The 57,671-nt window shown below is 34.6% G+C and carries 45 protein-coding genes (1 of these 45 only partly in view); 29 read left to right on the top strand and 16 right to left on the bottom strand.

Annotation, left to right across the window (positions count from 1 at the left end):
• From WH188_RS15480 to ispE, 3 genes are all read left to right on the top strand, one after another.
• A protein-coding gene (locus WH188_RS15480) for a menaquinone biosynthetic enzyme MqnA/MqnD family protein (RefSeq protein ID WP_339424305.1) crosses the window boundary here: on the top strand, positions 1 to 61 show its 3' end. The gene continues 668 nt to the left of window position 1, outside the view; the window shows 61 of its 729 coding nt (coding positions 669-729); its start codon lies off the left edge, out of view; the stop codon is at positions 59 to 61.
• A gap of 96 nt (positions 62 to 157) precedes the next feature.
• Positions 158 to 571, top strand: a complete 414-nt coding sequence (locus tag WH188_RS15475) for an NUDIX hydrolase (RefSeq protein ID WP_339424304.1) — start codon at positions 158 to 160, stop codon at positions 569 to 571.
• A 45-nt stretch (positions 572 to 616) separates the two neighbouring features.
• On the top strand, positions 617 to 1,432 hold the full coding sequence (gene ispE / locus WH188_RS15470) for a 4-(cytidine 5'-diphospho)-2-C-methyl-D-erythritol kinase (RefSeq protein ID WP_132768452.1): 816 nt from the start codon (positions 617 to 619) through the stop codon (positions 1,430 to 1,432).
• Between the two features lie 179 nt (positions 1,433 to 1,611).
• Here ispE and WH188_RS15465 read toward each other — a convergent pair whose 3' ends face one another.
• A complete protein-coding gene (locus tag WH188_RS15465; protein WP_132768450.1) occupies positions 1,612 to 2,454 on the bottom strand; it encodes an ATP cone domain-containing protein in 843 nt (280 codons plus the stop codon).
• Between the two features lie 63 nt (positions 2,455 to 2,517).
• The gene (locus WH188_RS15460) at positions 2,518 to 3,306 is read right to left on the bottom strand and encodes a sulfite exporter TauE/SafE family protein (protein ID WP_132768448.1); all 789 of its coding nucleotides are present in this window, start codon (positions 3,304 to 3,306) and stop codon (positions 2,518 to 2,520) included.
• Between the two features lie 106 nt (positions 3,307 to 3,412).
• On the opposite strand from WH188_RS15460, the gene WH188_RS15455 reads away from it, so the two are divergent.
• The 3 genes from WH188_RS15455 to WH188_RS15445 all read left to right on the top strand — a co-directional run bounded on the left by WH188_RS15455 (position 3,413) and on the right by WH188_RS15445 (position 8,035).
• Positions 3,413 to 3,712 carry a YgaP family membrane protein gene (locus WH188_RS15455; protein WP_021189673.1) on the top strand — a complete coding sequence of 100 codons (300 nt, stop codon included), beginning with the start codon at positions 3,413 to 3,415 and terminating at the stop codon, positions 3,710 to 3,712.
• A gap of 238 nt (positions 3,713 to 3,950) precedes the next feature.
• Positions 3,951 to 5,168 (top strand): DEAD/DEAH box helicase, encoded by a 1,218-nt coding sequence (locus WH188_RS15450; RefSeq protein ID WP_132845471.1) that lies wholly within the window; start codon positions 3,951 to 3,953, stop codon positions 5,166 to 5,168.
• Positions 5,169 to 5,425: 257 nt separating this feature from the next.
• Entirely contained in the window at positions 5,426 to 8,035 is a 2,610-nt protein-coding gene (locus WH188_RS15445; protein WP_339424303.1) for a hypothetical protein, read from the top strand.
• Positions 8,036 to 8,112: 77 nt separating this feature from the next.
• Here WH188_RS15445 and WH188_RS15440 read toward each other — a convergent pair whose 3' ends face one another.
• Positions 8,113 to 8,439 (bottom strand): hypothetical protein, encoded by a 327-nt coding sequence (locus tag WH188_RS15440; RefSeq protein ID WP_132768442.1) that lies wholly within the window; start codon positions 8,437 to 8,439, stop codon positions 8,113 to 8,115.
• A gap of 141 nt (positions 8,440 to 8,580) precedes the next feature.
• On the opposite strand from WH188_RS15440, the gene WH188_RS15435 reads away from it, so the two are divergent.
• Complete coding sequence (locus WH188_RS15435; protein ID WP_339424302.1) at positions 8,581 to 9,807, top strand: NAD(P)/FAD-dependent oxidoreductase; 1,227 nt, start codon at positions 8,581 to 8,583, stop codon at positions 9,805 to 9,807.
• 79 nt (positions 9,808 to 9,886) lie between these two features.
• Here WH188_RS15435 and WH188_RS15430 read toward each other — a convergent pair whose 3' ends face one another.
• Positions 9,887 to 12,052 carry a S46 family peptidase gene (locus WH188_RS15430; protein ID WP_339424301.1) on the bottom strand — a complete coding sequence of 722 codons (2,166 nt, stop codon included), beginning with the start codon at positions 12,050 to 12,052 and terminating at the stop codon, positions 9,887 to 9,889.
• 143 nt (positions 12,053 to 12,195) lie between these two features.
• Between WH188_RS15430 and WH188_RS15425 the strand changes: the two genes are divergently transcribed.
• Together WH188_RS15425 and WH188_RS15420 are read left to right on the top strand one after the other, a co-directional pair.
• Entirely contained in the window at positions 12,196 to 13,134 is a 939-nt protein-coding gene (locus WH188_RS15425) for a hydrogen peroxide-inducible genes activator (RefSeq protein ID WP_021189329.1), read from the top strand.
• A 6-nt stretch (positions 13,135 to 13,140) separates the two neighbouring features.
• A complete protein-coding gene (locus tag WH188_RS15420; RefSeq protein ID WP_021189328.1) occupies positions 13,141 to 14,949 on the top strand; it encodes a chloride channel protein in 1,809 nt (602 codons plus the stop codon).
• 20 nt (positions 14,950 to 14,969) lie between these two features.
• On the opposite strand, the gene WH188_RS15415 is transcribed toward WH188_RS15420, so the two are convergent.
• Entirely contained in the window at positions 14,970 to 15,560 is a 591-nt protein-coding gene (locus WH188_RS15415) for a riboflavin synthase (protein ID WP_132768434.1), read from the bottom strand.
• A gap of 663 nt (positions 15,561 to 16,223) precedes the next feature.
• Here WH188_RS15415 and WH188_RS15410 point away from each other — a divergent pair.
• Positions 16,224 to 17,882: a GLPGLI family protein gene (locus WH188_RS15410; RefSeq protein WP_430981161.1), complete on the top strand. Its 1,659-nt coding sequence runs from the start codon at positions 16,224 to 16,226 to the stop codon at positions 17,880 to 17,882.
• A 56-nt stretch (positions 17,883 to 17,938) separates the two neighbouring features.
• Here the strand turns inward: WH188_RS15410 and ychF are convergent, their stop codons facing one another.
• Positions 17,939 to 19,039, bottom strand: a complete 1,101-nt coding sequence (gene ychF, locus WH188_RS15405) for a redox-regulated ATPase YchF (protein WP_339424299.1) — start codon at positions 19,037 to 19,039, stop codon at positions 17,939 to 17,941.
• A 70-nt stretch (positions 19,040 to 19,109) separates the two neighbouring features.
• Here ychF and WH188_RS15400 point away from each other — a divergent pair, with 70 nt between their 5' ends.
• The gene (locus tag WH188_RS15400) at positions 19,110 to 19,451 is read left to right on the top strand and encodes a Rieske (2Fe-2S) protein (RefSeq protein ID WP_132768430.1); all 342 of its coding nucleotides are present in this window, start codon (positions 19,110 to 19,112) and stop codon (positions 19,449 to 19,451) included.
• Between the two features lie 29 nt (positions 19,452 to 19,480).
• Here WH188_RS15400 and WH188_RS15395 read toward each other — a convergent pair whose 3' ends face one another.
• Positions 19,481 to 20,734, bottom strand: a complete 1,254-nt coding sequence (locus tag WH188_RS15395; protein ID WP_339424298.1) for a hypothetical protein — start codon at positions 20,732 to 20,734, stop codon at positions 19,481 to 19,483.
• Between the two features lie 273 nt (positions 20,735 to 21,007).
• Between WH188_RS15395 and WH188_RS15390 the strand changes: the two genes are divergently transcribed.
• Complete coding sequence (locus WH188_RS15390) at positions 21,008 to 23,665, top strand: DUF5916 domain-containing protein (RefSeq protein ID WP_339424297.1); 2,658 nt, start codon at positions 21,008 to 21,010, stop codon at positions 23,663 to 23,665.
• 44 nt (positions 23,666 to 23,709) lie between these two features.
• Here WH188_RS15390 and WH188_RS15385 read toward each other — a convergent pair whose 3' ends face one another.
• Together WH188_RS15385 and WH188_RS15380 are read right to left on the bottom strand one after the other, a co-directional pair.
• Positions 23,710 to 24,216, bottom strand: coding sequence for a GNAT family N-acetyltransferase (locus WH188_RS15385; protein WP_168126669.1), 507 nt, complete (start codon positions 24,214 to 24,216; stop codon positions 23,710 to 23,712).
• Between the two features lie 202 nt (positions 24,217 to 24,418).
• On the bottom strand, positions 24,419 to 25,558 hold the full coding sequence (locus tag WH188_RS15380) for an Atu1372/SO_1960 family protein (RefSeq protein ID WP_339424296.1): 1,140 nt from the start codon (positions 25,556 to 25,558) through the stop codon (positions 24,419 to 24,421).
• A 68-nt stretch (positions 25,559 to 25,626) separates the two neighbouring features.
• Between WH188_RS15380 and WH188_RS15375 the strand changes: the two genes are divergently transcribed.
• Positions 25,627 to 26,427, top strand: a complete 801-nt coding sequence (locus WH188_RS15375) for an AraC family transcriptional regulator (RefSeq protein WP_168126667.1) — start codon at positions 25,627 to 25,629, stop codon at positions 26,425 to 26,427.
• 90 nt (positions 26,428 to 26,517) lie between these two features.
• On the opposite strand, the gene WH188_RS15370 is transcribed toward WH188_RS15375, so the two are convergent.
• Positions 26,518 to 28,458, bottom strand: coding sequence for an oleate hydratase (locus WH188_RS15370; protein WP_132768418.1), 1,941 nt, complete (start codon positions 28,456 to 28,458; stop codon positions 26,518 to 26,520).
• Between the two features lie 685 nt (positions 28,459 to 29,143).
• Between WH188_RS15370 and WH188_RS15365 the strand changes: the two genes are divergently transcribed.
• Both WH188_RS15365 and WH188_RS15360 read left to right on the top strand, forming a co-directional pair.
• Entirely contained in the window at positions 29,144 to 30,535 is a 1,392-nt protein-coding gene (locus WH188_RS15365; protein ID WP_168126666.1) for a 3-keto-disaccharide hydrolase, read from the top strand.
• 11 nt (positions 30,536 to 30,546) lie between these two features.
• Positions 30,547 to 31,962 carry a Gfo/Idh/MocA family oxidoreductase gene (locus tag WH188_RS15360; protein ID WP_168126665.1) on the top strand — a complete coding sequence of 472 codons (1,416 nt, stop codon included), beginning with the start codon at positions 30,547 to 30,549 and terminating at the stop codon, positions 31,960 to 31,962.
• Positions 31,963 to 32,117: 155 nt separating this feature from the next.
• Here the strand turns inward: WH188_RS15360 and WH188_RS15355 are convergent, their stop codons facing one another.
• Complete coding sequence (locus WH188_RS15355; RefSeq protein WP_021188317.1) at positions 32,118 to 32,792, bottom strand: hypothetical protein; 675 nt, start codon at positions 32,790 to 32,792, stop codon at positions 32,118 to 32,120.
• Positions 32,793 to 33,184: 392 nt separating this feature from the next.
• Between WH188_RS15355 and WH188_RS15350 the strand changes: the two genes are divergently transcribed.
• The 13 genes from WH188_RS15350 to WH188_RS15290 all read left to right on the top strand — a co-directional run bounded on the left by WH188_RS15350 (position 33,185) and on the right by WH188_RS15290 (position 49,888).
• Entirely contained in the window at positions 33,185 to 34,027 is an 843-nt protein-coding gene (locus WH188_RS15350; RefSeq protein WP_021188318.1) for a universal stress protein, read from the top strand.
• 78 nt (positions 34,028 to 34,105) lie between these two features.
• Positions 34,106 to 34,480 carry a DUF1304 domain-containing protein gene (locus WH188_RS15345; protein ID WP_021188319.1) on the top strand — a complete coding sequence of 125 codons (375 nt, stop codon included), beginning with the start codon at positions 34,106 to 34,108 and terminating at the stop codon, positions 34,478 to 34,480.
• A 93-nt stretch (positions 34,481 to 34,573) separates the two neighbouring features.
• Positions 34,574 to 34,996: a hypothetical protein gene (locus WH188_RS15340; protein ID WP_339424295.1), complete on the top strand. Its 423-nt coding sequence runs from the start codon at positions 34,574 to 34,576 to the stop codon at positions 34,994 to 34,996.
• A gap of 179 nt (positions 34,997 to 35,175) precedes the next feature.
• On the top strand, positions 35,176 to 38,304 hold the full coding sequence (locus WH188_RS15335; RefSeq protein ID WP_168126663.1) for a SusC/RagA family TonB-linked outer membrane protein: 3,129 nt from the start codon (positions 35,176 to 35,178) through the stop codon (positions 38,302 to 38,304).
• A gap of 10 nt (positions 38,305 to 38,314) precedes the next feature.
• Entirely contained in the window at positions 38,315 to 39,769 is a 1,455-nt protein-coding gene (locus WH188_RS15330; protein WP_339424294.1) for a RagB/SusD family nutrient uptake outer membrane protein, read from the top strand.
• An 11-nt stretch (positions 39,770 to 39,780) separates the two neighbouring features.
• A complete protein-coding gene (locus WH188_RS15325) occupies positions 39,781 to 41,004 on the top strand; it encodes a hypothetical protein (protein WP_339424293.1) in 1,224 nt (407 codons plus the stop codon).
• A gap of 263 nt (positions 41,005 to 41,267) precedes the next feature.
• Positions 41,268 to 42,419, top strand: coding sequence for a Pycsar system effector family protein (locus WH188_RS15320; protein ID WP_132768404.1), 1,152 nt, complete (start codon positions 41,268 to 41,270; stop codon positions 42,417 to 42,419).
• Positions 42,420 to 42,422: 3 nt separating this feature from the next.
• Positions 42,423 to 44,480 carry a polyphosphate kinase 1 gene (ppk1, locus tag WH188_RS15315; protein ID WP_132768402.1) on the top strand — a complete coding sequence of 686 codons (2,058 nt, stop codon included), beginning with the start codon at positions 42,423 to 42,425 and terminating at the stop codon, positions 44,478 to 44,480.
• Positions 44,473 to 45,348, top strand: coding sequence for an SdiA-regulated domain-containing protein (locus WH188_RS15310; RefSeq protein WP_339424292.1), 876 nt, complete (start codon positions 44,473 to 44,475; stop codon positions 45,346 to 45,348). Before ppk1 ends, WH188_RS15310 begins: the two co-directional genes overlap by 8 nt.
• A gap of 3 nt (positions 45,349 to 45,351) precedes the next feature.
• Positions 45,352 to 46,461, top strand: coding sequence for a metallophosphoesterase (locus WH188_RS15305; RefSeq protein WP_084825382.1), 1,110 nt, complete (start codon positions 45,352 to 45,354; stop codon positions 46,459 to 46,461).
• A gap of 74 nt (positions 46,462 to 46,535) precedes the next feature.
• A complete protein-coding gene (locus tag WH188_RS15300) occupies positions 46,536 to 48,875 on the top strand; it encodes a hypothetical protein (protein ID WP_339424291.1) in 2,340 nt (779 codons plus the stop codon).
• A 109-nt stretch (positions 48,876 to 48,984) separates the two neighbouring features.
• Positions 48,985 to 49,527 carry a YceI family protein gene (locus tag WH188_RS15295; RefSeq protein ID WP_132839691.1) on the top strand — a complete coding sequence of 181 codons (543 nt, stop codon included), beginning with the start codon at positions 48,985 to 48,987 and terminating at the stop codon, positions 49,525 to 49,527.
• Between the two features lie 10 nt (positions 49,528 to 49,537).
• Positions 49,538 to 49,888 carry an ArsC/Spx/MgsR family protein gene (locus WH188_RS15290; RefSeq protein WP_208698125.1) on the top strand — a complete coding sequence of 117 codons (351 nt, stop codon included), beginning with the start codon at positions 49,538 to 49,540 and terminating at the stop codon, positions 49,886 to 49,888.
• 64 nt (positions 49,889 to 49,952) lie between these two features.
• Here WH188_RS15290 and truA read toward each other — a convergent pair whose 3' ends face one another.
• Both truA and WH188_RS15280 read right to left on the bottom strand, forming a co-directional pair.
• Positions 49,953 to 50,753 carry a tRNA pseudouridine(38-40) synthase TruA gene (gene truA / locus WH188_RS15285; protein ID WP_132768392.1) on the bottom strand — a complete coding sequence of 267 codons (801 nt, stop codon included), beginning with the start codon at positions 50,751 to 50,753 and terminating at the stop codon, positions 49,953 to 49,955.
• Between the two features lie 88 nt (positions 50,754 to 50,841).
• Positions 50,842 to 51,378 carry a YfiT family bacillithiol transferase gene (locus WH188_RS15280; protein WP_021188328.1) on the bottom strand — a complete coding sequence of 179 codons (537 nt, stop codon included), beginning with the start codon at positions 51,376 to 51,378 and terminating at the stop codon, positions 50,842 to 50,844.
• A gap of 768 nt (positions 51,379 to 52,146) precedes the next feature.
• Between WH188_RS15280 and WH188_RS15275 the strand changes: the two genes are divergently transcribed.
• Positions 52,147 to 52,986, top strand: coding sequence for a universal stress protein (locus tag WH188_RS15275; RefSeq protein WP_132839697.1), 840 nt, complete (start codon positions 52,147 to 52,149; stop codon positions 52,984 to 52,986).
• A gap of 104 nt (positions 52,987 to 53,090) precedes the next feature.
• Here the strand turns inward: WH188_RS15275 and WH188_RS15270 are convergent, their stop codons facing one another.
• The 3 genes from WH188_RS15270 to WH188_RS15260 all read right to left on the bottom strand — a co-directional run bounded on the left by WH188_RS15270 (position 53,091) and on the right by WH188_RS15260 (position 57,510).
• On the bottom strand, positions 53,091 to 55,628 hold the full coding sequence (locus WH188_RS15270; protein WP_339424290.1) for a TonB-dependent receptor domain-containing protein: 2,538 nt from the start codon (positions 55,626 to 55,628) through the stop codon (positions 53,091 to 53,093).
• A 165-nt stretch (positions 55,629 to 55,793) separates the two neighbouring features.
• Complete coding sequence (locus WH188_RS15265; protein ID WP_339424289.1) at positions 55,794 to 56,480, bottom strand: LytR/AlgR family response regulator transcription factor; 687 nt, start codon at positions 56,478 to 56,480, stop codon at positions 55,794 to 55,796.
• The gene (locus tag WH188_RS15260; protein WP_339424288.1) at positions 56,470 to 57,510 is read right to left on the bottom strand and encodes a sensor histidine kinase; all 1,041 of its coding nucleotides are present in this window, start codon (positions 57,508 to 57,510) and stop codon (positions 56,470 to 56,472) included. The genes WH188_RS15265 and WH188_RS15260 overlap by 11 nt, the downstream gene beginning before the upstream one ends.
• Between the last annotated feature and the right edge of the window lie 161 nt (positions 57,511 to 57,671).

Raw genomic sequence — 57,671 nt, 5'->3', positions numbered from 1 at the left:
AGCTAAAAAGCGAGAAGCTATTGAAAGATATTTAACACTTTTAAAAGGTTTAGATACATAATAGTGTTAGAAATGAATATATAAAAAGCGATTATGGAAATAGTCGCTTTTTACTTTATAACATGATGCCACTTATGGCATCTTAAAACGAGAAACTATGAATACGATTTATTTAGCAGGTGCAATGATTGTTGATGCTGATAATAGGCTTTTGGTTGTAAGAAAAAAAGGCTCATCCTATTTTATGATGCCTGGTGGTAAAATTGAAAAAGGTGAGCTATCTTCTCAAGCCCTTATTCGCGAGCTAAAAGAAGAATTAGATCTGGATATTTTATCACGAGATTTAGAATATATGGGCTTTCATGAAACCGAAGCAGTTAATGAAGCTGATACGCTCGTTAGAGGTGAGGTTTTTAGAATAGAGTTTAAGGAAAAATTAGTTATAATACCACAGGCAGAGCTTGAAGAAGCAACTTGGTTGAACGTAGATAATTATAAAAATTATAAATTAGCACACCTCATTGAAGAATTTACAGTTCCTATCTGGTTAGCAGGTACTTTTGAATATTAACATAGAATCCATAATTTTATCACTGATCTTTATTAAATATCTTTTATGCTATCTTTTCCAAATGCTAAAATAAACTTGGGTCTTCATATTGTAGGTAAGCGACCTGATGGTTATCATGATTTAGAGACGATCTTTTACCCCGTTAACCTGTATGACGCTGTTGAAATTGTTCCACTAAGTTCCGGTAGTACAACTTTTTCGTCGGAGGGTATTGTGATCCCTGGAAAGGGTATGAATTTATGTGAGCGTGCATATCATTTAATTCAACAAGATTTTGATATTCCTTCGGTTGCTATTCATTTATTAAAAAGAATACCAATCGGAGCTGGGATGGGTGGTGGATCTGCAGATGCAGCTTATGTGCTTAAAATGCTAAATGATCAATTTGAGCTGCAACTATCTGTTGTACAACTGGAAAATTATGCGAAGCAGCTGGGCGCAGACTGTCCATTTTTTATTGAAAATAAACCGGTGTATGCAACTGGTATTGGGACTGATTTTGCTCCTATTGAGGTCAATTTGAGCGCATACTATATTGTTATAGTGAATCCTAATATTCACATATCTACCGTTGAGGCTTATAGCGGAGTTGCTGCCAAAACTCCTGAGTTTGATTTAAGGTCCATTATTCAGTTGCCAATCCAGGAATGGAAGTATTATCTGAACAATGATTTTGAACTAACTATATTCGAGCAATTTCCTAAAATTAAGGAACTTAAAGATGCAATGTATTCATCTGGCGCATTATATGCCGCGATGTCGGGCTCAGGTTCTTCTGTGTTTGGAATATTTGAAAATCCTGTTGTGCTGGATGATTTAAAAATTTATGGTGATATTTATTATCCGATTGATCTATCATAAGTGTTATCTAATTTTCTTAATGGAATTGGAAGAAATGTGTTGATTTTTTTCTGTTAGTAGATTATTGAAAGTAGATTATTTTATATCTTATTGTCGCTTTATTTCTTAAAGAATAAGGCGACAATAAGAACTTTATTTTGGTTTTGAAGGCTAAGTAGGTGCGTACTAAAGCTTTGATTTTACTCTTCTTCAAGTTTATAGTCAATTAATTCTCTAGCCTCTTCAAGTACTAACCTTAACTTTTCGGAGTCTAATTTTAGCGACTTGAGTGCTTCTTTATTATTGATAATATCTTTCACGAGTATGATCTGGTTCTGTAATAAAGTTTTCTCTTCTACATCTGTAAGGGTTGTGAGGCAGGTTACAGGATAAAAAACAGCTTTATCCACTCTTTTTTTTATGCTATTGTCTGTTGGGTAGTCCCATGAAAGAAAATTGACGTTATAGTACTTACCAAAGTCCTTGGAGTCTGAAGTTAAATAGGCATTGGTAACGAGCCATCCTTGCGTGAATTTTTTATTTTGACCGAAGAAATGATAGGATATATCACTGATATCTTTAAATCGGGATAAGAAATACATGGGAGTTGTCACTGAAATTTTCGCATCTATATCATTTCGAAATTTGCACTCTATGGCCAACATCTCGTTTCCTTTCGATGCAACAACGTCTATCTCGTGAGAAACTGCGTGGCCTTGGATTGTTTGTCCTGTGGTGCTTTCAAAACCATATTCTTGAAATAAGCGTGCGATCCATTTTTCGAAATAAAAACCTTCAGGACCTAATTCTCGAAGTGCTTTTTTTAGGCTATATCGAGCTGCAAAAGAATTTCTTTGCGATTTTAGGGCTTCAAAAGCTAACTGATATAGCTCTCTTGTGCTTATCCCGTCAAATAGTTTTTCTTTGATTTGTGTATAAACTTTTTCAACTTGTTCATTGTTGGCACCAGATCGCGTTAAAGAATGACGTAAGCTGTCACTGTTAAATGGAACTAGTTCTCCAGAGTATTTTTTTACCAGCATATTAGATTATGGTTACAGTTTAATGTACTCCTGCAATTTACTTGCCATTGCTATTAAAAGTAGCTAAAAGAGTTCTTTAATTAAAATATAAATACCAACAATAAATATAAACCAGCCGAATATGGGCTTTAGATGATCTGTTTGAATTTTTTTCTGAAGTTGATTTCCTATTCCAACACCCAAGGTTGTTATGGTAAGCAGCTTGAACAGAAAATTCCAGTCTATCGTTATATGATCGATATCGCCAAGAAAACCAATAAGAGAATTGATCGTAATGATTGATAATGATGTGCCTATTGCTATACGTATAGGCATATGAAGCAATATAACTAAGGCCGGTATGATCAGAAATCCTCCTCCAGCACCTAAAAAACCGGTTACAAGTCCAATTCCAATGCCCCATGCAATCATCTTAATGGTATGTTGTTTAACTGGATGTTGAGGGCTAGATTGAATTTTCTTGTTTTTTATCATACTCCACGAAGATCCGAGCATCAATGTAGCAAATGAGATCATGGTTAACGTTGATTTTGTAAGCTGATAATGGTTGATCTCTAGAATAACTTCGGGTATATGGACCAGTAAAACTTTACGGACTAAAAGTACAACGATAACAGAGGAAATTCCGAAGTATAATGTTGCCCGGAAATTTACACATTTTTCCTTTGTTTTGATGAAACTTCCTATGAAACTTGTACTTCCAACAATAAATAGGGAATAGGACGTTGCTAGTGTAGGATGTATATGGAATAGGTAGACTAAGACTGGTACTGTCAATATGGAACCACCAGCACCGATTAATCCGAGGGTGATACCGATGAAAATAGACAAAGTGTACCCTATAATTTCCATCGTTGCAACATTGTGTGGCCAAAGAACGGAATAATTATTAGTAAACAAAAACAAAATAGTGTACTGCTTGTTATTAATTACAGAAGAACTTATAAATTTTATACATATGGGCGCGATAGTAGATAAAGTAATAAGCAAAGTAAAAAGTAAAATAGACGAAGAATGTGAGAATGGTACTATTGAGACTTCAGAACGTATCCTTTCTGTTGTGGCTGGAGGTTTTATATTAGGTGCAGGTGTTCGGTATTTGATTAAACATCCATTAACGGCACTTTCTGGATTATCTTTGGGTGGTGCTTTAGTTTACCGTGGTATAACTGGAAAATGTGCAATAAAAAAAGCCATTGAAGACGATGTAGAACGTGTAGAAGTTATTGAGCATCGCTATTTTGTGAAAAAAGACTAATTCGCATTTCTAATTTAGGTTTATACAGAGGGGGTCTAATATGTAACGTATTGGACCTTTTTTAATTCATTACCTTACGTAGATTTTTTCAATTATTTATTTAGCATTAAATTAATTTAATAATTCCCAGCTAATTCATGAATTTTCCAGTAAAAAATCAATCTTTTGGATTTTCTATGCGGTAAATTAGAAAAAAAAGCCTACATTATCCTGATTTTTACAGTAAAAGAAAAAAATATTGAAATTCACAGAATTTGGTTTAGCACCTTCATTGGAAGAAGGCTTAGATAGCATGGGATATGAAGATGCAACACCCATACAGGAACAGGCCATACCTGTTGTGTTGCAACATAAAGATCTGATCGCTTGCGCGCAGACTGGCACAGGGAAGACAGCTTCTTATTTATTGCCTGTTTTACATAAAATAGCTGAAGAACAATCCGATTATATAAATACTTTGATTTTAGTTCCTACCAGAGAGCTCGCTTTGCAAATTGATCAGCAAATCATGGGGCTTGGCTATTTCACTGGGGCAACTTCAATTGCTGTTTATGGTGGTGGAAATGGCATGGATTATGAACAGCAACGGACAGCAATTAAGGAAGGAGCAAATATTATTGTTGCTACTCCTGGACGTTTAATAGCGCATTTAGCATCAGGAAAACTTCATTTTAATAAAGTAAAACATTTCATATTGGATGAAGCAGACCGTATGCTCGATATGGGATTTCATGAAGATATTATGAAGATCATCAGCTTTTTGCCAAAAAAGAGACAGAATCTTTTATTTTCAGCGACGATGCCAGGTAAAATCAGGACATTGGCTAAGCAGATCTTACATGATCCGACCGAGATTAATATTGCCTTATCAAAACCTTCTGAAGGAATTAATCAGCAAGTTTATATGGTTTATGATGACCAAAAGACGGCATTGATACAGCATATTCTTACTAATCCAACTTATACGAGTACGATTATTTTTGCTTCCAAAAAGGAGTTTGTCAAACGGTTGAGTACTGATCTGTATAAAAGCGGTATCGCAGTAGAAGCATTCCACTCTGATTTGGAGCAAGCACAACGTGAAGATATCATGAATCGTTTTAAAGCGAAGCAGATAAATGTATTAATTGGTACAGATGTTATTTCCAGAGGTATTGATATCGTCGGTATCAGTTTGGTTATCAATTATGATGTACCTCCAGACCCTGAAGATTATATCCACCGCGTCGGCCGTACAGCACGAGCGGCGACAACAGGAACAGCTATTACATTTGTGAACCAGAAAGATCAGCCGCGGTTTGCAAAAATTGAAGAGCTTATCGGTTCAAGCATAGAAAAATTGGATTTACCTGAAGGCTTTTCTGCAGGACCGGTTTATGATCCAACACGTTATTCTGATCAAAAGAAGAAACCTTCTAAAAAGAAAAAATTCAAGAAATTCGTTAAGAAAGATTAATTAAAAGAATTTGATATTTAGGTTTGCCCCCGAAGAGTTAGATGCTTTCTGGGGGCATTTTTATGGCAAAACATCCAAAGTGCAGTGCTGCAGTTATATTGTAATTTGTAAAAGAAAAAGTATAAGGCAAGTCCCATAACACTATTCTTACAACCAAATGTGATGATTTTTGTTGACTTCTATTGAAAAGCAGAAGTGCAATTAAATTTTTTACTGTATTTTAGTTTCAAAATTGACCTCGTATTAATTATTACCGTATGAATAATCAAAACCTTCATCTTAAAAAGCATGTCTACAGCATTGTAAGTACACTATTGTTCATCACTAATGTATCTCATGTATGTGGGCAGTCGTCATTTAAAATGGAAGGTGATTCGGCAGTTGCCATGATCGATCCTACATATGATCAAGTGAGTAAGTTGCATCGTTTCTGGTTAGGTGATTCTTATCGTGAACTATACAATACGCCGGTTAAAATGCGGGTCATGCATCTTCAAAAGGAACTTGGCGGTCTTACTGTTGTCAAGCTTGGTGGAGGTATGCAAACACAATCGCTACGTTTAAGAGACAGTACGGGTAGAGAATGGGTTTTGAGGTCTATTAATAAATTTCCGGAAAGGAGTCTGCCTGAACATTTGAGAAATACGATTGCAAAGGATATTGTTCAGGATCAAATTTCGATTGCTCATCCATTTGGAGCGCTAACTGTACCGACTTTTAATCGTGTATTAAAAATCCCACATGCTAGTCCAGAACTGGTCTTTGTTGGTGATGATCCAGGTTTAGAAGAACACCGTGCTGTATTTAAAAATAGAGCTTATATGTTTGAGCCAAGAGTCCCTTTGGAGGATGAAGATGCGAAAACTGACAATACACTTAAAGCGCAAAGAAAGTTGGAGGAAGATAATGATATTCAAGTGGATCAGCGTTTAACATTGCGTGCAAGACTACTTGATTTCATTTTAGGAGATTGGGATCGTCATGAGGATAATTGGCGATGGGATTCTAAAAAGATTGACGATAAGAAAGTGTATAGTCCAGTTCCAAGAGACCGTGATAAAGTGTATTATAAAACATCGGGTATACTTCCGGTATTACTATCCATGCAGTGGCTGAAAGCGCACTTGCAACCTTTTGGTGATCATATTCGCAATGTCGGTCAGTGGAATTTTAATGAAAGACATTTTGACCGTTATTTCTTAAACCATTTGGATCGAAAGGATTGGAAAGAGGAGATCAAATTTGTACAAACGGTTGTTAATGATGCTGTTATAGATGAAGCAATAGCACAGATGCCAGATACTATTGTACGATTGGGTGGAGAACAGCTTAAAGGTCATATACGTGCTAGAAGAGATAATCTGATGTCTACTGCTTTAGATTATTATGGTGATCTAGCAAAGAACGTTGATATCGCCACTTCAGCTAAGAATGAGTTTTTCTATTTTAACTATCATACTGACGGTTCGCTTGAGCTAGAAATCAGAAATAAAAAGAAAGATGGATCTGAAGGGAGGAAACTTGTTAAAAGAACATTCCTTCCGAAGGAGACAAAAGAATTACGGATTTATGGGCTTGATGGTTCAGATGTATATGATATTCGTGGTCAAAATAAATCGAAAATAAAGCTTCGGTTGATAGGGGGTAAGGGGAAGGATGATTACCGCATAGACCCTAATTTTGAGAACGGTAAACTTGTTTATATTTATGATGATAAGGAAGTTCAACCTAATTTTAAGAACACGCCTTTTATAAATCTAAAATTGTCAAATGATACCTTAGTGCATCGTTATGATCGAAATAGTTTCAAATATGATCGCACCGGTGTGTTGGCTTCTTTACAATATGGAGTAGATAAAGGCCTTTTGTTCGGGGCTGGTTATTTGATCGAAAAACAGGGCTTTCGAAAAGAACCTTATGCTTTTAAACAAGAATTTTGGGCGCATTATACAACTGGACGCAAGTCCTTTAGTTTTAAATACAATGCCGATATTAAATCGATATGGAATAAAAATGACCTCTTGATTCAATTGGAATCTGATGGACCTAAAAACCAAGAAAACTTTTTTGGTTTGGGAAATAATACAGATTATGAACAGCGTAAAGAACGTGGGATTCAATATTATAGAAACCGATATGACGTTATTTATGCCAACTTTTTATTGAAGAGAGAATTTGCTGAAAACTGGAAATGGAAGATGGGTTCTTCTTCAGAATTTATTATGAGCCATGAAGAAGCTAATGAGGGACATTTTTTTGAAAAGTATGCCGCAGAAAATCCAGCTATACCTGTGTTTGGTAAGTTTTTCTTTACAGGAATTCTAGGATCTGTTCAATACGATAGTCGTGATCAAAAAGATAATGCCAAAAAAGGTATTTTCTGGGATAATCTGATTGAGGCAAAGTCGCAGCTAAATAGCAATGATAATCAATTTATAAGATTAAGATCTATTTTCAACTTTTATAAGACTAATGAAAGCGACTGGATAACTCTTGCCAATCGCACTGGATTTGAAACACTGATCGGTGATCCATTAATCTTTCAATATGCGCACTTAGGAGGTGAAAATAGTCTTCGTGGCTTTAACTCGAAACGTTTGAGTGGACAAACTATGCTCTATAATAATTTTGAGTTACGTTTTAAAGTTTTTAGTTATGATTCCTATTTGGTTCCTGGCACTGTAGGACTTATTGGTTTTCACGATGTGGGTAGAGTTTGGATGAAAAACGAATCCTCTAGTCGCTGGCACATGGGGTATGGCGGTGGCTTTTATTTTATTCCTGCTGATCTTTTAGTTATTCAGGCTGTTGGAGGTTTTTCAAAAGAAGGATTTCGTCCTTATTTAAGTATTGGTCTTCGTTTTTAAAATTACTTAAAATATTCTCCATGGATTGCAAAACACTGAGTTTGATACAATTTATGGAGAATATCGGTTTAGACTGCTTATTCTTTTCCACCAAAGGTCACCAGGACCATTCCTATTACAATGATTGTAGAACCAAGGATCTGCATCCAGGTCAAAGGTTGTTTAAAAACAAGAGCCATCGCCAGCTGAACTGTTAAAAATGTGCCCCCTGAACACAAGGCAATTACAATCGGCTGTGGAAATGTTTTGAATAATTGAATGAGAAACCAGCTTGCAGTGATTAGAATTATATTACCCGCAACTAATGCTGACCAGTGGTATTTTGGGTGAATTCCGCCATATTTAAAAATAATAGTTGAAACGATCTGACAAATCCAAAATAATAAGAAATAGAGATAATTCATGTCTGTGATTTACTGTTAATGATCCTTCAAATCTAATTGAATTTTAGGAAATACGAATTATTATTTTCATTTGTTGGTGTTGTTTTTCTTTTAAGAAAAAACAAATTGCCAAACCCAATGTTGTAATTGTAAATACAATTTATGGATTTATACGCAGGATTACCTTTTTGGATTATTAAAAATGCGCTTTACGATTATAACAATCCCTTAGAAAATGATTATGAAATTGATGTGGCAATTATTGGTTCTGGTATTACAGGAACACTAGTTGCGCACGAGCTCTGTGAACACGGTATAAAGTGTGCTATTTTTGATAAAAGAATCGTATCAAATGGCAGTACAGTTGCTAGTACAGCACAGCTGCAATATGAAATTGATGTTCCTCTTCATGAAATGATTAAGGACATCGGTGAAGCTCGTGCAGTTGGCGCTTATCGTGCAAGTTTAAGGTCCATTACAGATATCGAGCAAGTATTTGAGAAAACAGGTGTGAAGGGTGATTTTAAACGTGTCTCAACATGTTATCTGGCAAGTGATCAAGCAGGATGGAGTAGTATTAAAGATGAATATGAGGCGAGGGTGAAACATGACCTTCCTGTTCGTTTATTAAATAGGAAAGCATTAAAGAAGGAATATGGAATTGCAGGTCTTGGCGCATTATATAATGATACATCTGCACAAATGGATACTTATAAGTCTGCGACCGGTATTCTTAAGTATCATCAAAAAAAACATCAACTTCCAATTTTTTCTCCAGTTCAGATCGATCATTATTATGAAGTGAAAAATGGGTATGAACTAGTGACGAATAATGGGTTTAAGATTCGCTGTAAATATGTGATCATTGCCGCAGGATTTGAGGCGGGTCAATTTTTGCCAAAACAGGTTATGAATCTTAATTCAACCTATGCTCTAGTTTCTAAGCCTATTCATACAGATCAATTTTGGAAAGAAAGAAGTTTAATATGGGAAACTGCGGAACCTTATTTCTATATGCGTACAACCGCAGATAATCGTATCATGATGGGAGGGGAAGACGAGGAATTTAGAGATCCTGATAAACGGAACCGTTTGTTAAAGGGAAAAGTTAAAAAACTGGTCAAAAAATTCAATAAATTATATCCGGATATTGCTATCGATGTCAATATGGCGTGGTGTGGTACTTTCTCTTCTACAGCAGATGGTTTGCCATTTATCGGTAGCTGGCCCGGTAAAAAAAGAATGCTTTATGCCTTGGGATATGGCGGAAATGGTATTACATTTAGTATGATTGCCGCTCAGGTGATCCGAAATATAATTTTGGGAAAGAAAGACGACCGTACGGATATATTTGGGTTTGGAAGATTAACAAACGATGGAGATTTATAGTTTGGTTTGAGATCTCAATAATAATAAAAGGCTTATCGTATTTTCCGATAAGCCTTTTATTATTTGTTGCAGGGGATACTTATATACCCATTTCTTTTAATATAAATTGAGCATTGTCAATTTTGTCTGCTACCCATAGTACGTAACGGATATCAACACCTATCGAACGGCTATAACTATCGTTCCATGCAAAATCATTAATGGTTGCATCGTATGAGCGGTCAAAATTGACTCCGATCAATTCGCCATATGCATTCATAATAGGAGATCCTGAATTACCTCCGGTAGTATCCATATTATAGAGCATATTAACAGGTACATCGTTCAGTTCTTTCTTAACATATGGTCCAAAATTCTTGTTTTCCCAAGCAGTTTTTATTTCAGCTGGATATTCAAAATCTGCCTCTCCAAGATTGCCTTTTTGTATAATACCTGCTAGTGTTGTAAATGGCTTCATGTAAGTAGCGTCAACAGGAGAGTAACCTTTTATGTTTCCGAATGTTAGTCTCAATGTGGAGTTCGCATCAGGAATAAAGTTTTTAGACTGGTACAATTCCTTAACTGCCACATAATCTCCCATCAATTTATTTAACACGCCATCTCTTCTTTTTTGTTCAACAGCAAATTGCTGAATATCTTGTTCTAATGACGATTGAAATTTTATTAGGTTATCTGAATAAGCCAATAGATTAGTCCTATTTGATAAAATATCATTAAATACTGTTGCGCTGTTATTTAATTTCGATTCTGTAATAAGTTCCCCGGCATATGCACTTGCAAGATTATTATCTTGGAACTTCAGTTTTTGAATTGTTTCGATTTGATTGTTCGCTTGGAAAGCATGTGCGTCAGCTAGCATCTTAGCAAAGATACGGAGATCTGCATACATGCTGTAACTTTCGTAGATACCTTTTAAGTTTGTTTTTAACTTATTAATATTAGCTTCAAAAAAAGCATTTTGATCTTGTGATGTACTTTGTTGTAGCATCGCTGCTTTAAACGTATTTATTTCTTTTGCAACGCGCATTAAACTCGTGCTCGTGTAGATATTATTCATCCACATTTCCTTGTAGACGTCTTGATTGATTAATTTGTATAGGCCATCAATATCATCCATCAGAGTACCAAATTTATTTTTTAAATCTGATTTGCTATTGATAAAAGTACTTAGCGCTTGATCTTCTTTTATTTTGGTATTTATTAAATCAATATTACGAAGACCTTTTAGTTTTCCTTTATAGTTTTTTAAAACATTAGCGTTTCTTTTAATACGTGTCGCTAAGTAAAGGGCGGCATCATTATCTGTTTTTCCTGCTTCGTACATGCGCTCATTTTGAAATTCATACAAATTAGAAACATAAGGCAGTAAAAAATTTTGTTGATATTGAATATATTGCGCAGGACGGTGTCTAAATGTTTTACCTGGATACCCTAAAATGAAGACGAAATCATTCTCATTAACACCTTTTGGGTTTACTTTTAAAAACTTCTTCGGTTGGTAAGGGACATTTTCTTTTGAATATTTTGCAGATGCCCCATCTTTACCAACATAAGCACGTAAGAATGAATAGTCTCCTGTATGTCTTGGCCAGATCCAGTTGTCGGTTTCACCTCCAAATTCTCCGATGTTTTGACGAGGAATATATACTAGGCGTACGTCTTCAATTGTTTTATATCGGAATAGTACATATGTCTTACCGATAAACATTTCAGAAACTTCAGCTTTGATCGTTGGATCCTGTTTTTGAGCCTGTTCTACCAGTTCTTGTTGCTTTTTCTTAATAATTGTTATTCTTTCGGATGGATCCGTGATATGTGCAACTGCCGCCAGAATTTTCTCAGAAACATCTTCGTAAGAGTCTGTAATACGTATAGTTAGTCCTCTTGCTTCAATTTCTTGTTCATGTGACTGTGCTACGAAACCATTTTTAAGATAGTTGTTGATGGGAGTACTCGCAAGCTGTACTGCTGAGAATGCACAGTGATGGTTCGTGATGATCAATCCACTTCCTGATACAAATGAACCCGTACATCCGCTTACTTGTACTAAAGCATCAACTAGTCCAACTTTTCCTGGATTATAGATATCCTTTTCATTTATTTTTAGTCCCGCATTTTTCAATCCCGCTTTATTCAATTCGCTAAGAGGAAACATTCCTTCGTCAGGAGATTTCGCATGGATAGTGGGAGCAGCTGTTGCTAAAAGTAGGAGTAAACTCCAGGATTTTGTATTCAGTAACTTCATGTTTGTTTATATATTATTAAATAGGATTGTTCTGTCCGATCGAAGGTCAAAGATAAAAAATATTAAGTACATATCTTTCGATCGCGATTCGATCATTTGGTATGAAATATGTTTGTTACTTTTGTATAAATAAAATTGATAAGATGACGCTCATTCAATTAGAGTATATAGTCGCCGTTGATACATATAGAAACTTTGTAGCCGCTGCCGAAAAATGTTTTGTAACACAGCCCACGTTAAGTATGCAAATCCAGAAATTGGAGGAGTCTATTGGAGTTAAAATTTTTGACCGAAGCCGTCAACCTGTAATCCCTACTGAAATTGGAGAAAAGATAATTGCACAAGCTCGTATTATTCTGATAGAAAGTAAAAAAGTTTTGGAGATTGTCCAAAATGAAAATGGTGAATTGGACGGAGAGTTACGTATAGGAGTGATTCCGACGATAGCCCCTTATTTGTTACCGACGGTTCTAACACGGTTTATGGATAAATACCCCAAAATGCAATTACAAATTTGGGAGTATACCACCGAAAGAATTGTTCACGAGTTGAAAGTAGGACTTTTGGACTGCGGGATCTTATCGACACCATTACATGAAGCAGGAATAATTGAAAAGCCACTTTTTTATGAAAACTTCGTGGCATATATTTCGGAAAACAGTCCGCTTTTCGGTAAAAAGATGTTGAGTTCTGATGATATCGGAGAGGATAAGCTTTGGTTATTGAATGAAGGTCACTGTATGCGTGGACAGGTATTAAACATCTGCCATCATAAACATAATTATGATAGTTCTGGTCGTTTTGAATATAATACCGGGAGTGTAGAGACTTTAAAAAAGATGGTGGATATCAATTCGGGAATTACAATATTACCCGAATTATCTATTGTAGATTATAATGAAGATCAGCTAAACCGGATTCGTTATTTTAAAGCTCCGGAACCTGTCCGTGAAATAAGTCTTGTAACAACACAGAATTTTGTCAAAAAACAAGCTATTGAAGCGTTATCGCGTGAGATTATGGAAGCAATACCGGAGAAGTTTAAATCAAAGAAAAAGAAAGAGGTTCTAAGTTTTCAATAATATAAAATGAATAGTAAAACATTAAGGGGCAGGCTTAATAGAAAATTAGATGCGCTTAATCATTGGCGGATGCATAAAATTTCGAATCGAAACTTTATCATTATTTTAGCTTTTGTAGTCGGGATTATAGGTGGTATAGCTGCTTCTGTGTTAAAAGCATTAACGCACTTTATTGCTTCGACCTTACAGGATGATGTGGATTGGCATTATAAATATTCATTCTATTTATTCTTCCCATTATTAGGTATTCTTTTGAGTGTCTTGTATGTGCGTAAGGTGCTAAAGGCAAAACATCTTGAGCACGGTATAACACCGATTATTTATGCCATTTCCAGAAAATCGAGTCAGATTCCTGTTCACAATGTCTATTCGCAGATAGTCACCTCGGCTATAACCGTTGGGTTTGGAGGATCTTGTGGATTAGAGGCACCTATTGCGATGAGTGGATCTGCCATCGGATCTAATACGGGACGGTTTTTTGGCTTGCAATATAAAGAGGTGACGATGCTATTGGCTTGTGGGGCTGCAGCTGGTATCGCAGGCGCTTTTGACAGCCCTTTAGCAGGGATGGTGTTCGCCATCGAAATTTTATTACCGGAATTCTCTATTCCGGTGCTTATTCCGTTACTGATTTCGGCTGCAATGGCATCGGTAGTTGCACAATCATTATATAGTGAACCCCTATTTCACACTTTTAGTACGGAGTGGGAGGTATCAGCACTATTTTTCTACTTATTGTTAGCTTTATTGGTTGGTGGATATTCTGTTTATTTTGCGAAGATCAGCAGTATTGTCAAGAATTGGTTTACTAATATTAAAAATCCTTACAATAAGGTGTGGGTTAGTGGCATATCATTGGGGTTGATGATCTTTATCTTCCCTGCTCTTTACGGAGAAGGATATATTGCGATTCAGCAAATATTGAATGGTCAATTTAATGCCATTGTTAAGAATAGTCTATTTGCAGATTATCAGGATATCGGGCTTGTAATATTAGCTTATTCGGTCTTAACTCTTTTTGCCAAATCATTTGCCGCTCTGTTTACCCTTAATGGTGGTGGAAACGGAGGTGTTTTTGGTCCTAGTCTGGTGATGGGCGGGCTATTGGGCTTTGCTTTTGCTTATGGAGTCAATCTGACAGGAATAACAGAATTGAATGTTCCTAACTTTGTAGTGGTCGGCATGGCCGGCGCCTTGAGTGGAATCATGCATGCACCATTGACAGGTGTTTTTCTAATCGCAGAAATCACTGGAGGGTACGGATTGATGGTACCGCTAATGCTTGTCACTTCCATTTCATATTTAATTAATAGGTCGATACTGAAATACTCTATTTATACGAAAGTTTTAGCTGATTCAGGAGACTTGCTGTCTTACGAGGACAAGGATCGATCTGTATTGAGTATGATGAAGGTAAGGTATGTTTTAGAAACTAATTTTGTCATACTAAGACCTGAAGAAACCCCTAAAATGAGACAGTCTGATATTATTCACAGTAAGCGTAATATTTTTCCTATTGTTACTGAAAAGGGCAAATTGCTCGGTATCTTATATAGCGAACGCTTATTTTCTATTTTATTGGGTGAGGAGGAAGGTATCGACCAACCTTTTAGTAAGTTAGCGGAAACACCTACTGATCTTGTTAAAATACATGAAGAAGATATGGAGTCGGTCATGCTCAAGATGAAAAAAGATGATGTATGGATATTACCAGTGATTGATAAGGATGGGAATTATCTCGGCTTTGTATCGAAATCAAGTGTCTTTAATAAGTACAGGGCATTGCTGATGCGACAAGGACATTATTTGGAGTAACATGAAATATGGCTTTGAGATTAACCTCTCAAAGCCATAATTTTTGATACATATTTGCCTATGATATCAAATTCCAGATTTACTTTTGTACCTACTTCTACATTTTTTAAGTTTGTGTGTTCAATAGTGTAGGGGATAATTGCGACAGAAAATTGATCAATTTTAGAGTTAACTACAGTCAGGCTAATCCCGTTTACTGTAATAGATCCTTTTTCAACTGTGATATTCTGAAGCTTTGGATCATATTGAAATGTAAATACGAAACTTCCATCTTGATCTTGTTTGTTAATACATGTTGCTACCTGATCAACGTGACCTTGTACAATATGTCCGTCAAAACGTCCATTGGCCTGCGTACAACGTTCTATATTCATGACATCGCCAATCTTTAAATCTTGAAGATTTGTTTTTTGCAGTGTTTCATCAATTGCAGTTACTTGATGCAAATTTTCTTCAATTCCAACAACGGTTAAACAAACTCCGTTATGGGCTACACTTTGATCTATCTTTAATTCATTGGAAATCTGGCTCTCGATATACAAATGAATATTTGTATCTTCTTTGACAATATCTTTGACCTTTCCTAAGGTTTCTATAATTCCTGTAAACATGTGTTTTTCTGATTTTATACAAAGATAAAGATAATCTGAGGATATAAAAACACTTAGAATCATTCTAAATTGTAGTAAAATCACTACAATTTAATATTATTAAAAAAAATAAGAATAAATAATTTGTTATAGTGTAATATATACACTATCTTTGTTGCATCATAATTTAGGTTTATAATTGGTTTTAAAGGTTTTCATTCTCCCCGTTTGAAAACCTTTATTTATTTATAGCGATATTATTTATCTTTTAAGTTTTAATATTGTCATTTTTCTAATTATATAGGTTTTAATTCGATTTCACTGTTTTTTATTCAAAAAAAGTTATTGTGTTGGATTTACACCATATCAAATGGGGCATACTGATATCTTATTACTGGTTAAAAGAGTTGCAGTAATGGTATTTTTAGCATTATTTTTTATTGAAAAATAATAAATAACGTATCGTTTTACACTATATTTCCTTATTATTTTTTCAGTGTTCAAATAATTATTTTGTAAGAATAATAAATATATTTTACCTTTGACGTAGGTTTAGGTTGATTACCTCTTTCAAGAGGTACTTTAAAGCCTGGGAAATCGCTCGATTCTCTCAGGCTTTTCTATTTTATAGCCATATTATCAATCATTTTTTTAAATTTGAAGATTAATCATTTATTCCATACTATGCGTATATTATATCTATTTCTATCTCTCTTTTTTTTCCAATCACTTTATGCTCAGAAAGGCATTTTAGTTGAATATCAGCGTTCCAGTAACAATAAAGTTATGGAATCGCAGGATCCGACTTTAGTTTATGCAAATGCCGAGCAAACAGTGATTACAAGCCGTAAGATTATGAACGGTGAAGCGAAGATGCCTTATGAGATTTTTGTTATTAAAAGACCTTCAAATGCTTATTATAAGATGACACGGGTCAATGCAATGAAACAAATAGGTACAATTGATTCCAATGCGATCAATAAACAAAATTTGGAAATTACTAAGGAAACTAAAAAAATATTAGGCTATACTTGCTATAGGGCAAAAACTAGTGTAAACTCGAATAGCATTGATATCTGGTATACGACCGAGCTGAAGGTAAAAGGTGGTCCTTCAGATTTAGGGCAGAACCTTGGCTTTGTACTTGAAGTAGTCCGTAATGGTAATTCTGCAGTAACAGCAAGTAAAATTGAAAAACTAAAGGAATGGCCAACGTCATTAAACTTGCCTCAGTCATTGGTTTATGTTGATGATTTGACCTATAAAGATGAGCTGTGGAAAAGCAGGTTTACACAAGTTCCTGTCTTTAAAAATGAAAAGATCAGCTTCTCCGATGATAGTAAATCGGATAGTATTTTAAGATTTGCAAATGGTACTGTCATTGTTAAAAAAGTAAAAATTCCAAAGATTAATCCAGGACAAACTGTATTTGTGCAATTGACTGAAAAATCTAAAGGTGACGCTTACGATCGTACAGGTTCTGTTTTTATTATTCCTCAAGATCAGCAACTGTCTTTTTTAGATGGTATGCAAAAAGGGATGAATACGCTACCGTTTTATGATAATGGCAATGGTAAAAAATACCAAGGTGTGATCCGTACGGCTATTTATTCTCCTATCTTAGAGCTTATGCGCTTCTTTACACCTTTTGGTGTGAGTCAATTTAATTATTTAAAATTGAAGGGCAAGACCTGGCAAGATTCTGTATTATATAGACAGGATATCAGCGAGCTTGCGGGGGCTATCAGTGATCAGGAAGTTTATGTAGGTGCTTTTATTGGAAATTATGATAAAAATGGCCATGAGATAAGTCTTGAATTGACGGTACATCCGGGGTTTGATAGAAGCCAATCATTAAAAAAATTACTGCCAATTTTTAATACTACTAATGTAATGGAAATGGGTGGGCAGGAGTACGGAACGATGTTCAATAAGGATCAAGGTTTGGTAGTAACTTTTGAGTTGAAGGAGGATGCGGACAATGTTCAACTGCGCTATGTTACTACTGGACATGGTGGATGGGGGAATGGTGATGAATTTGTCCCTAAAACAAATCGTATATTTCTTAACGAAGTGCCGTTATTTAGCTTTACACCATGGCGTAATGATTGTGGATCATATCGATTAAGTAATCCTGCTTCCGGAAATTTTGCTAATGGTCTATCTTCTTCGGATTTGAGTCGTTCTAATTGGTGTCCAGGAACGGTAACTTATCCTATTTTTATCGATATAGGAAAACTTAAAGCTGGAAAGCATACTGTCCGTGTTCATATTCCGCAAGGCGAAAGCGAGGGAACAAGCTTCAGCAGCTGGAATGTATCGGGTGTATTGTTATATGACTAAAACGAAAAGGGCTGAAAATATTTATTTTCAGCCCTTTCTAATTATTTTAATATTAATTATACATTGAATCTGAAGTGCATAATATCACCATCTTCAACAATATATGTTTTTCCTTCTACCGATAATTTACCAGCTTCTTTACAAGCTGTCTCAGATCCTAATTCGATAAAATCATTATATTTAATGACCTCTGCACGGATAAATCCTTTTTCAAAGTCTGTGTGGATAACACCTGCTGCTTGTGGGGCTGTAAATCCTTTTTCAATTGTCCAAGCACGAACTTCCTGCACACCAGCAGTAAAGTATGTTGCTAAGTCCAGTAGTGAATAAGCTGCCACGATCAATTTAGAAACACCAGATTCTGCTAAACCTAGATCATCTAAGAACATCTGACGCTCTTCAAAACTTTCTAATTGTGCAATTTCCGATTCAATCTGAGCAGAAATAATTAATACCTGTGCATTTTCATCCTTAACTTCTTCTTTTACACGGTCAACATAAGCATTACCGGTATTGACAGAAGCTTCGTCCACATTACACACATATAATACAGGTTTTACAGTTAGTAATGCTAAATCTTGAATGAAATCGAAATCGTCTTTTTCAAGAGGTGCTGTACGAGCTGATTTACCAGCTTCTAAATGGTCTTTTACAATAGATAAGATTTCGTAAGTGCGTTTTGCATCTTTATCTCCACCTGTTTTGGCCATTTTTTCTACTTTTTGAATACGTTTCACAACAGTATCCAAATCTTTCAACTGTAACTCAGTATCAATGATTTCTTTGTCACGAATAGGATCTACAGATCCATCAACATGGATCACATTGCCGTCATCGAAACAACGTAAAACGTGAATAATTGCATTTGTTGTACGAATATTCCCTAAGAATTGATTACCAAGACCTTCACCTTTAGAAGCGCCTTTTACTAAACCAGCGATATCAACAATCTCAATTGTATTTGGAACAATTTTTTGAGGATTAACCAATTCAGCTAATTTATTAAGACGGGTATCAGGAACAGTGATAACCCCAACATTTGGTTCAATAGTACAAAAAGGAAAGTTTGCCGCTTGTGCTTTAGCGTTAGACAAACAGTTAAATAGTGTTGATTTACCTACGTTAGGTAATCCAACGATACCGCATTGTAAAGCCATAAAATATGCTAGTTTTTTGAATTTACGCAAAGATAAAAAATAAGTCGAAACTTTCTATGTATCTTTAATTATGTTGCAATGGTATAAGATCGATAAGGCGAGTATTTATGTTGAAGACCGAATTTATGAGGTAGAAGCGGGGCGTACCCGGTTGTGTATTTTGCATAATGCAAATGGCTGGAAAGCATTTTCTAGGAAATGTCCACATGCGGGAGCTTCATTTGTAACGGGTTGGTGCGAAGGTGAAGAGATTGTTTGTTCTTATCACCGGCATAGATTTAATTTGACAAGTGGCACAGGTTGTCCCGGACAAGGGGATTTTATTAAGATATACCCTACTAAAGTTGAAAATGAAGAATTGTATGTTGCCATTGAATCTTCAGGTTCTTTCTTTAGCAGGCTATTTAAATAAGAGTTTTTTTGATTAATGATTGGATACGATTATTTGTTGTGCGGATATTCCTGTATCCAGTTAAAACCACGATTCATTAACTCAAATGTTTTCGGATCTCTTTTTTTAAGTCTGATTTCTTCGAATCGCTCTTTTATTTTTACTTTTAATAGCACATCACCATTCTCCTCCAGTTTATAATCAAAGGTGTAATTGTTTAAGGTCATCTTATTTTCTGATGTATTAAAGCCGACTCCGATTCGTTGTACATTGTAAAAATTATCACGAGCTCGTGCATTTCCTTCATATTCAAAGATTAGAAATGACCAATCATTGGGTATGCTAACTCTTTTTTCTGAAGTTGTGTCAATTTGATAGATACCATACAATGGCGATTTTTTGAAATATTGTGCTATTATTTTTTTTTGATTAAAAACACCAAATAGCTGGGTTGAGATAAACAGCATAATCACTAAGACTTTGCATATCGATGCAACCCACTTTTTCCATACTCTATTGAACACTGGCCTATTAATTTGCTTAAGTTGACTAGCCTCGCCTTTGAAAAAAAGGTCTGTTAAAGATTTGAGATATGGAAGTAATAAAAATACCGATAATAAGACTAGTGCAGTTGACATCAACTTTACAGGTACATCGTAAAAATAGTTTATGGCCATTATATTTAAACTTGTAGCCACTGTGATTAAAGCGCCTAAAACCATTGTTTTCCTAAACAGGAGTAGGCCTGCCATTACCTCCACAATACCAATAAAAATATTGTATCCTTTCGAAAAACCAAAGAAATTCCATGCCAATCCCATTGGAGAAAATTCACCTAGAGGTTGCATAAGCTTGGTCAATCCTGGAGGCGGCATTTGCGCATGCATCAATTTGCTTACACCATAGTTGATGAGCATGAATGCAATGTAATAGCGAATAAAGACCGTCAACCAATAATAGCACTTATTGTAATTATTTCTTTTTGTATCTATCAAGGTCCAAATGATGGTTCCCAGAACTCCAATGATAACTAATATCAGAAGTGTTACCCAGTCATAAGAAGTATCTCCGCTACCGTTGGAGAAAATGGAATAGTCGTATTGATATTTTAATATATTTTTCGAAAACCATGGTGTACAGATATGCATTAGCATAATCAATGGTCTATTGATGAAGCTGAATAGAGGGAATGAACCGTTATTACATATCACTATAAATAATAAAATAAAAACGAAAGAAAAACGGAATCCTATTTTTTTTCCAAAACTCCAGTATATGGTCGTGTTATTAGTGGAATTAATCATAAAAAGGTTTAAATAATTAGCTATTGATTACTAAGATAGTGTTTTCATTTAATTTTCCATTTACTTGCGAGAAATATTGTTGGGATGTTTATAGATTGATGCTAGGAACTGAGTTCGGTATGCTTTTTATGAATCTTAATTCTTAACAAAGGAAGTTATCTTAATAATCTGTTGCAAATTCAATTATAGTATGATTTATTTTATTTAACTTGGTCGATTGACTTATATATAACACCAATATTATATAGAACCTACAAAAATAATTGGATAATTATGAAATATTATTGTTTCCTGGCTTCTTTGTTCATCCATAGTCTATGTCAGGCTCAGGATCAAAGAAAAGAGGTCGTTTCTTTAGACAGCGCTTATAAAAGAGCGTATCATATTACAAAACTTACAGGAGAACAGCCTCGAATTGATGGGAAACTGGATGAAACTATATGGAAGGATAAGGGAGAATGGTCGGAAAAGTTTTCTCAGGTAATTCCTTTTGAACGCGTTTATACACCCTCATGGACTCGGATGAAAATATTTTATGATGATGAAAATGTTTATGTAGGAGTTTATTGTAAGGATGTACACCCGGAAACCATGAATGAATTTATTGGTAATCGCGATGATAACAGTAATGGAGATTTGATCAGTATTGCATTTGACACCTATCATGATTATCGTGTGGCATCTGAATTTAATGTTAATCTCGGGGGAAATAAGACAGATTTGACGGTGACGGATAAATTATCTGTCAATCTGAGTTGGAATACTGTGTGGGAAGGACGGACGAATATCGACCTTGCAGATTCAAGCTGGACGGCAGAACTGAGGATTCCTTTTAGTCAATTACGTTATAATCAGAAAAATGAAGATGGTATTTGGGGTTTACACGTAAGGCGTATCATTCGGAGAAATAATGAGGTCCAGAATTGGAGTTTAATTCCAATAAAAAATAATGGACATGTTTTTTCTTTTGGAGAGATGCACGGTATGACAGACTTGCCAAAGCCAAGAGGAATTGAATTTTTGCCATACACGATGAGCAAATTTGTCCGAAATCCGAAAGTACCTAACAGCCCTTTTCAGAAAGGGAGCAGGTGGCAAGCCACTGCGGGTTTAGATGCGAAATTTGCACTGAATGATTTTACACTGGATATGACTATAAATCCAGATTATGGTCAGGTTGAACTGGATCCGTCAGTCATGAATCTATCTGCTTTCGAGATTTTTTATGATGAAAAGAGACCTTTTTTTCTTGAAGGTAAACATATTTTGGAGTTTGATAATAATGAAGAGGGGATGATGTTTTACTCCCGTAGAATAGGAGCAATGCCTACTTATCAACCCAAAAATATAGATAATCTGACAAGTTTTGCGAGCACACCAAATCCTATTCCCATTTTAGGTGCTATGAAGTTAACGGGCACGAACAGAAATGGTGTTACAGTTGGGTTTCTGGAAAGCATTACTGCGGAGACTAATTCTAAAGTGATGCGAAATGGTGAACCCGATAAAGAGATTACAGAGCCTTTAACCAATTATACGGTGGCTCGTGTACAAAAAAATTGGGAAGGTAATACGCTATTAGGTGGTATGGTAACTTCGGTAAATCGTAAGTTAGGAAGAAAACATCTGGAAGATGCAATGGTTGAAAATGCTTTCACAAGTGGAGTTGATTTTACGCAGTACTTTGCTAAGCGTCTTTACTATATCGATGCAAAAGGTATGTTCAGTACTTTACATGGCTCAGCGGATGCGATCCTTAATACGAAAATGAATGCGACCCACTATTATCAACGTGAATCAGGCTCGGGGTATCTGAATTTAGATCCGGATAAGAAGACCTTACAAGGTACAGGTGGTTATGTAAAAGTGGGTAAGAGAGGAAATGCGCAATGGAATTTTGCAGAAACTTTTAGTTGGTCATCACCGGGATTCGATCTTAACAATGTGGGGTATCTTCGTCAATCTGATTTTAAATTTAATGAATCTGAGATCACCTATCGAAAAACAGATCCATGGGGCCCATTTCGTTTTGCAGGAATTAATCTAACGCAGAAAAATATGTGGAATTATGGTGGAAAGGCTATTAATAATAATATTGCACTCCGTTGGAGGAGTTTAAGTACGAAACGTCGTATCGAAATGGATATCAAGGAAACCTTTAACTGGAATACCATTGATAGCCGTCAACTTCGTGGAGGGCCAGACTTAAGATTGAATTCTAATTTTGAATCTAATGTAATGGTTAGTTCAGATCGTGCAAAACGGATCGTTTTTAAATTAGATTATAATGGGCGACACTATTTGGAACAGGAAACGGGGTATAATGCAATACACCCAAGCATGATTTTCCGGTTAGGGGACCATGTTCGTCTTACAGGACAGCTAAATTATGCATGGAATAAAGATAATCTGCAATATGTAAATAGTATTTTACCAACGGAAAACAGTATAGATCGCACGACCTATGTTATGGGGCGTATGAAACAACAAACCTATGGTATTACCTTAAATATGCAGATGAATCTAACACCTGATATTTCAATTCAATATTATGGTTCTCCTTTCACTTCAGTTGCTAAATATGATCGCTTTAAAGAAGCCGCGAATACAGATTCTCACACTTATGAGGATCGTTTTAGAACGTTTACTGTAGAGGAATTAAGTTTTAATTCAGGTGTTTATGAAGTTGATAAAGGAAACCATGTGCTAAAGTTCAAAGATCCAAACTTTAGTTTTAATGAATTTCGCTCAAACTTAGTTGCGCGCTGGGAGTATCTTCCTGGATCTACTTTGTATCTTGTCTGGGAACATAATCGATCTAATCGTGACGAGATTTATCAAACCGGCTGGGGAAATAATCTAGATCGGATGTTTGGGTTACCCGCAAGCAATACTTTTATGATGAAGATCAATTATTGGATCAATATGTAGTATTCGCTTCTTATCTTGCTGAGAATAAGAAGCGAATAGTTTTTTTATAATGCTATCTCAAACAAGCTAAATGATCCTTCTTTATAATGTTCAGGTAATTCTGGGGTCCATTTAATTTGACTCACTCCTTTAAACATAAAACCACAGCTTATGTAGTAGTTGTTTATTTTATCATTCCCACTATGAGTATCTAGTCTAATGAATTTTTTTTCATTTGCAATTGCATATTCTTTAGCCCAAGCGACGATTTTTGTTACATAAGAATTTCCTCTAAATAGAGGATTTGTCGCTATTCTGTGAATATAAATTGCGTTATCGTTAGCAGATTCTTTCCAGATAACATCATCTTTGAAAGTAAGTACAAATGTACAAGCTACAACTGATCCTTCTAGTATAACAAAATGTCTATTTTCATCGATCTCCTTTTGTACCTGAGCTAATTTAAACCCCTTCCATCCTTTATTACCAACTTGTAGTTTATATGCTGAGGCCTGTTCGTAAACTTTGAAGATATCCTCAATATCATGAGCTGTGCTGTTTCTTATTTCCATTTCTAAATAAATTTCTGATGTACCTGCTTATTTTCACTTTAGTAACATCATTTGGTGATCTGTGGCAAATATATTTTATTTTTTCCTTTAACAGGGCAAGGATAATGGGATTCAATTAAAAAAGATAGGGATCCACCAGATTTCTATAAGCTCTAGGACGAAATGGAAGTTTTTAGCTGATGAACAATGAAGCTTAATTTTTTTAGTCAATTTCAAAGATAGCTTGAATTTCTACAGCAGAATTTACAGGAATGGAAGATGCACCAAATGTTGCGCGGGCATGCTTTCCTTTTTCTCCGAAAACATCAACTGTAAGATCAGAGGCTACGTTCATTAAGTCAGCATGCTTGGTATAACCTTCGGGTGTATTGAATATTCCAGTTAACTGAACACAGCGTTTAAACTGTTCGAGATTTCCGCCAACAGCTTCGTTTAGCACAGCTATCACATTCAGCATTGTTGTTCTGGTCGCTTCTTTTACTTGTTGTTCGTTGAGTTCTTTTCCTAATTTTCCAGGATTAAGAATCTTTCCGTCTTTTAACGCTACCTGGTTGATGAAGATTAAATTACCTGTACGAATGTAAGGTTTGTAATTACCTGCTGGTTGGGGAACTTCTGGTAGTGTAATCTTTTTTTGTTTTAATGTTGATGCAACTGTTGTTTTATTTTCTAACAAAGTAACAGTGCTCTTAAAGAAGGTGCCTTTTAAGGCAAGTGCAATTTTGGCAAAATTTTCACCTTGGAGCTTGATTAAATAGCGCTCACTTTCGCTTGGTCTTTCGACATTTTTTGCAGAGGAAAGACTTGTTGTACCCAATACCGTGTTACCTTGTGGAATTTTGACGTCAATTTTTTCATTACCACGAATGCCATTTGAAACGAGTATCATCCCATGTACAGCGAGGCTATTCCAAATGGATTGAATGGCTAGTTCTTTACCCGCGCCGCTACCTGCAGACATGAAAACGGTAGCAGGCATACCTTCCAAACCATGTTTTGTCCAAAGATCGACAGTCTTTGATAAAAATTCGCTCATAGCAGTACTCATGTTCCCAAAATAAATGGGTGAACCAAAAGCTATTCCATCATATGATGAAAGTTCATTTGGGGTAGCAACAGGAATTTCTTTTAATTTTGCATGCTCATTTTTTTTAACCATTTTGATAATTGCTTCTGCTTGATTGGAACTTTCTAGTCCTTTTGCAAATTCTTTAGCGAGCTCATAAGTGCTTCCATTGTCGGAATGTATGAGTACAAGTACACGCGCTTTTTTTTGTTGTGCGTGTGCTACAATTGAAAATATTGATATTAATGCGATTAATATATTACGTAAGTTAATCATAGATCTTAATTATTATGTTCCCTTACAAAATTAGGTAAGTCATTTTTAGTAAATTTGCCAAAAACAACATGCAAAACGACAGATCGAAATGCGGACTTACGGAACAAGGTAAAGGAATCTATGTAGATCTTATTCCAAAGGATATGTATGTTTGGTATGAAGATAATTGGCAACATGATGAACATGAGCATCTTCATGCGCGAAGTCAATTAACTTTTGTAGAAGAGGGGTACCAGTATTTTCATCTGGATCGTAATATATACCTTGTTCCTAAAAATCATGTTATCTGGATTCCTTCGGGTCTCAAACATCGTGTTGTTTCGGAAGCTTCACAGGTGAAACTTATGGTCGTCTTATTTAAATCTGATTTAGAAAACAGTTTTTTTCAGGACATTCATGTATTTCCTGCACCGGCTGTTTTAATAGAGATGCTTCGGTACGCATCAAAATGGAATAAACTTCTTACTGAGGATGAAGAGCAGGCTATATTCTTAAAAGCATTGCAGATTAGCCTGCCTAATTTTTGCAAAGAGAGCAATTACTTACAAATACCTGTACCTGGAGATCAACGTTTGTTGTCTGTTTGCAATTATATAAATAATCACTATACTATAAACCTTAAAATTGAAGAACTTGCTGCGCAGTCCACATTGTCAATCCGTACACTGCAGCGTTTGTTTAAAAAGGAAACAGGAATAACTTTAAAAAAATACATACAACTTATTCGGGTGCTAAAGAGTATTGAGCTCATCGATACGAAACAACATACTTTAAGTGAAATCGGTTTTATGGTTGGATATAAAAGTTTAGCTGCTTTTACAGCGTCTTATTATTCCATTATGCGAAATCATCCAAATAGGAAATATTAAGAAAATCTCTTTTTAACTGTATCGTTTGCGATGATTAAAATAAAAAATCCAATGTAACTGTTGTAATTACATTGGATTTCATGTTGCTGATTAGCCTTTTATACCTTTTATCCAGTCTTTAAACTTGGTGATCTGTTCTTGCACAAAAGATTCATGATCATCATTTTCGTTACTTCCTATTGGTAAAATATGTTCAAAGTATGAACCTTTTAACACCTTTCTTAATAGACCTTCTCCAACGAAAGGCTTATCGTCGTTCAAAGTTTTAGCCGCTTTCAAGAGGTGGCGGATATCATATTGTAAAGGATTAATATCTGGAACTTGTTTATTCAGGTTCAGTAATTCATATACTGCGATTCGTGCTGTTCTCACCGAACTTTCCATGGTGAACACGACATCATTATTTGTTTCAATAAATTGCCCCACAAGGCCTAAATTTTTGCAACCATTTGGGACTACTCTTGGGCGGTCTCCTTTGGCGCGAGGCATAAACATGGAGGTAATGTATGGCATGAATGAGGTTCTTACTATGGTGTTTTTAATCACATCATCCAATTGATCCACAATACCTAGATGAAAACATAATTCGCTCAAAATTTCATCTCCTGTACATGCTGGCATTGTTTTTTTGATGTAGTTACCTTGTTTATCCATAAACAATGCATATACCCATAGAACGAGTACATCGTCAGGTTGTCCAGGGAAATGGGGTTGCCTATTGCAGGTAAAACTCATCAACCAATTGGAATCTGTAATCGTAATTATACCTCCAGTAACTGTTTTTCCAGAATATGGATCGTTTACCGAATATTCCTTCAGTTTATCAATTAAAGCAGAAGGTTTACAAGTTAATGTAGCTGATTCCCACGATGACTTTTCAATATTACTACAAAATTTCTCTGGTTTTCCAAATACTTCCGACTTAGCAGCGAGATTTTTCCATAATTTCCATCCGGCACTTTGTCCACTTGTACTGTTATCGATTTCAATAATGGGTGCTGTTTTATTGTCGCCATAAAACGTATCTTCGGTCATAGAGCCTGTAGTAACGATCACAAAATCTTCCTTTCCTACTGGAATGATTACTTCCTTTCCATCTTGTTCAGTAATGATACTTTCGACGGTTTTCCCTTCCGTATTGCTGTGAATATGTAGATCACTAACTAATACATTTAATCTGATATTAACGCCCTTTTTCTGTAATACACGGCGTAATGGTGTAACGAAGGTGTCGTACTGGTTATATTTTGGAAATACAAGCGAAGATAGGTCATTTAGCCCATCAATAGCATGTAGAAAGCGATGCATGTATAGTTTTAGCTCCAATAAACTATGCCAGTTTTCGAAAGCAAACATGGTTCGCCAAAAAGTCCAGAAATTACTGCTCAAAAATGATTCACTAAAGTAATCCGATATCGTGATATTGTCTAAATCTTCTTTTTTCTTTAATAAAAGTTTAATGATAGCAAGCTGGTCTAATTTTGCTAATCCAAATTTGCTGAAGTCCTTAATTTCTCCATTGTTATGGATCAACCGTGCTTTGGAAAAGTTGGAGTCATTATCATTGATCAAACGGTATTCATCAAGAACTGAATAAGGTTCAGGCATTTCAAGAGCAGGAATATCTTGAAATATGTCCCACAAATTTTCGTAGGTCATATCCATTTCTCGTCCTCCCCGAATCACATAGCCTTCTGTAGCATTCCCAGATCCGTCCAGGGAACCGCCATCAATGTGAAGTTGCTCTAGAAAGACTATGTTTTCTGCAGGAATATGTCCATCTCTTATGAAATAGTAAGCGGCCGACATACCTGCAATACCACTTCCAATAATATACACTTTACTATTTTGATACGATTTTGGGGGAATACCTTTATTGCGTTGATAATTACCAATTTGATCGGAAAATGGCATTGATTTCTGAGGAGTATTTCGCTGTTGTTCTTTGCTTGAATCGGGTTCGTGATTTACATTACCATAAGAACTAGATGCATTAAGTACTTTTTCAAATTTTGAGGTGATTTCTTTCATGATACTGATTTTTTCTTATTTCTAATTTTTACTAAATAATGAGCATTCTTTTTAAAATTATTTTTCCATTCTAAAATCTAAGCTAATCTGGTTCGCTTAATATGTTAATTGATGCTTTTTAAGTACCTTACTTAATGAAATATTTTTTCACTATCGCTACTGATTCCATAACAGTAATTAATAGATTTTTGTTTAAAATAATTGTTAATTAATGTAAATTCATCTTTTTGCGGTTATTTAAATGCGCTAATTTGTTTTTTTAGTGTAGCATATGAAATGTAAGTATGTGTTATAAGTGACATATTCAAACGTTTTCGTAAATAATTAATTTGTTTTGGTGGATTTTTAGATATGTAATTGATACTATTGTTTTAATTTTAATAAAATGATAAACCAACTGATTGAAAAATTACCATGATGTATGTTTTCAATTGTAAACCGTTTTATATTATTTCTTGATCAATAATCATATTTATGAGTTAATTTCATAGATTCTTTAATTATTGTTTTTACTAAAGCATTTATCATTGCAATTTATGTGAAAACATATAGTGATTGTCCTGATCATATTGATTAAATATGAATAAAATGAGCCTTGTGCTCAATAACTAATTATGTAGGTGAAACTATTATAGATCAATTCATGCTTTATACGTGATTCATCTTGTTTAAAAATATAATTCCAATGAAAAAAAATGCAATTGTCAAAGCAGTCTTTATCGGTGCAATGTTAAGTAATGGCGTATTCTCATATGCTCAGATGAATACAGATACAGAAAAAGGGTGGATGAGTCTATTTGATGGGAAAACATTAAATGGCTGGAAATCTGTAGGAGGCAAGGCACCCTATTCTGTAGAAGGGGATGCTATTGTTGGACGGATGACTAAAGGGACACCTAATTCATTTTTAATCACCGATAAGGAATACGGTGATTTTATATTAGAGCTAGATGTGAAACTTGAGGGAGACCAAACAAATTCGGGTATTCAGACACGGAGTCATTTAGACCCTACTGCGAATGGCGGACTTGGCCGGGTGTATGGTCGTCAGGTTGAAATTGATCCTACTTCAAGATCATGGACTGGTGGAATATATGATGAGGCACGTCGTAGTTGGCTTTATCCGCTGGATCTAAATGAAAATGCAAAGAAGGCTTATAAGCAAGAAGAATATAATCATATCCGCATTGAAGCTATTGGAGATGAGTTACGTACCTGGGTAAATGATATTCCGGTCTCCTATGTCGTGGATACAATTGACCGATCTGGATTTATAGGTCTACAAGTACATAGTATACCTGAGAAATTAGATGGAAAGAAGGTTTACTTTAAAAATATCAAGATCCAAACTTCTAATTTAAAATCTCGTGCTTTTCCTAGAGATATTTACATCGTAAATCTAAAACCTAACGACGTAGTTGCTTCTGAGAAAAAAAATGGAGTTAAATTGCTATTTGACGGAAAGAGCAGCAATGGGTGGCGTAGTGTTAATGGGGCAAAATTTCCGGAAAAGGGTTGGGAAGTAAAAGATGGGCAATTAATGGTTTTGAAGTCCAATGGTGGTGAGTCCACTAATGGTGGTGATATTGTGACAAAAGATAAATATAAGGTTTTTGATCTATCATTTGAATTTAAACTCAGTCCGGGAGCTAATAGCGGCGTTAAATATTTTGTAACACTCAAAGAGAAGACAAAAGGATCTGCTATAGGCTTGGAGTATCAGGTGTTGGACGATAAGTTGCATCCAGACGCAAAGTTAGGTAGAGATGGCAATCGTACATTGGCTTCACTGTATGATTTGATGACATCAAATCAAGATGGACGTGCTCGCAGACCAATTGGTGAGTGGAATAGAGGTCGTGTTGTAGTGACTGCCGATAATAAAGTTGAACACTATTTGAATGGTGTTAAAATGTTGAGCTATGAACGAGGTTCTAAAGAATTTAAGGACTTGGTTGCAAAAAGCAAATATAAGGATTGGGTGAATTTTGGAGAGGCTAATGAAGGTTATATTCTATTGCAGGATCATGGCGATCAAGTATCATTCCGAAGTATTAAAATCAATGCTAGTAACTAAATTATAAAAGTATGAATCATTATTTATCGCGTAGAAGTTTTATGAAAAAATCTGCGTTAGCGGGTGGAGCTGTATTAATGGCAAATAGTGTATTTGGAAACATTAATTTGGCGAAGCCTAATGAACGTGTTAATTTAGCTTGCGTAGGTTTGGGAAACAGAGCTGGAGAAATCATCAAATCGTTGTATAAGACCGGTTTATGTAATATTGTTGCCCTTTGCGATGTTGATCTGGGCGCTAAACATACACAGGAGATTCTTTCGATGTTTCCTGATGTACCCCGATTTAAGGATTTCAGAATTATGTTTGATAAAATGTCTAATCAGATTGATGCTGTAAGTATTGGAACACCTGATTTTTCCCATTTCGCGGTTACAATGTTAGCTTTAGATCTTGGGAAGCATGTCTACGTAGAAAAACCTATGGCAAGAACTTTTCTGGAAGTTGAATTGATGACAAATAAAGCAAAGAAATCCCCCAAGCTAGTCACGCAGATGGGTAATCAGGGACATTCGGAAGCTAATTATTTTCAATTTAAAGCATGGAAAGATGCTGGAATTATTAAGGATGTGACGCGTATTGATGCACACATGAATATGCCTCGTAGATGGCATGGTTGGGATGTGCATATGAAAAGGTTTCCAGCTGCTACAGCTGTTCCTCAGACATTGGACTGGGATCTGTGGCAGATGCAGACTATGGGGCATGACTATAATAAAGATTTCGTCAATGGGCAATGGCGATGCTGGTATGATTTTGGCATGGGCGCACTTGGTGATTGGGGAGCACATATATTGGATACTGCTCATGAATTTCTTAATCTGGGTTTACCTACTGAAATTACAGCCGTTAATCTGGAAGGACATAATTCATATTTCTTTCCGATGTCTTCTACACTTAAGTTTCATTTTCCAAAAAGAAGGAGAATGCCTGCAGTAGATATTAATTGGTACGATGGATTGAACAATCTTCCTCCGATACCTGAAGGTTATGGTGTTTCAGGATTAGATCCAAATATTCCTGCACCAAGTACAGGGAAGCTTGAACCAGCAAAATTGAACCCAGGTAAAATTATCTATAGTAAAGATCTTCTATTTAAAGGCGGTTCACATGGAAGTACGTTACAAATCATTCCAGAATCTAAAGCGCAAGAACTGCAGTCAAAGTTACCTGTGGTACCAAATTCGCCATCAGACCATTTTGCTAATTTCTTAAAGGGATGTAAAGGTGAAGAAAAAACAAGATCGCCGTTTGAAATAGCCGGGCCATTGAGTCAAGTTTTTTGTTTAGGTGTTATTGCACAGCGTTTAAATACAAAGCTTATTTTTGATTCTGAAAAGAACGAAATTGTCAATGACATTTTTGCTAATGCTTTATTGGCCGGCTCTCCACCTGCAAAAGGGTGGGAGGAGTATTATCTCATGTAGCCTTAGTTTGAAAGATAGTTGTTGTCGAATAATACCAATAGAGCAATCGCAAATTGCTCTATTGGATTATAGGGGATAAATATGTAAAATAATTATGTGGTGCATATTTAGTGAATAATATTTTTTAATAGGAACTAAGGGAAATTGGATTCTCCTTATTTATTATTAGCAAGAATTGCGATATCCTTAACTTCTATAGTATGTGATGGATATCCGTTAACAGTAATATTTATCATCGCTTTTCCTACCTCTTGTAACGTTAAAAAATAGTTTTTATTGAATGCTCTCAATAATGGAAAAATAGCGTTAATTACTCTGTAAAATCCTTTTACATTTTTAGCCCCTTTATTGGGTTTCATAAATGCTGGTCTGAAATTGTAAACAGATTTAAAAGGAAGTTTCAAAAGATCATTTTCTGTTTTTCCTTTTACTCTTGCCCACATTTGTTTCCCTTTTTCACTGCTATCCGTACCCGCTCCAGATATGTAGCAAAATATGCTATTGGGATTGACCTCAGCAAAGGTTTTTGCAAAACCTAAGGTTAGATCATAAGTAATCTTGGTAAATTGATCTTCATTTATGCCTAAAGATGAAATTCCGGCACAGAAAAAACATGCGTCATATTCTTTTAATTGATCAGAAATAACGGAGATAGTACTAAAGTCGCTGTGCAGGATTTCCTTAATTTTCCCTCCCGAATATCCACAAGGTTTTCTACCAATGACAAGAATACTTTGAACTTTATCATCAGCAATGCATTCCTGTAGGACACCTTCTCCGACCATTCCACTTGCGCCGGTGATGATCACTTTAATTTTGGAATTAGTCATTTTGTAGTGGTTTCGTTTATTGAGTGTACGTATAGTTTTGAATTCATTTATGATCGTTCATTAATGATTTAATGAGATGTCGAACATGCTCTTTTCTGATTTGAAAGTATATTCCCTAAATTTTTATAAGGACCAATATTAATCCATTGATCTTGCTCATAGATTAGTTCATTACTAATTTAATGAAAATTAGTATTATAATCAATGAAAGCCAGTACTCGATTCGATGATTTATTTTAATATAATCGTTGTCATTTTTACTGTGTTATATTGTTTAGGTTCATTATACAGGCATAATTGTTGTGTGGATATTTAATGTGGAAAATATTGATTTGTTGGTCAATTATTTTCTAGTAAAATGAATATGTAGCTATCAATTAAATGATTTGATTATGAAGTCTATTCTTATTCTCACCGATTTTTCTTCCGCTACAGAGCAAACAATAGGTTATATCAAAGAAAATGGATTACAGCTTGGTATACAACGGATATTGATTTATCATTCATTTGGCCCCCAAGGTATTGACACATTGGTGCCTGATGGGATTAAAATTCCTATTTTAGGTGATGAACATCAATTATTTGAAAATTCAATTGCCACACTTCAAAAATTACGCAATGAATTATTAGAAGTATTGCAAGATGTCGAGATCGATGTTCTGATTGACTCTAAACCTGTTGTTGAGGCTGTTCATGAAATCGTACAGGAGAAGAATATTGATCTTGTCGTATTAGGTATAAATGGAAGTGATGATGGGGGTAAAAACAGTGTTGGAAAAATACCTGCCCATTTAATGAAAAACCATAGTTTAGATCTTCTGCTTGTTCCTTCAAACTCGAAATCATATCGTATGGATAATGTAATGCTGGCTTGCGACCTAAAAAATATTGTTCAAATTCTTCCTGATAAGAAGCTAAAAGAGTTTGTACGTGATCTAAACGCACATCTTTTTGTAGTCAATGTTGGTGAGGAAAATGATATGGATGCGGTATCTTTAGTACAGGAGCAGACCGTTTTACATGAGCTTATCGATGATCTCAATCCTGAGTTTCACTATTTAAAAAGTAAAGATACCGTGCCGGTTTTACTACAATTTGCACAGTCTAAACAAGTTGGGCTCATTGTTGCAGTACCTCTTAAAAGAGGTTTTTTAGAAAATTTATTTCATAAAAGCGAAACAAAAAAGTTAACATTAAATACCAGTATTCCATTATTACTGATGCATAAAAGGTAAGTGTTAATTTCTTACTATATATTATTGATAAACCTCTTATTAAAAAATATTGATTAAATTCATTTTTATATTACTTATATGGAAGGAATTATTGGAATTACAGCAAAAATTGTGATTGGTATTGTTGCTGTAGAACATCTTTATATTTTATGGTTAGAGATGTTTGCATGGGAAACCAAGGGTAAGGAAACATTTAGATCTTTACCTAAACACTTATTTAAGGATACCAAAGTTCTAGCCGCAAATCAAGGCCTCTACAACGGCTTCTTATCTGCTGGTCTTTTTTGGTCGCTTTTAATAGGAGACTCTTTATGGCAACATAATATAGCTTTGTTTTTTCTAAGTTGTGTTTTTATAGCGGGTATTTATGGGGGTGCAACAGCAGAAAAAGGTATTTTTTTTAAGCAAGCATTACCAGCTTTGATTGGAATTATACTTCTATTATTAAGTTAGAAAAGTTTTATAATTAACTGTTATATATTTTGTTGTATTTATTTGTGTGAATATTCACTTTAGTATTTGCTATTTATTTTTAATAGATAATCTTTGTTTTGGATATTTATAAAAGCTATTTTTGCCCAAATTGACTTACAACAAAGAATGAATCTAGGACGAATTTTTATTATGACAATGACTATGGTCTTTCTAATGAAACCGTTTGTTCCTACGCTTTTTTATTTGGCGAATGTCGACTATATCAAGGAGTATTTTTGTGTGAACAAAGATAAACCGATGTTGCATTGTGATGGTTCTTGTTTTTTGGCTAAGAAAATCGCAGAATCCAAGAAAAAGGAACAATCTGATCGCCTTCCGGTTGATAATGCAATGGTTCAAGTTGATTGGATCAAAGAAATTCAACATTGTTTCTTAAGTCCTATTATACAAAAATCTATTAAAGTTGCTTATATCCCAGTTTATTATCATAAAATATATCTAGGAAATCCTTTTCGTCCTCCCCAGTTTACATAAAATATTTTGTTTCTGAATTGAAGTTTTAGAGAACTTCAATTCAGTATCCTATGGCTACAGGCCTTATTTTACATCAGTTTTAACAATTGGATGGTTCCGATTATGAAGTTTTTTGTTGCATTATATGAACTATAATGTAAGCGACTGTCATGTGAGCCAAACAAGTATTTTATGTCATTATGCCACTATCTAAAAGTCCTATGGGACTAGGTTATGTGCTCGGCTTGATCATTACATTGCAATTGATCAATAGTCGGACGCTATTTGCAGGAGTATATCCAGACCAGATTTTATTTAAACAGATTACGATTACTGGGGCCGTTGAGGATGCTAAGGGTAAGCCAATTGCTCATGTGACTGTAGTCGAGGCGGGAACAGTTAATCGCACTCAAACGAACCAGTACGGTCAATTTTCATTAAAAACTAATAATAATACTGCCACATTGCAATTTTCTGCAGTTGGTTTTAAAAATAAGCTTATCCAAGTTAATGCAGGGCATAAAGTCTTGGTTACGCTAGAAGAGGAGTCGAGTATTATTGATGAAGTTGTGGTGACTGCATACGGCAGTGCCAATAAGCGTAATTTCACGGGCTCGTTACAGGAGATAAAAGCGGATAACTTAACGAAAACATCAGCGGCAAGTTTTGAGAATTCATTGCAGGGAAATGTGACAGGCCTTCATGTTTATACTACCGGTCAACCTGGTGGTAAGTCGAGTGTTCAGATTAGGGGGATGGGTTCGATTAATGGAATTAGAGAACCTCTTTATGTATTGGATGGAGTTGTTATGAACAGTGATAACAATTCAAAAATAGGAGGTAACGGTGCCGTTAATCAAATTAATCCACTGACATCTATCAATTCAAATGATATTGAAAGTATTACTGTTTTGAAAGATGCGGCCGCTGCTTCTCTGTATGGTTCAAGAGCTGCAAATGGTGTTATCTTAATCACGACAAAAAAAGGACGTAAGGGGGAAACTATTCTCAGTGTACTTTCGCAAGGCGGAATACTTTCTAATCTAACTAAAGAGAAGACTATTTCAAATCAGGACTTTAAACAGCTTTGGCAAGTTGGTCAGGTGAATCAATATATTCAAAATAATGAAGGATCGGATTATACCCGTATTTATAACGATTCACAGTTGTTACAACATTATCAATCTTTGGCTCAAAAAGATTATTCTTCCGTTTATGGTCATGATGATGCGAATTCAAACTGGTTAGATGCCATTTACAGAACAGGAACTACACAACAGTATTCTATTGCAGCAAGTGGTGGGAATGAGTCGACTCTTTTTTACGCATCGGGTGAATATCTAAAACAAAATGGTACGATTATCAAATCTGACCTCGAACGAAAATCCGGTAGGTTGAATATGGAGAATAGGGCTAAATCATGGTTAAACTTAGGAGCAAATTTATCTGTCGCTCAATCAGACCGTAATAGCGGACAGTATGATTCAGAATACGTTGGCGGATTAAATCCTTTATTTATGGCTAGGGTCTTGCCGCAGGCAGCTCCTATATATGATAAAAACGGTTATCAGGGAATAGCAGACCTACCAAATCTCATTGAAAAAAATGCTAACCCTATCGGAGTGATTGAAGTGGGGAAATATGAAAATAAAGATTTGCGGTTAAGGGGGGCAGCCTTTGCAGAATTAGTATTACCTTATTCAATTAAATTTAAATCAACTTTAGGTATTGATCATCAAAGTCTGGAAGAGACTTTATATGATAATAAAGTATTTGGAGCTGGAGGAGGACAATGGAATGGGGCGCTTTATGTTGCTCAGGGACAGCGCTCTCAATTAATGACTTCTAATATATTGTCTTATCAAAATAGGATAAATAAGCATTCTTTTGATATTCTTGCTGGATTTGAGGCAGAGGAATCCAAAATGAAGTCCATTAATAATTCAGGATATGATATTTTGGATAATGAATTATTGTCTTCGAGCAGTATTGGAACATTGTGGTCATGGAATGGTCAATCGGATAACTATGCTTTGATTTCTTATTTCAGTCGTTTGAATTATAATTTATCCAATAAATATTTTATTTCTGGAAGTATACGAAGTGATGGCTCATCGCGATTTGGAAAAGATTCCCGTTGGGGTAATTTTTGGTCGGTTTCGGGAGCATGGTTAATCTCTGATGAGAATTTTATTAATCATAATAAAATTAATCTTTTAAAACTTAGAGGAAGTATGGGGACTAACGGAAATCTTCCGCCAGCTTCTTATGCTTCTTTAGGTTTTTTCACGACGGCAGGTAAGGCTTATGCTTCGGAATCGGGATTGTCTTATGGACAGTTAGCTAATCCAAATTTATCTTGGGAGCTAAGTAAAAATATTGATCTGGGTTTAGATGCGCGATTGTTTAATACTTTAGATATTACATTAGATTATTTTAATAAAAAAACGAGCAATTTATTGTTAAATATACCAGTTTCTTCAACTACAGGATTCACTAGCCAATTGCAAAATTATGGCGAAATGAAGAATTGGGGTTGGGAATTTAGTATGAAATACAGAGTAATTGACCATAAGGACTTGAAGTGGGATACACGTATTAATGGGACCATCCTCCATAATGAAATTACTAAGTTACCATCTGATCTTATTCCGACCTATAGTTCATCCAACGGTCAAAATCCCCTTATTACTAAAGTTGGCGAAAGCTTAAATTCATTTTATCTAAGAGATTATGCTGGAGTAAACCATGAAAATGGTTTGGCAAGCTACCATGTTCTTAAAGATGGAAGAAGAACAGGCGAGCTGACGACAAATGCAGAGGAGGCCGGATTTGGAATTTTCGGAAACGCTGTACAAAAGGTTCAAGGAGGTTTTTTAAATCAATTTAATTTCAAAAAATTTAGTCTTGATGTATTGTTAAATTATGGAATTGGAGGCAAAGCTTATGATTGGACTGCATTTAAACGTGATGATGATGGTTTTTTACCACAGTTTACAAGCACAAAAGCTCAATTGAACCCTTGGACCCCACTTAATCCAGATTCAAAAGTACCAATACGTATTAATGGTAATAATACTTTTTCAAATGATGTGTCTACCAGACATCTATATAATGCCGATTATTTAAAGGTTAGAAATATACGGTTGAGCTATCATTTGGATAAATTTAGGTTTTTGCAAGGTGCTACCTGTTTTATTCAAGGCGATAATCTGCTTTTATGGACAAAATTAGACGATTTTGATCCTGAAGCAATTACTAATGGAGTCAATTTATTTCAAACGCCAACTTCGAGAAGTGTTTTAATAGGCGTTCAATTCAAATTATAAGATATCTTACATGAGAAATAAATACTATATAAGTGGAGCTTTTATGCTGATTTTGACAATCCTTATGGGGTGTCAGAAGGACTTATTAAATCAAAAGCCGGATCATGTCATATCAGAGGAACTGGTGATCAATTCGGTAGACAAGTTAAAACGCTTGCTCGCGGGATCATATAATGAAATTTCAAATGGTAATTATTTGGGAAGAGTGCTATATAAGCGATCTGCCGTAAAAAGTGCAGATTTTAGATTCGTACAAACCATATACAATCCAAGAAATTATGAACAGATCGAATATCGTTATGAAGAAAGTGGTAATAACAACGGTAGTGCGTCGATATTATGGTTGCAATGTTATAAAGTAATCGGCAACCTCAATCTAATTTTGGCTAATATTGATCGTGCTATTGGTGATGATGCACTTCGTGCACAAATTAAAGCTGAATCTTTAGCATTACGTGGAATGGTCTATTTTGATCTTTCCAGAACATTTGCATATCCATGGATAAAGGATAAAGGAAAGTCACAGGGGATTCCATTAAAGCTTACACCAAATGAGTTGGTTATTGAAAGAGGAACCCTGGCACAGACATACAATCAGATCTTGATCGATTTACTGATGGCTGAAACTTTGCTAAAGGAGAGTGTTCCCGCAGCAGGGAGTTCCAAGTATATTACTAAAGTTGGAGTACAGGCGCTTATGGCAAGAGTATATTTGTATCAAGAGAATTGGCAGATGGCACTTCATTATGCTCAAAAAGTAATGGAAGTTATACCTGAAGAAAAACTGATGGGATTGACGAATTATGTTTTTTCAGATTATACTTCTGAATCAATATTTGAGCTCAGTGTCACAAATGATAACTCGCCGGGGAGTAATGGTTTAGGTGCACAATTTGATTTTAGAGCAGGGGGACAGGGAGATATTTTAGCGACACAGACTTTTAGTGATTTACTGAAGGAATATGTTGCAGATCCACGTGCTAATCTACTATTGACTGATAAGGAAGGGACGAAGAATGCTTTTGTGAAATACATCAATAGAAGTGGTGGGTCTGGCTTAAGTATTCATAACATTCCTGTCATCAGGCTTTCAGAGATTGTGTTAATTGCTGCTGAGGCTTGTGCAAATGGGGCCACAGGAGGAGAAGAAGCGGCACTTCGTTATTTAAATATGTTGATTAAACGAAGAACTGGCGATTTTCAACGGGATAGGGCTACTGAAAGTGGTGTGGGGTTATTAAATAGAATTGCAAAGGAGAGACGGAAAGAATTAGCTCTAGAGGGACATGAAATCTATGATTTGATCAGAACTGGAACGGCTTTAGAAAGGAAGCTAACTGATCATATCAATACTGGACTTAATAGTAAAAATTTGAATATACCAGCTATATCTGTAAAAATGATCTATCCGATTCCGGCTAATGAAATTAGCGCTAGTGGAATGAAACAAACTATTGGTTACTAAAAGTTATTCTTATGAAAAATACAATTAAAATAATTGGATTGCTATATATGATACTATTGTTGTCTGCATGTGATAATAAGCTGAAAAAGGAAACTGATTTTCAGGAAATTCCATTTGAAGAAGGATCAAATGCTGTTCTGCCACATCTAACGTCTTATGCGGGGCAATTATATTTATCTTGGGTAGATACAGTATCTAACTCGAATCCTAGCTTACGGTACAGTAAACTTCAAAACGGGAAATGGCAACCACAGGTACTACTAGCTTCTGGTAAAAACTGGTTTGTGAATTGGGCCGATTATCCTATGATTGCTATGCATAAAGGGAAGATATTGAGTCATTATCTACAACTCTCAACCACAGGTAAGATGGCTTATGATATTAAATTTAATGTTTCTGATCATCAAGGATCTACTCATTATAAATTGTTGCACAGTGACCATACGGCTACTGAACATGGATTTGTATCTATGACTCCTTATCGTGACAGTAGTTTTTTGGTTACTTGGTTAGATGGTCGAAATATGGTTACTGATGCTCATGCTCATGGACATCATAGTGGAACAATGAGTGTAAGGGTTGCGGAAGTAACAGCTCAGGGTGAAATAAAAGATGAAACTATTGTTGATGACAGTGCATGTACTTGCTGTCAAACGACTACTAGCCTAACAGCAAATGGGCCGGTGGTACTGTATAGAGACTGTACTTCTGATAATATACGTGATATTGTTATTGTAAGAAAGGTGGGAAATGGGTGGACTAAACCGGTTCCTATTCATGCCGATAATTGGTTTATCCAGGGTTGTCCTGTAAATGGACCAAAATCAGCTGCTTTTGGTAATACTTTAGCGGTTGCATGGTTTACTGCATCAGATGAAACTCCTCGTGTGCAACTGGTGTTTTCAGGTAATGGTGGAGAGCAGTTTATGGATCCTATATTGATCAGTAACAAGGGTGTACTTGGGCGTGTTGATGTAGCCCTTGTTGATACTGACCAAGCGATAGTAAGCTGGATGCAAACTGAAGGTGATTTAACTTATCTATATGCGATGCTCGTTAATAAAGATGGTACAACCGGTCCGTTGAGAAAAGTTACACAACTTTCATCTAGTCGAAAGAGTGGTTTTCCTCAGATGGAGCTTGTAGGAGATCAGGTATATTTTGCATGGGTGGAATTACAAAATAATGTTACGAAACTGAGAACAGTATCAAAACCTATAAATCAGTTTAAATAATAGAAAATGCTATATGTAACCTTAATTTATAAATAATGATAAAAAAAGCCGGATACAAAAATGTATTCAGCTTTTTTTGAAAAATGTAATATTATTATTTATCGTATCTTTTAGGATGATTATTTTCATCCATATCTGCCAAAAATAAATGATCTTTGTTTGGATGGATCTTAAGAAGATATTATTTAATTCTTATCTTTAAATAATAGTAATGTATATTGAATCAGTATTGATTACGATCAACCCAAACTAATTTATATTTTATGGACTACTCTCAATTGATAAAGGAAACGGCCAAATTTGTACATAAGTATATGGATGAACATGACCTTTCAAAATTCAGCTTCCATAATGATGCACATACGCAGGAGGTTGTGGATGCAGTTCAGAAAATGGCAAGTTATTATAATCTTGAAGAGCGCGACACCGCAATTGTAACGTTATCAGCCTATTTTCATGATCTTGGTTATTGTGTTCATGGCAAAGATAGTCATGAAGAGAGGAGTGCGGCCATTGCTTCAGATTTCCTTCATTCAAAAGATGTTGATGATAGTTTTATTCAGTCTGTGTCTGGCTGTATATTAGCGACAAAATTACCGCAATCACCAAAGAATCTATTGGAAGAAATTGTTTGTGATGCTGATTTATTTCACTTAGGCAGCGATCGCTTTGATGCCCGCAATAAATTGATGCGTCAAGAAGCGAAAGCTTGTGGATATGTAGTGAGTAAAGATGAGTGGCGAAAAAATACGATTAAATTAATGGAAGATCATCATTATCATACGGATTATGGTCGTAATTTACTAGAAAATAAAAAGCAGCAGAATATGACGGTTTTGAAACAAAAAGAAAATTCTGGAACTGCTGATCAAGAAAAAAAGAACGGGAGACCTGAAAGAGGGATTGAGACAATGTTTCGCATCACCTCGACTAATAATCAGCGTTTAAGTGATATGGCTGATAATAAATCCAATATCCTAATCACTGTTAATTCGATAATATTATCTGTTGTTATTGCGCTCCTATTACGTAAATTAGACAATAATGCTCATTTAATATTTCCTACATCAATTTTATTATTTACTAGTTTAGCAACTATGGTGATTGCTATTTTGGCAACGCGACCATCTGTTCCGGACGGAAAATACACCGATGAAGATTTGAAAAGTAAAAAGGTCAATTTGTTGTTTTTTGGTAACTTTTACAGAATGAATCTAGAGAGTTATAATAGCGGAATGAAACTTATGATGGAAGAGCGTGATTATCTGTATAGTACTTTAATAAAAGATGTCTATTCTCAGGGTGTTGTGTTGGGCAGAAAGTTCAAATTACTTCGATTAGCTTATAATATTTTTATGTACGGGTTGATTGTATCCGTATGTGCGTTTATTATTGTTGTATTGATTAATTCCTAATGTATGCTAAACATTGAAAGTGAAGAAGTGAGTACACGTCTTTATAATCGTGATTTGAGCTGGTTATCGTTTAATGAGCGTATTTTGAGAGAAGCAGGTAAAAAACAAGTTCCGCTATTAGAGAGCATTAATTTTTTAGCAATTTTCTCTTCAAATCTGGACGAATTTTATCGGGTTAGAATGCCCGTACTGCTTGCTTTGAAAAAGATTAAACATCAGGAAAACATAGATAATGACTCGCAAGACGTTAAAATTTATAAACAGGTCAAGTTACGCATAAAAAAACAGTTATCTCTTTTTGGAAGTATCTTGGTAAGTGAAATCATTCCTGCTTTAAAATCAGCTAACATTCATTTCATCTATAATGAAACAATCCCCGATACTATTGTTAACCAAACTAAAGATTATTTTTATGAACGGATTGCATCATACTTAGAAATATCTATTATTGAAGATGTCACTTTTTTTCCAAAAAACAATCAACTTTATTTTGTTTTTACTTTCAAAGAAGGGGAACTTGATAAGTTGGGAATGATTTCTATTCCGTCGGATCAAGTTTCCAGATTCTATTATGTTGCCACTGAAGATAAAAATTATATTGTTTTTATTGACGATATTATTAGGCAAAACTTTCCAGATATTTTCAAAGATCACTTCATTACAGGTATGTATTCATTTAAGGTGACTCGTGATGCAGAGTTGGAGTTAAATAATGAATTTGAAGGCTCGTTGCTTCTGAAAATTGAAAAGCAGATCAGAAAAAGAGATTTTGGGCTAGCAACACGTTTACTCTATCAGCCAGATCTTCCAGATGATCTTTTAAGTGCATTGATTAAGTTGTTTAAACTTCGCAAATCTAGTTGTATAAAAGGAGGTAACTATCATAATCTAAAAGATTTTTTTTCTTTTCCGATTGATAAAAAAGAGTGGAAATATAGACCTCAACCTCCAATACCTTATCGGTTTAAATCTTCATTTTTATCTTTGTTAGATGAAATTAGTGTTGAAGACATCCTCGTTAATACTCCCTACGAGTCTTATGATGTGGTGCTTAGATTTTTTAATGAGGCAGCGGTTCGTCGAGATGTGGAAGAAATATATATATCCATGTATCGGGTAGCTAGTGATTCTAAAATTCTACATGCAGTATTAAATGCAGTCAAAAATGGAAAAAAAGTAACTGTTTTCGTGGAATTAAAAGCGAGATTTGATGAGGAAAATAATATTTATTGGGCAAAGAAATTAAAAGCAGCAGGTGTAAATGTACTATATAGTATTCCAAATTTAAAAGTGCATGCTAAAATTGCTTTAGTAAAAACAAAACAAGGTAATGCCGTCCAGTATTTTGGTTTACTTTCTACGGGCAATCTGAATGAAAAAACAGCCCATAGGTATGCTGATCATGTTTTATTGACTGCTCAGCAAGAAATCTTACAAGAAGTAATGGAGGTGTTTAATGTGTTAAAAAAAAGACGAGATCAAACTTCCTATTATAGTACCCATTTCAAGTATTTACTGGTGTCACAATATAATTTGGCAGCAGGTTTTATGCAGCTCATCGATCAGGAAATTGCATCTGCAAAGATGGGATTGCCAGCATGGATTATTATTAAGGTCAATAATTTAGAAGAAAAGGGCATGATCCAAAAGTTGTATGAGGCAAGTCAAGCTGGAGTGGTAATTCAATTAATAGTCAGGAGTATCTGTCGTCTAATACCGGGTGTTGCCGGTCTAAGTGAAAATATTAGCGTTAGACGTATTGTAGATAGATACTTAGAACATAGTAGAGTTTTTATATTTAACAATAATGGTCAAGAACAGGTGTATTTAGGATCGGCAGACTGGATGCACCGTAATATATACAATAGGATAGAAGTTTGTTTTCCGATTGTTAATAGACGATTAAAAAAGGAGATTCAAACAATTATTGCTATACAATTGGAAGACGATACGTCTGCTGAAGTTCTGGATGAACATATGGATTCCATCGAAAGATCTGTTGATAAAGGTATTCGCGCCCAAGAGTGTATTTATGATTATTGTAAACAACTAAATGAGTAAGGAAATGAATGGTAGAAAATTATTATTGATATGTATGCCTATTGCTAGTCTATTTTTCTTGACAGCATGTGCACAAACTACTCAAGTTTATAGGAGTCCAAAGGGCTATGATTTCAATAAAGGAGAAAAATTATTTTTACCAGATGCTCTTCATGAACTATCTGGAATAGCATTTCCTGTAGAAAGCTCCAAACATATCTTTGCAAACGAGGATGAAAATGGTCTGGTGTATTATTTTGCGCCAGGTGAACACCAGTACCAGCAGATCAAGTTTGCAAAGAAAGGTGACTACGAGGGAATTGCCATCAGTAATGGATATATTGTAGTGCTAGAAAGTAAAGGTACAGTCTATTCGTTTCCTTACAGTGATATACTTCAAAGGGAAGCTACAAATGTTAAAGTAGGAAAAGACCTGATTCCTAAAGCTGAATATGAATCACTAGCGGCCTCTCAATCAGACAGTTTATTGTATATTATATGTAAGAAATGTGCTGTTGATAAATCGTCTAGCAAAGTTACTGGTTATGTATTGGGACTTTCTAAAGAGGGTGATTTTTTCAAAAAAGGGGAATTTAAAATTGATGAGAAACAAATTGACTTAATTAGTAGTTTAAAAGGAAAACAGTTTCGGCCATCAGCTTTGACTAAAAACAAGCGGACAAACGAGTGGTATATTTTGTCCTCGATTAATAAAATGTTAGTTGTTGCAAATGAAAAATGGGAGGTGGTTGGCGCATTTCCATTAGATCCGTCACTTTTTAATCAGCCTGAAGCTATTGCATTTGATGATTCGGGCAGTTTATATATTGGTAATGAGGGTGGAGATAAAGCAAATAAAGCAACATTATTAAAATTTAAATTGAATTAAAAGATGTTGAAATTTTTATGTGTTACACTTCTTTCATTTTTAATGACTGGGGTATTTGCACAAGATAGTGTAGTAAACCGAGTTATTTTTATTGGTGATGCCGGTGAGATTAATTTTAAACAGGAAACGATTATTCCACTTGCCGCCGCACTGGTTTTAAAAGGGAAGACAACTGTTATGTTTTTGGGGGATAATATCTACCCCAGTGGTATGGGGCTACCCGGTAGTAAGGAAGAATTGGAAACAGCATCGATCTTAAGGTCACAGTATGAACCTATGCGAGCCGCTGATGCACCGGTATATTTTATACCCGGCAATCATGATTGGGATAAGATGGGGAAACAGGGACTAGCAAAGATCAGAGCTCAAGGAAATTTTCTGGATGCACAACAAGATTCACTTTTGCAATTAGTTCCTAAAAATGGCTGTCCTGATCCGGTAGAAATTCCTATTTCAGATCATCTGGTTATTATTGCCTATGATAGTGAATGGTGGCTTTTTCCTCATGAAAAGATCGATACTAATATTAGATGTGGCTGTGATTCTGAAGTTAAAGTTATAGAAAAACTGAAGGAATTGGTTCATAAGAATAAGAATAAAACAATTTTGGTTGCTTCACATCATCCTTTCTATTCATACGGTGTTCATGCGGGTTACTATTCGTGGAAGGACCATATTTTTCCACTTACAATATTGAATAAAAATTTTTACCTTCCATTACCTGTAATTGGATCATTGTATCCATTAATGAGATCAACAGTGTTTTCAAATCCTGAAGATATGAATCATTCGGATTACAAACGTTTAAAACTACAAGTAAATGCGGTATTTGAGGGAGTTCCGAATTATGTTTACATATCTGGTCACGATCACGGCTTACAGTTTATAAAAAAAAGAGATCAATATCAAATTGTTAGCGGTTCTGGAGCAAAAAGCTCATCTATAAAAAGTAATAGTAACTTACTTTATAAAAATTCAATGCAGGGTTTTGTTACTGTGGATCTATTATTGGATAGAAGTACTCAGATTACTTATTATACTTACGATAATAAGGGTATTAAGGCAGATTATGCATACCGGATACCTTATAAAACAGAAATCACAAATAAATAACGAACTGAATCTACTCTGCATAACATTCCCATCTTAAATGTGATGGGTCGTGTTAGTAATTTAATTTTTTTAATATGCAATCAGCATTATTTACTATAATAAATGAGGAGGAAGATCAATTTCCTGAAATTGAAACCCACCTTTCTTTTGACCCATTTTTGAATTATCTGAAAAGAAAAGGTGAAAATGAAATATCAATTAAAAAGAACTTTTTATCTAGTGTATTAAAGGATTTTAATCAAGCATTTGCAAAATATGGTCCTTTGGATAAGCACAATATTCACCAATTTGAAAACGAATTTAGATTAATTCATGCATCTTTAAATCCAGTATTACAAGATGATGAGGACACTTATTGGGCATTGGGCTTTCCTTTAGGACAAAAAATATGTTTTGGAACAGATAAATTCTATGCTTTACTTGAACAGTATAGATGTGATAATCAACTTGCTTTAGCACATGATTCTGTTGGGTTTTCTGAGAAAATCCAGATGTTGTATTCATTTATATTAGAAAGGTTATATGGGATAAAATCTGCAAAGCATTTTGAGATAATTCATTCCTTTATCGATGCATTGACTGGACTACAAAAGTATTACCGGATCAATATCGATCATACTTTTGTAGATGTAAAAGTAATCGGAAATTTACCTGTTTTTGATCGGATAAAAGTAATTGATGAGTTTTCAAAAACATTAAATTTTGAGATAATAAAAACTTTGATTCCATTGAATAAAATCAAAATGGATGGTTTTTCTATTTTAACAGTTACTGATATTACTGAGCAACAGGCGCTTGAAAATATAAAAAATATCATTATAAGGGGAATTGATGAAGCAGATTCTTATGGACACGTGATTATGGCTTTAAGAACATTAGCAGGAAATCCTGCTATTGAATTTTCTCTTTTACCTTTTTTTAAGTTGAATAACAAAGTCGTATTTGATTTTAAAGAAAAGAAAACGTCAGCTTTATTGGATTTATTAAAAATTAATAAAGGAAGTGAGCAACGTATTCAAGAGTTGCTGGATGAATTTATTAAGCAACCCCAAATTCTTGTTTTTAGTAAAGATTTTCCTATTGAAGATAAAACTATGTCGTTCCTTTGGGAACGACTGAAAGATCTGGGCATCGTCAACTATGCATTGATTCCCATAGCCCATAATAAAGAGATCGTAGGTGTTATCGAAGTCTTTACAAAAACAGATGCAGTTCTTGATGAACAGATTTTGGCTCGAATATTTAGTGCAAGTACCTTACTAGCACAGTTGCTAAAAGATGAAATTGTTGAGTTTCAGACAAAAATAAACGAGGTTATAAAGGAAAAATTTACATCTCTTCAATCAGCAGTACAGTGGAAGTTTAATCAAGAGGCGTGGGAATATTTACAAAGAATAGAACAAGATAAACCTAAACCTATTGTTGGTGATATTAAATTTGAACAAATATATCCGTTGTACGGTGCCATCGATATTCGAAATTCAACTATTGAAAGAAATAAGGCGGCTTTTCAGGACATGATTGTTCAATTAGAATTATTGGAGAATGTCTTAATTCAATTGAAACACTTAAATAGTATTGTTATTCTTGATGAAATGATTTTCAACTGCCGAAGATGGTTACAGGAAATTAATGAAGAATTAATGGATAGTATGCAGATTCAGCTTAATGACTTTTTTAATCAAAATGTGGCTGAAGTTCTCACTTATTTTAAGGAGAATTTAAAAGAATCTCATCCGATTATTGCCGCATATGAAAATGCTATCCATCCTTTAAATGGGGTTGTTTATAAAAATCGTAATGTTTTAGAAAAATCGATACGTTTAATTAATAGTGGAATAAGTGGTTATCTGGAGTTATTTGAAAAGGAATTGCAAAATTCTTACCCTTGTTATTTTGAAAAATTTAGATCAGATGGTATTGAATATGATATTTACATAGGCCAATCTATCGCTCCAGACAAAAAGTTCAATGAGATATACTTAAAAAATATCCGACTTTGGCAATTGACGTCAATGGCGGCGATTGCAAAAATTACACATAGTCTGTTGGATCAAATGGAGAAACGTTTACTAACAACGCAGCTTATTTTTGTTAATGCTACGTTGATCGATATTAATTTTAGAACAGATGAACACCGATTTGATGTAGAGGGAGCTTATAATATTCGCTATCAGATTATAAAAAAGAGAATCGATAAAGTGACTATTAAAGGTTCGAACGAACGCCTTACTCAGCCGGGTAAAATTGCTATTGTCTATTTTACAAAGCGTGAGGAAAAGGAATATTTAGGATATATTCAATATCTACAAAAGAGCGGATCTTTATTAGATGATCTAGAAGAATTGGAATTGGAAGAATTACAGGGTGTTAAAGGATTGCAAGCGTTGAGAATAGGAATTAATTTAGCCTAAAGTAGCATACTCAACGTATCAAACAAATGATCTAAATCAATTTTTAGATTTTTAGTAATCCTTATTTGCAATTATTAGATATCTACCTAATTAATTAAAATAACAGTTTATGGCAACATACAAATGGTCAATAGACCCAAGTCATAGTGAAGTCGCTTTTAAAGTGAAACACTTAATGATTACAACGATAACAGGTTATTTTGGTAAGTTCACACTTGATCTTGAAACTACTTCTAATGATTTTAATACCGCTAAGAATATAGCATTTAAAGCGGAGATAAATTCTATCAATACCAATGATACACAAAGAGACGAACATTTGAAGTCAGCTGATTTTTTTAATGCTGAAGCCTACCGTTATTTAGAATTTACTGGTGTTAAATATGTAGGAATCGGGGATGAAGCGCAACTAACCGGAAATTTGACAATAGGAAATATTACCAAAGTTATTACATTACAAGTTTTGTTTGGCGGGATTGTGGTCGATAGTTATGGCCAAACAAAAGCAGGCTTTTCTTTAAGCGGGCAACTTAGTCGTAAGGAATTTGGTTTAACATGGGATGCTGTTACAGAAGCTGGTAATATTGTGGTTAGTGATGAAGTACGAATTAGTGCTGAAGTTCAAGTGATTAAAAAAGATATAATACTCTAGATTTTGGATCATGATAAAGATATATCATAACAAATTGTGTAGTAAAAGCTGTGCTGTATTAGATTTATTGAAATCGAAAGATGTAGATTTATCAATACGGGAGTATCTTCAAGATGTTCCTAGTAAAGATGAATTGCTTGAGCTGGTCACTTTACTTCAATTAAAACCTCTTGAGCTGATACGACGTAATGAATCAATTTTTCAAGAAAAGTTTAAAAATCTTGTTCTTTCGGATGAAGAATGGATCTCCGTTATGTTGGAGTATCCTATTCTAATTGAGCGTCCTATTGTTGTAAAAGATGGTAAGGCCGTTATCGGTCGACCGATTGATAAAGTAATAACACTAATATCAGAAGGTTAACATTATTTGTTATGAAAAGTATCTAGATAGGATTGCATACTTTATTTTTTTTAATACTGGGTATCTAAATAGAAATCCAGTCGGAACTTTGGGAAGGTGTTAAAAAATCAGTGCGTGGTGGAAGATTTAGGTATGGATAGTTAACTTTGGATAGATACAAACCTATTGGATGGGCTGGTCTCAATATTTTGGGAAGTTCTAATGTAATTAAATGATTTTCAAATTCATCAATACTTAGTTCCCCATTACCTATTTTTAAAAGTTTACCGGTTAGAATTCTGATCATCTTACCTAAAAATCTATTACTGGAAATATTAAACCGAATTCTATCACCTTTTGTATTGACAAATATTCCTGCAGCTGTTACGTGGCAGATTGTATGTTCATTTTTATCAGGATGTGTGCAAAAGGGACGAAAATCCTTATATTTTAAGAGCAATTTTGCAGCTTCACTCATTTTGTCTAAATTTAATTTGGGATATAAGTATAATGAGCTTTGATTGCTTAAGAAAGGATCTTTGTACGTGTGAATAAAGTAATCATATTCTCTATGCACTGCATCAAAACGAGCATGCGGCTTACCTTCCATTTTTATTATATCGTAAATGGCGATGTTATCAGGAAGAGCCTTATTGAGTCGAAATAATAAGTCGAAATCATATTCTTTCTCAATATCCGCATGAAAAAAGTACTGACTAGCGTGGACTTGAGCATCTGTACGGCCACAACCAAATATGGTGGTTGGTACTTTTAATACTTTATGGAGTGTATTTTCCAAAACTTCTTGTACGCTTTCTACATCAGGTTGTCTTTGCCAACCATTATAATTCTGACCCTGATAGGCGATATGGAAAAAATATCTCAATTTACCTTTTTAATTTAATGCAATTTTACAAAAAAATGCTAGCTTATTTTTATAAAAAACTTATTACCTTCATAATATTTTAAATTGACTATTCCTTATTCATTTTTGCGATTTTAATATGTGCAAGATGATGCTCACAATGCCAAGCGTACAGTCCAATATTTGTTTTAATATTAATGAGTTCGTTCGAATCAGGATGTCTAAATTGTCTGGCCATATCCGAAGGTGTCATATTTTGTAGTAAAACTACCCAGCGGTAATGTAGAGCTTCTAGCATATTTATAGAAGAATTAATAGCAAGTTCTTTTGAGTCAATAAGTTCTGCCCAAAGATCTTCAGCATATGGTTTTATAACGGGTATATCTTCTGTCAAAGCTAGTTTAAATCTGATTAAACTATTCATGTGGCTGTCAGCACAATGATGTATTATTTGTCTTATTGACCAACCATTAGGTCTATAGGTTTTTTGTAATGCTTCTTCCGATAATTCTTGAACTTCTTTTTTTAGAAGATCTGGGAAAGATTGTATAATTCCAATCCATTTTGTTATCGTTCCATTATCTATTGTATTTGGCGCAATAAATTTACCAATTGGAAACTTCAGTTTATCGATATTAGATTTCATATCTACGTATAAGTTCTTATGTTTTTAACGTCATTGTCGAGCTTCCTGAAAAGATCACTTATTTCTTTTATTTCGAATTACGTATGTATTAATACGGCTCTTAATTCCTTTACAGCGATAAATCATTGTTTTAATAATACGATTAATAATGCGATAGCAAAAATAACCGATTACAGATACAGTTAAGATTATTATTGTATTATCAACCCATTTTGGCAATAGATGATTTAGCAAAAAATATCCCATGAAGATCAGGTATGCTACTAAATAAAGTATGATGTAAAAGCTCTTTTTCCAACCAAACCAAGCTGAGAGATATAAATAGCTACTGATTAATCCAATACATGGTAATATGTAAACAAGGTTTGTATCAGCTAACTTATCATCAAAAGGAGCATAGAAGAATCTACTGATCAGGATGATTATAGCTAAATTAAAAATAAATTTAAGGATCCAGTGGATATTATATATGTACATAAGTTTTATATAATTATTAAAGACAATTGCCAGGTTTTCAACGTATTTTACTATAAACTATAGGTACAGACCAATAATTGAAAACCGAAAAAATTAAAATTAGCAAATTTCGATTCGAAAAACTAATTATAAATATGAAACAACTTGCGTAATCGGTCATAAGACATTTCTAGTTTATTCGGAATATTTATTTATGCATTTAGATTAATGTGTATTATTTTCTTAATTTTTAAACTAAAAATAAGATTCGGTTGTTTAGTAATCGAGTATACATTACAAGAAATCACGATCATGGAAACAATTGTTTTTTTAACCGATTTTTCTGTTCCTGCTAGACATGCTTTCGATCAACTCTTGACCCTTGCTAAGCAAACAGCTATAAAAAAAGTCATCATATACCACTCCTTAGGGTATCTAAATGGAGGATTTTACTATGTCGGCGAGTTTATACCGCCACCAATTCTTGTAGATGAAACAGATATTGCGGCAGTAGACTCAAAAATGCTTCTTTTGAAACAGGAATTATTAAATGTTTCACCAGCTACAAACGTCCATACAAGACATGATAGTTTTACTGTTTTAGATGGCATGGAGCGAATTTCCGAAGAGGGGCATGTTGACCTAGTTATTGCTGGCATGAGAGGAAATGATGATAATGGTAAAAATAGTATTGGTACTATTACCAATGAGCTGATACAGGCACATCTGTATAACCTTTTATTGGTACCAGATATGGATAAAGTACATATCTTTAAAAATGTGATCCTTGCAGTGGATCTATTGCATTTAGATGAACGATTGCCCGTGAAAACAATATTTCATTTACAAGAATTGTTATCTTTAAGATGGTATGTTGTAAATGTAAGTGTTCAAGGGAAGCATAAGGCAGCTGATTTAATTGAGGAACAATCTTTTTTGCATGCAAGTTTAGATAGTCTTGAACCGACTTACTCTTATTTGGAAGGTGAAGATTTTGTTGAGAAACTAAATGTATATGTTCAAGAACATAATATTCATGTATTGATCACTGTACCCCGTAAACTTGGATTTATCGCTTCGTTTTTTCAAAAAAGTGCCTCAAAAAAATTGGCAGTTAATGCCAAGGTCCCTATTTTAATGTTAGTATCTTAATTAACTTCTTCATTTTTGTAAGTTAAATCAATTAGATTAAAATAGAGGGGTGTATATAGATTAAGATCTATATACACCCCTTTATTTGTTATTGTACGGGTAGATTACTGCATTTGCATTCCTTCCATCGAATTTTGATTTTTGTTTTTCTTAAACATATTCATATCCATTTTTCCAAAGCGATAAGATAAGTTCAATTTGATTAGTTGAGGATTTGAAAGTCGATAATAAGATTGTGTAAACCCTTCTCCTGAAGATACAATTGTATTACCTCGGCTTCTGAAAATATCATTCACAGCTAAAGTTACTGAGGCAGCTTGATTTTTTAAGAAACTCTTTTTGAGAGCTAGATCGACACCATAAAAAGGTTTGATGTATCCTTGGGATGAGCTTTGTGCTTGATTCATTGGAGGACCAAATGACTGGCCTTGTGTGACAGGCATATTTGTTTTGCCTTGATATTCAAATGCGACTTGAAGATTCCAATTGTTTTTAACATTAAAGGTGTTGTTCAATTTTCCAAACACTGTCCACATTGCTTCAGACGGGGTACTGTCGTCAACTTCTATTTTTGAATTATAGAAATTAAGATCTGCGGTTAAATCCCACCATTTTTTAAGATTATTGGTATATGTAAATTCTGCACCATAGTTTTTACTAGAATTGGCATTAATATAGGTATTTATAAAATCCATCTTGCCTGTTACTGGATTTAATTCCTGAGTCAAAAATCTGGTAATCAAATTATTGGTAGATTTATAATAAACTGAAGCTAAAAAAGTGCCTTTTCCATGTGTTCTACTATACGAAAGCTCGCCAGAAGTCGTGAATTCAGGAACAAGATCGGCATTACCTTTCGTAATATTTAAGCTGTCTGTATAATCGATAACAGGTATCGTTTGAAAAAAATTAGGACGATTCACGCGACGCGTGACACTCATCTGGATTTGATCTTTTTCGGTCAGTTTTTTACTTAAAAACACAGATGGAAATAGGCTTAATGGATAATTGTTCTTAAATTTTTCATTAGTATTTAAAAGTTCTCCATTATAAGTTGAGTTTTCAGCACGTAGACCTATTTTATAGGATACCCAATCTTTAAAATTTCCTCCGAGGGAAACGTAAGCGGCATAAACGCTATTTTTACTATCGTAATTAGCGGATGCTGAAGAAATATTTTTAAAGTCTTCTTCACCAATATCTTGTATTGAATTATCGTTGAGATTTTTTAATTTATTAATTTGGGCACGAAGACCGGTCTCCAATTTCATTCCATTTTTGAAAGGCTTAACATAGTCCGTTTGGATAGTAATAAATTTATTATTTCCAAAACCGATGTTCTGTTGTTTTTTTGTGCCTGTTATCTGGTTTATATCATTGAGATAATTTGTGGTGTAAAGACCGTTTGAATTATTATTACCTCCGAAATAATTAAAGTCAACAGTTAATTCCTCACCTTCTGTTTTAAATTTCTGCACTATTCCGGCCTGTAGACCTCTTGGTTTAAAGCTTCGTTCGGATTCCGAAATTCGATTGCTTAATGAGGTTTTTCCTTCAGATTGTGTTGATATTAGGGTTTCTTCATTTGGACGAAATTTCCCTTCAACCAAAACTCCGGCAATTGATAATGAAGTTCGTGGACTGAAATCATAATCTAAACCAAGTCTTCCAAAAGTGATCATACCCTTTGTTTTTCCTTCAATATCTTGATCTACAGTTGAATTTATGTTATTTATATTACTCGTTCTATGACTATCTCCTTCAGTATTCGTACGCATTCGCATATTCATTCCTGTAAATGACAGGTTTAATTTGTTTTGACGCGCATTGAGGCTTCCCATAAAATTAGTTCCGCCAAATCGATCTCCACCTAGGGTAACCATACCATTATATCCTGTTTTCTTATTTTTTTTAAGGATTATATTTAAAATTCCAGCCATACTTCCTGAGGCATCGTACTTTGCAGAAGGGTTTGTGATGATCTCTATTTTTTCGATGACATCTGCGGGGATCTGATCTGGTGAAAGTGTTGTAGGCTTTCCATCTACAAAAATGGTTGGTGCAGCATTTCTGAGCTTGACATTTCCATCGATATCTACTTGTACAGATGGCATATTACGAAGTACATCGATAGCAGTACCGCCAGTTGCTACGATGTTTTTTTCCACATTGAATACTTTTTTATCAATATCCATTTCCAATAAAGCCTTTCGACCTGTGACAGTTACTTCTGCAAGTTGTTGATTGTCATTTTTAAGTACAATAGTTCCTATATTTTTGTTTAAGACTTTTTTATCATCACTATGATCAACATTTAGCTCGAGCGTTGCGTAACCTATTGAGCTGATTTTTAATTTCCAATTATTGGTATTAGAAATAGCTGAAAAGTTAAAATTTCCATTTTCCAGCGAACTTGTACTTCTTATTAATATTTCTCTTTCCTGATTGTTTTTTTGATCTTTGATAACCTGAAAGAGATTAATCGAAGCCTTTGAAATAGGTTTTCCTTGACTGTCTATAATTTGACCAAAGATTGTACCTTCAGACTTATTTACGTTTGTAGGTGAATTTTCAGCGGTATTTTGAGCATACACAGTTGATATTGCAGTTGCTACAATAAGCGTTGATATATATCTTTTCATTATTCTTTTTTTATCGATTTGTTTATCCCTTTTTAATAGAGGTCTGATATATGACAAATTTGAGAAGGATTTTTAATCTACACAATGATCTGTAGACAGACAGCGTAAATGTGTAGACGAATGAAGTTATTGAAATAAATGTTAGTGTCGACAAGAGAATTTAATTTAGAAAATTTCGATATTTCCAACATATTTTTTGCCTACTGGCAGTGCAATCTCAGGAAGTGTTAATTTCGTTAGAGCGACGTGCTGAATTCTATTTTTGTTTACTATATATGAATTATGGATTCTTAAAAAATCTTTTACTGGCAGAATTTTTTCCATACCTCTTAGGTTACTACGGGTAAGAAGTGGAGCATTCCGATTTACCATATAGATTTTAACATAATCTTTTAATCCTTCTATGTAACTTATTTCATTGATAAATATTTTAATCTTTTTATACTCAACATTGACGACGATGTGATCTACTGTATTATTTTGATTTGCTCGTAAAAGCATAATGTCTTCAACCTTTCGAATAGCGCTAGTCAATCTTTCTTTTGCAATGGGTTTCAATAGATAATCCACTGCATTCAATTCAAAACCCTCCACAGCATATTGATGATATGCCGTAGTGAATATAAATAAAGGTGGATTAGTAAGTTCCCGGATAAATTGTGTTCCTAATTTTTCCGGCATTTGTATATCCAAGAAAATCAGATCGACTTCATGATCTCTCAAGTAATCGACGACATCGATTGGCGAGTTAAACTTGTGCAGTATTTCAACATTGTCAAAGCTTAATAAATCGTCTTCTAAGATGTTTAAAGCAAATGGTTCGTCATCTATAAGTAAGCATTTAATTTTCATCGGTCATCAATTTGAGTATTACCTGGAAATAACCGTCATCCGTTTTTGTAATGGAAAGATCATGACGATTTGGATATAACAGTTGCAAGCGACGCTGAACATTGGTTAATCCAATTCCTTCACTTGTTCGAAGTTCTGTATGCTGTAGTATTTTATTGCTGGACTTAAAAATTATACCGCCTGGAATCTGTGCGAATTGAAACTTGATTTCTGGACTGTTTTTACTGTCTACACCATATTTGAATGCATTCTCTACAAAATGAATAAATAGTAAAGGTGGTATCAATCTATTTTTTAGATTAGATTCAATTTCGAGATCCACATTTCCAGCTATCGGAAGACGGAGTGTTTGTAAGGCAATAAAATTCTGCATATGCTCGATTTCCTTAAAGAGCTCTACTTTTGCACCATCAACTTCATAGAGAATGTACCGCAATATTTCGGATAATTTGACGATTGTGTCTTCAGAATCTGGTGATTGTTTACGGATCAACCATCGGATATTGTTAAGGGTGTTGAATAGGAAATGTGGACTGATCTGAAGCTTTAGAATTGTTAATTCTGCTTTTGTTTTCTCCAAAGCAATCTGCTTATTTAATTCTTTTTGCCTGGCTTGTTCCCCGTATAGAAAAATCATGGATGAGGTAATTAAACAAAGTGAATATATAATTCCAGGCCCGATCACTAGTCGTACGAAAAGTATATTTTCTTTTGTGAAATGTGCCAATTCTCCATTAGGATTAAAGTATACAATAGCATAGTTTAGCGCGACATAGGATAAAAAAGCACAAGCAATTAAAAGCACCAGAAACTTTCTGCGTGTAAAGAAGTATTTTGGTGCGACATAATAGCAGTGTAAATAAAAATTTGTTGCCAAAAATATAATATTGGCTAGATGAGATAGAGCAGAGTAGGGCTTAAACTCCGAAATCTTATCTGGTTGATAGAGATAGGTGATAAAGGGAAGTAACAATAAAATGGTCCAGATGACTATGTCTAAATAGAATTTTCTGAAAAATTTGCCGATCATAACATTTTTTTAGCCAATATATTTAAGGTATATAACAAATAGTAGATCAGTTTAAATTTATCTTACCATTTTATTTTGTTCTTAAATACTTATAGTAACAATGTTACAAATTTTTAATTAGAATGTTACATGCTGAATCATTGTATATTGGGTTAAATGGT

The sequence above is a fragment of the Sphingobacterium sp. MYb388 genome, assembly GCF_037479535.1.
GTDB classification, from domain to species: Bacteria; Bacteroidota; Bacteroidia; order Sphingobacteriales; family Sphingobacteriaceae; genus Sphingobacterium; species Sphingobacterium anhuiense.
Note: the sequence above shows the minus strand (reverse complement) of the source record. Positions and strands in the feature narration are given on the sequence as shown.

Excerpts from the sequence above, each read along its gene's own strand:
- WH188_RS15475 (WP_339424304.1), top strand. The coding sequence starts at position 158 with ATGAATACGATTTATTTAGCAGGTGCAATGATTGTTGATGCTGATAAT.
- ispE (WP_132768452.1), top strand. The coding sequence starts at position 617 with ATGCTATCTTTTCCAAATGCTAAAATAAACTTGGGTCTTCATATTGTA.
- WH188_RS15465 (WP_132768450.1), bottom strand. The coding sequence starts at position 2,454 with ATGCTGGTAAAAAAATACTCTGGAGAACTAGTTCCATTTAACAGTGAC.
- WH188_RS15460 (WP_132768448.1), bottom strand. The coding sequence starts at position 3,306 with ATGGAAATTATAGGGTACACTTTGTCTATTTTCATCGGTATCACCCTC.
- WH188_RS15455 (WP_021189673.1), top strand. The coding sequence starts at position 3,413 with ATGGGCGCGATAGTAGATAAAGTAATAAGCAAAGTAAAAAGTAAAATA.
- WH188_RS15445 (WP_339424303.1), top strand. The coding sequence starts at position 5,426 with ATGAATAATCAAAACCTTCATCTTAAAAAGCATGTCTACAGCATTGTA.
- WH188_RS15440 (WP_132768442.1), bottom strand. The coding sequence starts at position 8,439 with ATGAATTATCTCTATTTCTTATTATTTTGGATTTGTCAGATCGTTTCA.
- WH188_RS15435 (WP_339424302.1), top strand. The coding sequence starts at position 8,581 with ATGGATTTATACGCAGGATTACCTTTTTGGATTATTAAAAATGCGCTT.
- WH188_RS15430 (WP_339424301.1), bottom strand. The coding sequence starts at position 12,052 with ATGAAGTTACTGAATACAAAATCCTGGAGTTTACTCCTACTTTTAGCA.
- WH188_RS15425 (WP_021189329.1), top strand. The coding sequence starts at position 12,196 with ATGACGCTCATTCAATTAGAGTATATAGTCGCCGTTGATACATATAGA.
- WH188_RS15420 (WP_021189328.1), top strand. The coding sequence starts at position 13,141 with ATGAATAGTAAAACATTAAGGGGCAGGCTTAATAGAAAATTAGATGCG.
- WH188_RS15415 (WP_132768434.1), bottom strand. The coding sequence starts at position 15,560 with ATGTTTACAGGAATTATAGAAACCTTAGGAAAGGTCAAAGATATTGTC.
- WH188_RS15410 (WP_430981161.1), top strand. The coding sequence starts at position 16,224 with ATGCGTATATTATATCTATTTCTATCTCTCTTTTTTTTCCAATCACTT.
- ychF (WP_339424299.1), bottom strand. The coding sequence starts at position 19,039 with ATGGCTTTACAATGCGGTATCGTTGGATTACCTAACGTAGGTAAATCA.
- WH188_RS15400 (WP_132768430.1), top strand. The coding sequence starts at position 19,110 with ATGTTGCAATGGTATAAGATCGATAAGGCGAGTATTTATGTTGAAGAC.
- WH188_RS15395 (WP_339424298.1), bottom strand. The coding sequence starts at position 20,734 with ATGATTAATTCCACTAATAACACGACCATATACTGGAGTTTTGGAAAA.
- WH188_RS15390 (WP_339424297.1), top strand. The coding sequence starts at position 21,008 with ATGAAATATTATTGTTTCCTGGCTTCTTTGTTCATCCATAGTCTATGT.
- WH188_RS15385 (WP_168126669.1), bottom strand. The coding sequence starts at position 24,216 with ATGGAAATAAGAAACAGCACAGCTCATGATATTGAGGATATCTTCAAA.
- WH188_RS15380 (WP_339424296.1), bottom strand. The coding sequence starts at position 25,558 with ATGATTAACTTACGTAATATATTAATCGCATTAATATCAATATTTTCA.
- WH188_RS15375 (WP_168126667.1), top strand. The coding sequence starts at position 25,627 with ATGCAAAACGACAGATCGAAATGCGGACTTACGGAACAAGGTAAAGGA.
- WH188_RS15370 (WP_132768418.1), bottom strand. The coding sequence starts at position 28,458 with ATGAAAGAAATCACCTCAAAATTTGAAAAAGTACTTAATGCATCTAGT.
- WH188_RS15365 (WP_168126666.1), top strand. The coding sequence starts at position 29,144 with ATGAAAAAAAATGCAATTGTCAAAGCAGTCTTTATCGGTGCAATGTTA.
- WH188_RS15360 (WP_168126665.1), top strand. The coding sequence starts at position 30,547 with ATGAATCATTATTTATCGCGTAGAAGTTTTATGAAAAAATCTGCGTTA.
- WH188_RS15355 (WP_021188317.1), bottom strand. The coding sequence starts at position 32,792 with ATGACTAATTCCAAAATTAAAGTGATCATCACCGGCGCAAGTGGAATG.
- WH188_RS15350 (WP_021188318.1), top strand. The coding sequence starts at position 33,185 with ATGAAGTCTATTCTTATTCTCACCGATTTTTCTTCCGCTACAGAGCAA.
- WH188_RS15345 (WP_021188319.1), top strand. The coding sequence starts at position 34,106 with ATGGAAGGAATTATTGGAATTACAGCAAAAATTGTGATTGGTATTGTT.
- WH188_RS15335 (WP_168126663.1), top strand. The coding sequence starts at position 35,176 with ATGCCACTATCTAAAAGTCCTATGGGACTAGGTTATGTGCTCGGCTTG.
- WH188_RS15330 (WP_339424294.1), top strand. The coding sequence starts at position 38,315 with ATGAGAAATAAATACTATATAAGTGGAGCTTTTATGCTGATTTTGACA.
- WH188_RS15325 (WP_339424293.1), top strand. The coding sequence starts at position 39,781 with ATGAAAAATACAATTAAAATAATTGGATTGCTATATATGATACTATTG.
- WH188_RS15320 (WP_132768404.1), top strand. The coding sequence starts at position 41,268 with ATGGACTACTCTCAATTGATAAAGGAAACGGCCAAATTTGTACATAAG.
- ppk1 (WP_132768402.1), top strand. The coding sequence starts at position 42,423 with ATGCTAAACATTGAAAGTGAAGAAGTGAGTACACGTCTTTATAATCGT.
- WH188_RS15310 (WP_339424292.1), top strand. The coding sequence starts at position 44,473 with ATGAGTAAGGAAATGAATGGTAGAAAATTATTATTGATATGTATGCCT.
- WH188_RS15305 (WP_084825382.1), top strand. The coding sequence starts at position 45,352 with ATGTTGAAATTTTTATGTGTTACACTTCTTTCATTTTTAATGACTGGG.
- WH188_RS15300 (WP_339424291.1), top strand. The coding sequence starts at position 46,536 with ATGCAATCAGCATTATTTACTATAATAAATGAGGAGGAAGATCAATTT.
- WH188_RS15295 (WP_132839691.1), top strand. The coding sequence starts at position 48,985 with ATGGCAACATACAAATGGTCAATAGACCCAAGTCATAGTGAAGTCGCT.
- WH188_RS15290 (WP_208698125.1), top strand. The coding sequence starts at position 49,538 with ATGATAAAGATATATCATAACAAATTGTGTAGTAAAAGCTGTGCTGTA.
- WH188_RS15280 (WP_021188328.1), bottom strand. The coding sequence starts at position 51,378 with ATGAAATCTAATATCGATAAACTGAAGTTTCCAATTGGTAAATTTATT.
- WH188_RS15275 (WP_132839697.1), top strand. The coding sequence starts at position 52,147 with ATGGAAACAATTGTTTTTTTAACCGATTTTTCTGTTCCTGCTAGACAT.
- WH188_RS15270 (WP_339424290.1), bottom strand. The coding sequence starts at position 55,628 with ATGAAAAGATATATATCAACGCTTATTGTAGCAACTGCAATATCAACT.
- WH188_RS15265 (WP_339424289.1), bottom strand. The coding sequence starts at position 56,480 with ATGAAAATTAAATGCTTACTTATAGATGACGAACCATTTGCTTTAAAC.
- WH188_RS15260 (WP_339424288.1), bottom strand. The coding sequence starts at position 57,510 with ATGATCGGCAAATTTTTCAGAAAATTCTATTTAGACATAGTCATCTGG.